This window comes from Neobacillus sp. B24, from assembly GCF_055381825.1.
In genome coordinates, this window is record NZ_AP035777.1 from 1356325 (window position 1) to 1413995 (window position 57671).

General features: G+C 40.9%; 60 protein-coding genes, 2 pseudogenes and 1 riboswitch (2 of these 63 only partly in view). Of the genes and pseudogenes, 41 read left to right on the forward strand and 21 right to left on the reverse strand.

Annotated features, from left to right (window positions below):
* The 3 genes from ACZ43M_RS06670 to ACZ43M_RS06680 form a co-directional block, all read right to left on the reverse strand.
* Positions 1–1413, reverse strand: the 5' portion of a protein-coding gene (locus tag ACZ43M_RS06670; protein WP_464506629.1) for an MMPL family transporter. It extends 711 nt beyond the left edge of the window; the window shows 1413 of its 2124 coding nt (coding positions 1–1413); its start codon is at positions 1411–1413; its stop codon lies beyond the left edge, outside the window.
* A gap of 88 nt (positions 1414–1501) precedes the next feature.
* Positions 1502–2098, reverse strand: a complete 597-nt coding sequence (locus tag ACZ43M_RS06675; RefSeq protein ID WP_464506630.1) for a TetR/AcrR family transcriptional regulator — start codon at positions 2096–2098, stop codon at positions 1502–1504.
* A gap of 188 nt (positions 2099–2286) precedes the next feature.
* The gene (locus tag ACZ43M_RS06680) at positions 2287–2415 is read right to left on the reverse strand and encodes a bacitracin ABC transporter ATP-binding protein (RefSeq protein ID WP_464506631.1); all 129 of its coding nucleotides are present in this window, start codon (positions 2413–2415) and stop codon (positions 2287–2289) included.
* Positions 2416–2487: 72 nt separating this feature from the next.
* A riboswitch (cyclic di-AMP (ydaO/yuaA leader) is annotated at positions 2488–2630 on the forward strand.
* A gap of 152 nt (positions 2631–2782) precedes the next feature.
* Between ACZ43M_RS06680 and ACZ43M_RS06685 the strand changes: the two genes are divergently transcribed.
* From ACZ43M_RS06685 to ACZ43M_RS06700, 4 genes are all read left to right on the forward strand, one after another.
* The gene (locus ACZ43M_RS06685) at positions 2783–4609 is read left to right on the forward strand and encodes an APC family permease (protein ID WP_464506632.1); all 1827 of its coding nucleotides are present in this window, start codon (positions 2783–2785) and stop codon (positions 4607–4609) included.
* Positions 4610–4680: 71 nt separating this feature from the next.
* Positions 4681–5541, forward strand: a complete 861-nt coding sequence (locus ACZ43M_RS06690; RefSeq protein WP_464506633.1) for an EamA family transporter — start codon at positions 4681–4683, stop codon at positions 5539–5541.
* A gap of 148 nt (positions 5542–5689) precedes the next feature.
* The gene (locus ACZ43M_RS06695) at positions 5690–6376 is read left to right on the forward strand and encodes a response regulator transcription factor (protein WP_464507980.1); all 687 of its coding nucleotides are present in this window, start codon (positions 5690–5692) and stop codon (positions 6374–6376) included.
* Complete coding sequence (locus tag ACZ43M_RS06700; RefSeq protein WP_464506634.1) at positions 6351–8426, forward strand: HAMP domain-containing sensor histidine kinase; 2076 nt, start codon at positions 6351–6353, stop codon at positions 8424–8426. Before ACZ43M_RS06695 ends, ACZ43M_RS06700 begins: the two co-directional genes overlap by 26 nt.
* Positions 8427–8486: 60 nt before the next feature.
* Here the strand turns inward: ACZ43M_RS06700 and ACZ43M_RS06705 are convergent, their stop codons facing one another.
* Together ACZ43M_RS06705 and ACZ43M_RS06710 are read right to left on the reverse strand one after the other, a co-directional pair.
* Positions 8487–9209 (reverse strand): metallophosphoesterase family protein, encoded by a 723-nt coding sequence (locus ACZ43M_RS06705; RefSeq protein WP_464506635.1) that lies wholly within the window; start codon positions 9207–9209, stop codon positions 8487–8489.
* Positions 9210–9468: 259 nt separating this feature from the next.
* The gene (locus tag ACZ43M_RS06710) at positions 9469–10164 is read right to left on the reverse strand and encodes a hypothetical protein (RefSeq protein WP_464506636.1); all 696 of its coding nucleotides are present in this window, start codon (positions 10162–10164) and stop codon (positions 9469–9471) included.
* Between the two features lie 318 nt (positions 10165–10482).
* Here ACZ43M_RS06710 and ACZ43M_RS06715 point away from each other — a divergent pair.
* Positions 10483–10605 (forward strand): annotated as a pseudogene (locus ACZ43M_RS06715) (GNAT family N-acetyltransferase); the annotation flags it as partial.
* A gap of 66 nt (positions 10606–10671) precedes the next feature.
* Here ACZ43M_RS06715 and ACZ43M_RS06720 read toward each other — a convergent pair.
* Complete coding sequence (locus ACZ43M_RS06720; RefSeq protein WP_464506637.1) at positions 10672–10830, reverse strand: hypothetical protein; 159 nt, start codon at positions 10828–10830, stop codon at positions 10672–10674.
* Positions 10831–10880: 50 nt separating this feature from the next.
* On the reverse strand, positions 10881–11888 hold the full coding sequence (locus ACZ43M_RS06725) for a DUF3231 family protein (protein WP_464506638.1): 1008 nt from the start codon (positions 11886–11888) through the stop codon (positions 10881–10883).
* A 243-nt stretch (positions 11889–12131) separates the two neighbouring features.
* Between ACZ43M_RS06725 and ACZ43M_RS06730 the strand changes: the two genes are divergently transcribed.
* The 3 genes from ACZ43M_RS06730 (at position 12132) to paiA (ending at position 13558) form a co-directional block, all read left to right on the forward strand.
* Positions 12132–12434, forward strand: coding sequence for a DUF378 domain-containing protein (locus tag ACZ43M_RS06730; RefSeq protein WP_464506639.1), 303 nt, complete (start codon positions 12132–12134; stop codon positions 12432–12434).
* Between the two features lie 137 nt (positions 12435–12571).
* The gene (locus ACZ43M_RS06735) at positions 12572–13024 is read left to right on the forward strand and encodes a MarR family winged helix-turn-helix transcriptional regulator (protein ID WP_464506640.1); all 453 of its coding nucleotides are present in this window, start codon (positions 12572–12574) and stop codon (positions 13022–13024) included.
* Between the two features lie 15 nt (positions 13025–13039).
* Positions 13040–13558 (forward strand): spermidine/spermine N(1)-acetyltransferase, encoded by a 519-nt coding sequence (gene paiA, locus ACZ43M_RS06740; RefSeq protein WP_464506641.1) that lies wholly within the window; start codon positions 13040–13042, stop codon positions 13556–13558.
* A gap of 79 nt (positions 13559–13637) precedes the next feature.
* Here the strand turns inward: paiA and ACZ43M_RS06745 are convergent, their stop codons facing one another.
* Both ACZ43M_RS06745 and ACZ43M_RS06750 read right to left on the reverse strand, forming a co-directional pair.
* Entirely contained in the window at positions 13638–14471 is an 834-nt protein-coding gene (locus ACZ43M_RS06745; protein ID WP_464506642.1) for a hypothetical protein, read from the reverse strand.
* 66 nt (positions 14472–14537) lie between these two features.
* Positions 14538–14975, reverse strand: coding sequence for an Rrf2 family transcriptional regulator (locus tag ACZ43M_RS06750; RefSeq protein ID WP_464506643.1), 438 nt, complete (start codon positions 14973–14975; stop codon positions 14538–14540).
* Positions 14976–15163: 188 nt separating this feature from the next.
* Between ACZ43M_RS06750 and ACZ43M_RS06755 the strand changes: the two genes are divergently transcribed.
* From ACZ43M_RS06755 to ACZ43M_RS06770, 4 genes are all read left to right on the forward strand, one after another.
* The gene (locus tag ACZ43M_RS06755) at positions 15164–16036 is read left to right on the forward strand and encodes an SDR family oxidoreductase (RefSeq protein WP_464506644.1); all 873 of its coding nucleotides are present in this window, start codon (positions 15164–15166) and stop codon (positions 16034–16036) included.
* A gap of 123 nt (positions 16037–16159) precedes the next feature.
* On the forward strand, positions 16160–16414 hold the full coding sequence (locus ACZ43M_RS06760) for a GlsB/YeaQ/YmgE family stress response membrane protein (RefSeq protein ID WP_464506645.1): 255 nt from the start codon (positions 16160–16162) through the stop codon (positions 16412–16414).
* Positions 16415–16548: 134 nt separating this feature from the next.
* Positions 16549–17403 (forward strand): AraC family transcriptional regulator, encoded by an 855-nt coding sequence (locus tag ACZ43M_RS06765; protein WP_464506646.1) that lies wholly within the window; start codon positions 16549–16551, stop codon positions 17401–17403.
* A 277-nt stretch (positions 17404–17680) separates the two neighbouring features.
* The gene (locus ACZ43M_RS06770; protein WP_464506647.1) at positions 17681–19009 is read left to right on the forward strand and encodes a prolyl oligopeptidase family serine peptidase; all 1329 of its coding nucleotides are present in this window, start codon (positions 17681–17683) and stop codon (positions 19007–19009) included.
* 38 nt (positions 19010–19047) lie between these two features.
* Here the strand turns inward: ACZ43M_RS06770 and ACZ43M_RS06775 are convergent, their stop codons facing one another.
* The gene (locus ACZ43M_RS06775) at positions 19048–19356 is read right to left on the reverse strand and encodes a winged helix-turn-helix transcriptional regulator (protein ID WP_464506648.1); all 309 of its coding nucleotides are present in this window, start codon (positions 19354–19356) and stop codon (positions 19048–19050) included.
* A gap of 179 nt (positions 19357–19535) precedes the next feature.
* Between ACZ43M_RS06775 and ACZ43M_RS06780 the strand changes: the two genes are divergently transcribed.
* Positions 19536–20135, forward strand: coding sequence for an NADPH-dependent FMN reductase (locus ACZ43M_RS06780; RefSeq protein ID WP_464506649.1), 600 nt, complete (start codon positions 19536–19538; stop codon positions 20133–20135).
* A gap of 41 nt (positions 20136–20176) precedes the next feature.
* On the opposite strand, the gene ACZ43M_RS06785 is transcribed toward ACZ43M_RS06780, so the two are convergent.
* On the reverse strand, positions 20177–20956 hold the full coding sequence (locus ACZ43M_RS06785) for a Cof-type HAD-IIB family hydrolase (RefSeq protein WP_464506650.1): 780 nt from the start codon (positions 20954–20956) through the stop codon (positions 20177–20179).
* 206 nt (positions 20957–21162) lie between these two features.
* Here ACZ43M_RS06785 and ACZ43M_RS06790 point away from each other — a divergent pair, with 206 nt between their 5' ends.
* The 8 genes from ACZ43M_RS06790 to ACZ43M_RS06825 all read left to right on the forward strand — a co-directional run bounded on the left by ACZ43M_RS06790 (position 21163) and on the right by ACZ43M_RS06825 (position 27425).
* On the forward strand, positions 21163–21585 hold the full coding sequence (locus ACZ43M_RS06790) for a MarR family winged helix-turn-helix transcriptional regulator (RefSeq protein WP_464506651.1): 423 nt from the start codon (positions 21163–21165) through the stop codon (positions 21583–21585).
* A 53-nt stretch (positions 21586–21638) separates the two neighbouring features.
* Entirely contained in the window at positions 21639–22037 is a 399-nt protein-coding gene (locus tag ACZ43M_RS06795; RefSeq protein ID WP_464506652.1) for a DoxX family protein, read from the forward strand.
* 80 nt (positions 22038–22117) lie between these two features.
* Positions 22118–23056, forward strand: a complete 939-nt coding sequence (locus tag ACZ43M_RS06800) for a ring-cleaving dioxygenase (protein ID WP_464506653.1) — start codon at positions 22118–22120, stop codon at positions 23054–23056.
* Positions 23057–23070: 14 nt separating this feature from the next.
* Positions 23071–23679 carry a flavin reductase family protein gene (locus ACZ43M_RS06805; RefSeq protein ID WP_464506654.1) on the forward strand — a complete coding sequence of 203 codons (609 nt, stop codon included), beginning with the start codon at positions 23071–23073 and terminating at the stop codon, positions 23677–23679.
* Between the two features lie 24 nt (positions 23680–23703).
* Positions 23704–24672: a ring-cleaving dioxygenase gene (locus tag ACZ43M_RS06810; protein WP_464506655.1), complete on the forward strand. Its 969-nt coding sequence runs from the start codon at positions 23704–23706 to the stop codon at positions 24670–24672.
* A gap of 15 nt (positions 24673–24687) precedes the next feature.
* Positions 24688–25296 (forward strand): alpha/beta hydrolase, encoded by a 609-nt coding sequence (locus ACZ43M_RS06815; protein ID WP_464506656.1) that lies wholly within the window; start codon positions 24688–24690, stop codon positions 25294–25296.
* A gap of 95 nt (positions 25297–25391) precedes the next feature.
* Entirely contained in the window at positions 25392–25952 is a 561-nt protein-coding gene (locus tag ACZ43M_RS06820; protein WP_464506657.1) for a DUF4865 family protein, read from the forward strand.
* A gap of 636 nt (positions 25953–26588) precedes the next feature.
* Entirely contained in the window at positions 26589–27425 is an 837-nt protein-coding gene (locus ACZ43M_RS06825) for a DMT family transporter (RefSeq protein WP_464506658.1), read from the forward strand.
* 52 nt (positions 27426–27477) lie between these two features.
* Here ACZ43M_RS06825 and ACZ43M_RS06830 read toward each other — a convergent pair whose 3' ends face one another.
* A complete protein-coding gene (locus ACZ43M_RS06830) occupies positions 27478–28470 on the reverse strand; it encodes an ABC transporter permease (protein ID WP_464506659.1) in 993 nt (330 codons plus the stop codon).
* 749 nt (positions 28471–29219) lie between these two features.
* Complete coding sequence (locus tag ACZ43M_RS06835; protein ID WP_464506660.1) at positions 29220–30188, reverse strand: sugar phosphate isomerase/epimerase family protein; 969 nt, start codon at positions 30186–30188, stop codon at positions 29220–29222.
* A gap of 177 nt (positions 30189–30365) precedes the next feature.
* Between ACZ43M_RS06835 and ACZ43M_RS06840 the strand changes: the two genes are divergently transcribed.
* From ACZ43M_RS06840 to ACZ43M_RS06870, 7 genes are all read left to right on the forward strand, one after another.
* Positions 30366–31355: a LacI family DNA-binding transcriptional regulator gene (locus ACZ43M_RS06840; RefSeq protein WP_464506661.1), complete on the forward strand. Its 990-nt coding sequence runs from the start codon at positions 30366–30368 to the stop codon at positions 31353–31355.
* A gap of 11 nt (positions 31356–31366) precedes the next feature.
* Positions 31367–32374, forward strand: a complete 1008-nt coding sequence (locus ACZ43M_RS06845) for a Gfo/Idh/MocA family protein (protein ID WP_464506662.1) — start codon at positions 31367–31369, stop codon at positions 32372–32374.
* A gap of 151 nt (positions 32375–32525) precedes the next feature.
* Positions 32526–33338: a sugar phosphate isomerase/epimerase family protein gene (locus ACZ43M_RS06850; protein WP_464506663.1), complete on the forward strand. Its 813-nt coding sequence runs from the start codon at positions 32526–32528 to the stop codon at positions 33336–33338.
* Positions 33335–34303 carry a Gfo/Idh/MocA family protein gene (locus tag ACZ43M_RS06855; protein WP_464506664.1) on the forward strand — a complete coding sequence of 323 codons (969 nt, stop codon included), beginning with the start codon at positions 33335–33337 and terminating at the stop codon, positions 34301–34303. Before ACZ43M_RS06850 ends, ACZ43M_RS06855 begins: the two co-directional genes overlap by 4 nt.
* A 118-nt stretch (positions 34304–34421) precedes the next feature.
* Complete coding sequence (locus ACZ43M_RS06860) at positions 34422–35411, forward strand: ABC transporter substrate-binding protein (protein ID WP_464506665.1); 990 nt, start codon at positions 34422–34424, stop codon at positions 35409–35411.
* Positions 35412–35489: 78 nt separating this feature from the next.
* Positions 35490–36977, forward strand: a complete 1488-nt coding sequence (locus ACZ43M_RS06865; protein ID WP_464506667.1) for a sugar ABC transporter ATP-binding protein — start codon at positions 35490–35492, stop codon at positions 36975–36977.
* Positions 36978–36998: 21 nt separating this feature from the next.
* Positions 36999–38057 carry an ABC transporter permease gene (locus tag ACZ43M_RS06870; protein WP_464506668.1) on the forward strand — a complete coding sequence of 353 codons (1059 nt, stop codon included), beginning with the start codon at positions 36999–37001 and terminating at the stop codon, positions 38055–38057.
* Here ACZ43M_RS06870 and ACZ43M_RS06875 read toward each other — a convergent pair.
* Together ACZ43M_RS06875 and ACZ43M_RS06880 are read right to left on the reverse strand one after the other, a co-directional pair.
* Positions 38014–38241, reverse strand: coding sequence for an SIS domain-containing protein (locus ACZ43M_RS06875; RefSeq protein WP_464506669.1), 228 nt, complete (start codon positions 38239–38241; stop codon positions 38014–38016). The two genes, ACZ43M_RS06870 and ACZ43M_RS06875, sit on opposite strands and share 44 nt — an antisense overlap.
* A 71-nt stretch (positions 38242–38312) precedes the next feature.
* Positions 38313–39479, reverse strand: coding sequence for an acyl-CoA dehydrogenase family protein (locus ACZ43M_RS06880; protein ID WP_464506670.1), 1167 nt, complete (start codon positions 39477–39479; stop codon positions 38313–38315).
* 169 nt (positions 39480–39648) lie between these two features.
* Here ACZ43M_RS06880 and ACZ43M_RS06885 point away from each other — a divergent pair, with 169 nt between their 5' ends.
* Both ACZ43M_RS06885 and ACZ43M_RS06890 read left to right on the forward strand, forming a co-directional pair.
* Positions 39649–40440 carry a hypothetical protein gene (locus tag ACZ43M_RS06885; RefSeq protein WP_464506671.1) on the forward strand — a complete coding sequence of 264 codons (792 nt, stop codon included), beginning with the start codon at positions 39649–39651 and terminating at the stop codon, positions 40438–40440.
* A gap of 22 nt (positions 40441–40462) precedes the next feature.
* Entirely contained in the window at positions 40463–41233 is a 771-nt protein-coding gene (locus ACZ43M_RS06890; RefSeq protein ID WP_464506672.1) for a tyrosine-protein phosphatase, read from the forward strand.
* A 57-nt stretch (positions 41234–41290) separates the two neighbouring features.
* Here the strand turns inward: ACZ43M_RS06890 and ACZ43M_RS06895 are convergent, their stop codons facing one another.
* Positions 41291–42616 (reverse strand): cation:proton antiporter, encoded by a 1326-nt coding sequence (locus tag ACZ43M_RS06895; protein WP_464506673.1) that lies wholly within the window; start codon positions 42614–42616, stop codon positions 41291–41293.
* A gap of 103 nt (positions 42617–42719) precedes the next feature.
* On the reverse strand, positions 42720–42878 hold the full coding sequence (locus ACZ43M_RS06900; RefSeq protein ID WP_464506674.1) for a hypothetical protein: 159 nt from the start codon (positions 42876–42878) through the stop codon (positions 42720–42722).
* Between the two features lie 414 nt (positions 42879–43292).
* On the opposite strand from ACZ43M_RS06900, the gene ACZ43M_RS06905 reads away from it, so the two are divergent.
* From ACZ43M_RS06905 to ACZ43M_RS06920, 4 genes are all read left to right on the forward strand, one after another.
* On the forward strand, positions 43293–43694 hold the full coding sequence (locus tag ACZ43M_RS06905; RefSeq protein WP_464506675.1) for a PepSY domain-containing protein: 402 nt from the start codon (positions 43293–43295) through the stop codon (positions 43692–43694).
* A gap of 69 nt (positions 43695–43763) precedes the next feature.
* Positions 43764–44252: a DUF2680 domain-containing protein gene (locus tag ACZ43M_RS06910; protein ID WP_464506676.1), complete on the forward strand. Its 489-nt coding sequence runs from the start codon at positions 43764–43766 to the stop codon at positions 44250–44252.
* Between the two features lie 81 nt (positions 44253–44333).
* Positions 44334–44711 (forward strand): fluoride efflux transporter FluC, encoded by a 378-nt coding sequence (locus tag ACZ43M_RS06915; RefSeq protein WP_464506677.1) that lies wholly within the window; start codon positions 44334–44336, stop codon positions 44709–44711.
* A gap of 4 nt (positions 44712–44715) precedes the next feature.
* Entirely contained in the window at positions 44716–45075 is a 360-nt protein-coding gene (locus tag ACZ43M_RS06920) for a fluoride efflux transporter FluC (RefSeq protein WP_464506678.1), read from the forward strand.
* 50 nt (positions 45076–45125) lie between these two features.
* On the opposite strand, the gene ACZ43M_RS06925 is transcribed toward ACZ43M_RS06920, so the two are convergent.
* Positions 45126–45263: a hypothetical protein gene (locus tag ACZ43M_RS06925; protein WP_464506679.1), complete on the reverse strand. Its 138-nt coding sequence runs from the start codon at positions 45261–45263 to the stop codon at positions 45126–45128.
* Between the two features lie 585 nt (positions 45264–45848).
* On the opposite strand from ACZ43M_RS06925, the gene ACZ43M_RS06930 reads away from it, so the two are divergent.
* The 5 genes from ACZ43M_RS06930 (at position 45849) to spo0A (ending at position 52519) form a co-directional block, all read left to right on the forward strand.
* Positions 45849–48200 carry a polyprenyl synthetase family protein gene (locus ACZ43M_RS06930; protein ID WP_464506680.1) on the forward strand — a complete coding sequence of 784 codons (2352 nt, stop codon included), beginning with the start codon at positions 45849–45851 and terminating at the stop codon, positions 48198–48200.
* Positions 48201–48322: 122 nt separating this feature from the next.
* The gene (locus ACZ43M_RS06935; RefSeq protein WP_464506681.1) at positions 48323–49321 is read left to right on the forward strand and encodes an ABC transporter substrate-binding protein; all 999 of its coding nucleotides are present in this window, start codon (positions 48323–48325) and stop codon (positions 49319–49321) included.
* Positions 49322–49542: 221 nt separating this feature from the next.
* Entirely contained in the window at positions 49543–51018 is a 1476-nt protein-coding gene (locus ACZ43M_RS06940; protein WP_464506682.1) for a protein adenylyltransferase SelO, read from the forward strand.
* A gap of 211 nt (positions 51019–51229) precedes the next feature.
* Positions 51230–51553, forward strand: a complete 324-nt coding sequence (locus ACZ43M_RS06945; RefSeq protein ID WP_464506683.1) for a BC1872 family protein — start codon at positions 51230–51232, stop codon at positions 51551–51553.
* A gap of 195 nt (positions 51554–51748) precedes the next feature.
* Complete coding sequence (spo0A, locus tag ACZ43M_RS06950; RefSeq protein WP_464506684.1) at positions 51749–52519, forward strand: sporulation transcription factor Spo0A; 771 nt, start codon at positions 51749–51751, stop codon at positions 52517–52519.
* 26 nt (positions 52520–52545) lie between these two features.
* Here spo0A and ACZ43M_RS06955 read toward each other — a convergent pair whose 3' ends face one another.
* The 3 genes and pseudogenes from ACZ43M_RS06955 to ACZ43M_RS06965 all read right to left on the reverse strand — a co-directional run bounded on the left by ACZ43M_RS06955 (position 52546) and on the right by ACZ43M_RS06965 (position 55572).
* Positions 52546–53658, reverse strand: a complete 1113-nt coding sequence (locus ACZ43M_RS06955; RefSeq protein ID WP_464506685.1) for a GerAB/ArcD/ProY family transporter — start codon at positions 53656–53658, stop codon at positions 52546–52548.
* A gap of 116 nt (positions 53659–53774) precedes the next feature.
* A complete protein-coding gene (locus tag ACZ43M_RS06960) occupies positions 53775–54023 on the reverse strand; it encodes a hypothetical protein (RefSeq protein WP_464506686.1) in 249 nt (82 codons plus the stop codon).
* A 24-nt stretch (positions 54024–54047) separates the two neighbouring features.
* A pseudogene (locus tag ACZ43M_RS06965) lies at positions 54048–55572 on the reverse strand (spore germination protein).
* A gap of 197 nt (positions 55573–55769) precedes the next feature.
* On the opposite strand from ACZ43M_RS06965, the gene ACZ43M_RS06970 reads away from it, so the two are divergent.
* On the forward strand, positions 55770–56534 hold the full coding sequence (locus ACZ43M_RS06970; protein WP_464506687.1) for a TerC family protein: 765 nt from the start codon (positions 55770–55772) through the stop codon (positions 56532–56534).
* A 64-nt stretch (positions 56535–56598) separates the two neighbouring features.
* Positions 56599–57671, forward strand: partial view of an NAD(P)/FAD-dependent oxidoreductase gene (locus ACZ43M_RS06975; protein ID WP_464506688.1) — the 5' portion only. It continues 52 nt past the right edge of the window; the window shows 1073 of its 1125 coding nt (coding positions 1–1073); its start codon is at positions 56599–56601; its stop codon lies off the right edge, out of view.

Here is a 57671-nt window from a genome sequence, read left to right on the forward strand (position 1 = left end):
TTCTTCCGCAACACCATTTACCCGTACGGAACCGACCAAACCCTGGCCAGCCAGTTTATTTTTTAGTGACTCCTGCTGTTCCGCTGTGAGCGGCTCAGAGCCTTCAAATAAAACTGTTGTCGGAGCAAGATCACCTTTTTCAAATTTATCTTCAAGAATTTCATAGCCCATCCGTGATGGCATATCTTTCGGGAAGGATTTCATAGTATCGAATTCATATTTTAAATTCACCATATTGCTGGCTGACAGGAGCAGCACCAATCCAACAATCGCAACGGAAAGCCCTGGTTTTGCTACAACGAAGCGGCCGACCCGGCTCCAGAAAGAATTGCTTTTAATTGCTGCCTGCCCAACCTTAGGAATCATTGGCCAGAACGATTTTCTGCCGAAAAGGGCAAACATGGCTGGAACCAATGTAACCGATGCAAGCATGATAATCAGCATTGTCGTAGCAAACACGGGGGCGAAATTCTGATAGTCCCCGAACTGTGCAAAAAATAACACTAGCATTGCAGCCAGCACGGTTCCGCCGGAGTAGAATACTGGGGTGCCAACTTCTCGCATTGCCAGTTTCATTGCTTCAAATTTATCATCATGCTGTTTCAATTCTTCCCTAAACCGGGAGAACACAAATAGTGAATAATCAATCAAAGCGGCAAATAAGAGAATCGTCATAATCGATAGTGTTTGGCTGCTCATTACCAAGCCAGCTTTACCCATCAAACCGAGCGTTTGCATGACTACTTCATACACAAAGCCAGCAGTCAGCAACGGAATCAACGCCAAGAGCGGTGAGCGGTAAATCACAATTAATAGAACCAAAATTAATCCTACTGTTGATAAAATTAGGACGACATCCGCCCGTGAAAACAAATCCAATGTGTCGGTGGCAATGCCAGCGGGACCAGTCACAAACAAGGTTAAATCTGAGTTATCTTTAACAACCTTGTGGATCGCCTTTTCCACATCTTTAATTTCTTTGTTCTCTAGTGCTGAATCAATCGTTATTGGCAAAATCGCCGTAGTTTGATCTTTGGAAAAGAACCCGGCAACTGCTTGCGGCGGCAGTTTCGACAGCGGCACAACCTGGTCGACACCTTTAATTTCATCCTTCTCCATCTGGTCGACTATTCCCACCAGTTGAGGGACAACAATTTTCTCTCCCTTCTCAGCTTGAAACACAAGAATAGCAGGAATGCCTTCATTATCCTTGAAATATTGATCCACTTTCCCTTGGGCAATGACCGACTGCGCATCCTCTGGTATTGACTTGATGTTCGACACTTCATAATCTTTGGCACCCGGGGCAAACACGGCTAACAGGATCGTCACCGCTAACCAGATTCCCAGCGTCATCCACATCCCTTTTTTCGTCGAGACACGATCGGTGATGGACTGTATAAATGATTTCATATAATAAAACACCCTTCTGTAGAAGTTAAAGTGACACAACTGTCACTTTTGGCAAAATAAATGACACTATTGTCATTATCATTATCTTTCAAAGTGACAAATGTGTCAATTTATTATTTAGGAACATTCCTTGACTAATAATCTCCTTAATCGATTGAACCCATACATCCTGAGGAATCCCGAAGTGATTAGGTATAGCAACGGTTTGAAAAATAAACCCAAGTATCAATGCATCAGGAATATGATGTTTTAGTTTTTTCTCAGCTTTCCCGAGTTTCACAAAGCTCTGCATATAGGTATACATTTCCAAATGCATTTTTTCAAGCTTGATTCTATTACTTTGAACCTTCTCATTGATGGAGGAAGGAATCTGACTGCCGATCTCAATTAGCTGATGAATTTTGTTGTTTTTAAAAATAAGTTCGAACAAAAAGTCAAATTGTTTGTCAAAATTGTCCATCACGGCAATTTCCTTTAATTCCCCAAGGAAATGGTTCATCTCAAACAGCATGTAATCGGTAATGAGCTCTTCTTTATTGTCGTAGTACTTGTAAATTGCACCGCGAGAAACCTCGAGCCGATCTGCCAGCAGGCTGAAGGTAAAGCCTTCATACCCATGTTCGAGCAGCAGATGCTTGCTGCACTGAAATAATTCCTCTGTGGAGAATTTTCGCTCCCGAGCCATTATTTCCACCTCCATTCAAAAACTAATTAAATATAGTTTATCACATAGTTCTATTAAATAGGAGGGATTAAGGGGCAGTCTCTGCTTTCTATCATAATCGTGCTCTGGTGTTTATGGTGAAATTAAAATGAAGCAGGTGACAGATTTCACCTGCTTCACCGGAAGCGGAGAACCGTCCTCAGCCTCTTTTACTTTTCAGGATCCGGTTTTGGGACAGTATTTTGTTCTTTTAATGTCCATCCAAATTGTTCGTTAATTTCTTTTGCTAATTCATTGAGAAAATCATCCGATAGTAACGGTTTGTTTCGTGTAGGCATTCAGATTAATCCTCCTTAAAAAGTTTTTATTTACTTTAACGGAATACAGGAGTACTATATTCATTGTTTCAAATTTCTAAATCGCTGAAACCAATGTGTGCGGGGGAACCAATTAAGGCTACTGCTTTAATCCATGGGGTGAATCCTTTTGAAGGTAGGGCTACTCAAGGTCCGAATCCGGCAGCTAACCTCGTAAGCGTTATATGAGAAGGAAGGTGGAACTTGTGACGCTTGGAAAATGAATGTGTCTACAGGTCTATTTAGTTTGACTTGTAGGCACTTTTTTTATACAAAAAAATATCGAGATTTTATTTTTTAAAAAGGGAAAAATAAGCTATTAAAAACTCTTTCGGACGGTGGGTCAACGATGTTTTCTTTCATCAAAAGGTTTCTGATAGGACGGCCATTAAAAACACATGAATTAGGGGAACAAAGAATTAATAAAACAAAGGCATTGGCTATTCTTTCATCGGATGCGCTGTCATCTGTGGCTTATGGTCCGGAACAGATTTTGATTGTCCTCGTTACAATCGGAGCAGCAGCATTTTGGTATTCGATACCAATCGCTGTGGGTGTGTTAATTCTTTTAACAGCGCTCATTTTATCGTATCGACAAATCATCTTTGCTTATCCTCAAGGCGGAGGTGCCTATGTTGTTTCAAAAAGTAATTTGGGCGTGAATCCTGGGCTGGTGGCTGGCGGGTCGCTGTTAGTGGACTATATCCTGACCGTTGCTGTTAGTGTGTCTGCAGGGACGGATGCGATTACCTCTGCCTTTCCGAATTTGCATGGCCATAATGTTTTAATTGCCAGTACGTTTATCTTGTTTCTAACGATTTTGAACTTAAGAGGGGTAACGGAATCCGCTTCAGTATTGGCATATCCCGTCTATCTGTTTGTCCTTGCCCTGTTCATTTTAATAGGTGTGGGGCTTTATCAGGTTATTACAGGAGATGTTTCTGCCAATTTGCATACGCCAATTGGAACACCTGTAGCTGGTATCAGTTTGTTCATTCTTTTAAGGGCGTTTGCTTCAGGGAGTTCTGCGTTAACCGGGGTTGAAGCCATCTCTAATGCGATTCCAAATTTCAAGGAACCTGCCCCTGTTAATGCGGCGAAAACATTAATGGCAATGGGCATCCTGCTCGCGGTGCTGTTTGCAGGAATTGTATCATTGGCTTATTTTTATGGCATCGCCCCAAGAGCAGAGGTAACAGTAGTTTCTCAAATTGCCGAGGAAGTTTTCGGCAGGAATGTCATGTACTTCTTTATTCAAGGGACAACAGCCTTAATATTAATTCTCGCGGCAAATACCGGATATTCCGCCTTCCCGTTACTGGCGGTAAACCTGGCAAAAGATAAATTTATCCCAAGGATGTTTCTAATTCGTGGAGACCGCTTAGGATACTCAAATGGAATCATCATCCTTGGACTGGCGTCGATTCTGTTAATAGCTGGATTCCATGCGGAAACGGAGCACCTTATTCCGCTTTATGCGGTAGGGGTATTTGTTCCGTTCACCCTTTCACAATCAGGGATGATGGTAAAATGGCTTCGCGAAAAACCTGCAGGTTGGGTGCCGAAATTTATCATCAACACAACCGGAGCACTGATAAGTTTTACGGTCACAATCATTTTCTTTTTAACAAAATTTCCACAGGTGTGGCCAGTACTGATTTTTCTGCCAATCATCATTATGCTGTTTCATCGGATTCGAAGACATTATGATGCGGTTGGGGATCAACTTAGGATTGCTGCTTGTGAGCCGGCTCCACCAATTGAAGGGAATGTCATGATTGTACCAGTTGCTGGTATAACGCATGTCGTCGAAAATACTCTTAACTATACAAAATCTCTCTCTCCTGATCAAATTATTGCTGTTTATGTGGCGTTTGAAAGAGAGGATGAACAGAAGTTTGAGGAAAAATGGAAGAAGTGGCAGCCAGACATCCGCTTGGTTACACTGCACTCCCATTACAGAAGTATTATTAACCCATTAACCAAATTTATTGATACGATTGAAAAAAAAGCAAGTGAAGCAAACTATCAGGTGACCGTGATTATCCCGCAATTTATTCCTAAGAGTAATTGGGAGAATATCCTTCATAACCAATCAAGTTTACTGATTCGCGCCTATTTATTGTATCGAAGAAACGTTATTATTACGACGGTACCTTATCATTTAAAAAAATGAGCAGAGGATGGTTCTCTGCTATTATTAAGCGGTGAACCATCCCTTGCTTTCCCTCAAAGGAAGTTACCTGAATGACGATAATTTTAGCCTTACTGGCAGCAGTATTTGCTTCGCTAACTGCGATTTTAGCAAAAATCGGTATTGAAAATGTAAATTCGAACCTAGCTACTGCGATTCGGACCATCGTTGTCTTAATCATGGCATTTATTGTCGTGCTCTTCACAGGTCAACTGGACTCCATTACCCAGATTTCTACAGGTGCCTTATGGTTTATCGTGTTTTCCGGTTTGGCAACGGGCTTGTCGTGGCTGTTTTTCATTAAAGCACTGGCAATTGGTGATGTGTCAAAGGTGGTCCCGATTGATAAAGCCAGTGTGGTGTTAACGATTGCTATATCCATCGGTTTTTTGGGAGAACCAGCAGCGCCGCTTGTGATCGCTGGAGGGACATTAATCGCTATAGGAACCTTTATTTTAATTGGAAAAAGTGAAGAGAAGAAACGCTTTACAGGCTCACAGATTTATATTTTGTATGCAATTGTCGGAGCTGTCTTTGCCGCCTTAACATCTATCCTGGCCAAAATTGGGATGGAGGATGTCGATTCCAATCTGGCTACTTTTCTGCGAACAATCGTCATTCTGCTTTTCGCCTGGGCAATCGTCTTTTTCAAAGGAACCTACAAGAAAATGAGCAAGATCTCAAAAAAAGGATATTTGTTTCTCATTCTCTCAGGGGTTGCGACGGGCTTATCGTGGTTATGTTATTTTGCCGCCCTCGCGATGGGGAAGGTGTCCGTCGTTGCACCGATTGATAAATTCAGTGTTGTCCTGACAATGATTTTGAGTTTTATTATTTTAAAAGAAAAAGCAGCTAAGCATACGATTATCGGCGGGGTAGTCCTTACGATTGGGACGGTTTTGCTTATTTTATAAACAAAGGGAACAGCACTAATAAAGGCTGTTCCCTTTTCTGTAGGTTTTTAAATATATGTTAAGAAAATATTAAGATTTATATCATGGGTTTGTTAAGATTTACAGGGTATCATGATTTTAGGAGCTAGATATAGAGGTGAATTTTATGATGAATATATTAGTTTGTGACGATGATCAGGCAATTGTCGAGGCGATTGGTGTCTATCTTGAAAATGAAGGTTATCACGTATTCACAGCCTATAACGGATTAGAGGCCATTGATATTATTGATAACCAAACAATCCATTTGATTATCATGGATATTATGATGCCAAAGCTGGACGGGATTCGGGCGACGATGAAAATAAGAGAAGCGAATAACATCCCGTTGATCATGCTTTCGGCCAAATCGGAGGATTATGATAAAATCCTGGGGTTGAATGTCGGGGCAGATGACTACATAACCAAGCCGTTTAATCCGCTGGAACTGATTGCCAGGGTGAAATCTCAGCTGCGAAGATATACCACATTAGGCGGGCTGGAAACGATGACTAACGTCTATCAAACAGGCGGCCTCGTCATTGATGATGAAACCAAAACAATTACCGTCGATGGGGAGGCCGTTCACTTAACTCCAGTACAATACAAGATTTTAAAGTTATTGACGGCTAACGCTGGGAGAGTTTTTTCCATCGAAGAAATCTATGAAAAAGTTTGGAACGAAACGGCCTATAGCCCGGAAAATACCGTTACCGTTCATATTAGAAAAATTAGAGAGAAAATCGAAATCAATCCAAAAGAGCCGAAATATTTAAAGGTGATGTGGGGAGTTGGATACAAAGTTGAAAAAATATAGCCATTCAATTATTACAAAAATAATTGTGTTTCTCTTAGTGATTACCTGTCTTACAGGCTTAATTAGGGAATTAGTTAATGTAGAAGTTGTCAATGACGGGGAATTTAGCAGTGTTTTTCAAGACAATTATTTTCAAAGCTATTCCTTTGTAAAAGATAGTGGTCACCTTGCGGAGGATCTCACCCGGTTGGTTAGCTTTTATAAGAATGAAGAACATATTCTAAACGGCGGAACAATCAATAAGGATGAATTAAAAGGACAAGAAGAAGAGTTATTCTATGACTATCAAGCTAATTCCAAGAGTTATAATCCAAATTTAACAGAAGCGGAAAACTTTGAAAAATTTAAATCCGAATACGCTGAAAAGATTGCTCAGGCAAAGGATGAGTTGATAAGGGATGATTTAAGAGAGTTTCATTACCTTTTACAAAGGATAGAAGATGTAAACAATCCGTTTTACTATGCTAGTGATGGTGTCAATGTTTATAAGAACAGTGCCAACACAGCAAAGGACCAGTTTAAAAACAATCCAGCCTATTTGATTATGGAAGATTATAAAAATGAGATCTATCCAAAGGAAGCAGAGGATAATGATTACCTCCTCCAGGCGATGGAGAGTAAAGAGGATTGGAACCCGAAAGGCCAAGTTGTTTATGTGGCTTTTTCGGATGAGTATTTACAAACGAAAATCCAAGAGTGGAAAGATACAAAAGCAGTGGCAACAGCCAGCTTTTATCGTATGTTAGCCTATCTTGCAGGATTCTTGCTTTCTTCCCTATATCTTGTTCTCGTGACCGGCAGAAAATCGTTTAAGGATAGAGAGTTACGCTTGCAATGGATTGATAAATTATTTGTTGATGTGAACTTTTTGCTATGTATAGGATTAATCTCGTCGTGGGTGGCATTGTTGGTTAACTTTGCTGAGACAAACATACCGAAAGTGTTGGTCCCAATTACCATTCCGGTTTCGGCAGCAGTACTCGTCCTGATCTTATCTCTCTTAAGACATATGAAAAATCGAACTTTTTTCAAGTATACGATAATCTATCAAATCATTTATCGGCTGATCCGATTTGTCAGAAACGTTTATGAGACCGGAAATGTCGCAGTTAAGACTGTTTTGATCGTCATCGGATACCCAGTGCTGCTTGCTTTGACGTTCTTCATGTTTCCGATAACCATTGGGCTTGCAGCCTGGTTTGCTTTTAAAAAGGTCAAGGCTTTTCAAGCCATTAAGGAAGGCGTTGAAAAAATTAAAAATGGCGATATCCAGCATCGGATCCATGTTGGCGACAAAGGCGAGTTCGCTAGTCTTGCTGACAATATAAACAGCATAACCGATGGACTGAAAAACGCGGTTGACAGAGAACTAAAAAGTGAACGATTAAAAACTGAATTAATTACGAATGTTTCTCATGATATCCGAACACCCTTAACAGCCATTATTACTTATGTGGATTTATTGAAACAAGAGAAGGATCCTGCAAAAGTGGAAAAATATCTTGATGTATTGGATCAAAAGTCGAAGCGGCTTAAAGTCTTAACGGACGATTTATTTGAGGCTGCGAAGGCTTCCAGTGGGAGCATTCCGGTTCAATTGGAGCAAATCGATATTGTCTCGTTAATCACCCAGGGACTTGGGGAACTGAGCGATAAAATCGAAGCATCCGGGCTGGAGTTTAGAATCAATTACCCTGATGAAAAGCTATATGTGTCGGCCGATGGCAAACTTTTGTGGAGATCAGTAGAAAACGTATTATCGAATATTTTTAAATATGCGCTCCCAAGGTCGAGGGTGTATATTCAATTCGAGGATTTAGGGAACGAAATTCTTATTGCTTTTAAAAATATTTCTGCCTATGAGTTAAATATTTCGGCAGATGAATTAATGGAACGTTTCACACGAGGCGATGAATCCAGAACCAGCCAAGGCAGCGGCTTAGGCCTCTCCATCGCTCAAAGTCTGATTGAAAATCAAGGCGGCAAATTTACGATTCAGATTGATGGGGACTTATTCAAGTCGATGATTTATATGCCAAAGGAACAGTAAATGGCTAGTGCGAATTTAAAGAGGGAACAGCTTTTTTGGCTGTTCCCTCTTTTGCGTGCGTTAGATTTTCGCGTTCCGAATAACCGATTTCATCATTTCTTTATTCGGATAATTCACGTCTTCATAAATCTCGATAACCTTTTCCAAATCATAGCTTACCCGCTGGATGGATGTCCGGATATTGCCCTGATCGACCTCAACCAATCCGTAGGATGCTTTTGTGAGGCCATCAAATGGCAGCCCGACGCTGCCAATATTCATGATCACTTTTCCGTTTATGTAGCGAATATATGGACGGTGAATATGGGCGTATACATAAAGGTCCTTATCGCCTGGCTTCATTAGATTCGATTCGATGATTGTATCATCGGCATTCGGAAGGATGATATCGAACAAACTATCCGGTGTTGCATGGAAGGCCGTGATTTCGACCTCTTCTACGTTCATGTATACCTGTTCCGGCAGGTTTTCTAGATATTCGAGATCATCGGAATCAAGCTGTTCAACAGTCCATTGCCGTTCGGTATTCATTAATTCTAGCGCCTTATCAGGGACCTCTCCCGCGCGTACACCTCGAACCACCCACTCATCGGCATTTCCTTTGATTACTTCGGTGTCTAACGCCTGAACCAATTCAAGCGAACGCTTTGGTTCCGGCCCGCGATAGCAAATATCACCCAGCACATAAATTTTGTCTACTTCTTTTCGCTTAATATCCGCAAGGACCGCATCCAAAGCGACCGCATTCCCATGAATATCAGAAATAAATGCAAACTTCTTCATTTCAGCTACGCACCCCCAAAGCTACTTTTATGAAAATAATACCATTAATTGGGCACCTCTTCCAAACAATGAGGACAGAATGAAAATTTACCGGCGGAATTAATCATTTTACCGGCACTTTCTGCCACCTTACCGGCGAATTTCAAGGTTTACCGGCACTTTGGAATTTGTAACGGGATATCTACAATTTTTCAAATATATCTACAAAGTTAACAAAATCGCCATATTTTATTTTCAATTCTTATTCCCCCTTATAGAATTATGAGAGCCCGTTGTATGAGGGATACACTTCTTTCTTGGTTATGCTTAACTGATCTACGATAGAAGAAATTAGTGCATCCAAAGGATTAATGATAGTCATAGATGTCAAATGCTCAACTTCCTTGGATGCATCAACCATCGATAATTGGGCCACAGAAATAATCTTTTCTTCTTTGATCATTTCACTTAAGAATTTGGAGAGTTCTTGATTATACTCTTGTTTTCGACCCTTCATAATTAACTCAAATGTATTATTGATTACAATTACCTCAATATCTATAGTTTTTTGATAATGATCAGCATAGCTATAGAGACGCTTGATAGTTCCAGAAACCGTTGCGGGATTTGTAAATAGGATTGTCTGTGGTTGGGTTATATTACAAATATATTCAAAGAAGGGTTCATCAATTTTAATTATTGGCACTGATATAAACAGTTGTTCTTCCGCTAGTATGGCAATATAGTTGGTGCAGGTAATAAGAATGCCATCTACATTACATTGTGCAATCCACTCTATTTGCTCTTTCACCTTATTTTGAGCTTCTTCTGTATTAAAGCCCAGATCATTTGTAACCCGATACATTAGCCCTGGGTCAACATAATGGATTAATTCAATGTCGTATGTGGAAAGGGCGTTTTCGATATAGTCAATATTTGAATAATGGGCGTGTAAGCATCCTAATCTTTTTGTCAATTTTACTCCACCTCTAATATATTTGGGGTTATTCTATCAGTATATATATGAGGTGTCTATAAAAGGAATAGCAAAAGCACCTATTCCTTTTCAAGGTGGTAACAACTAGCTGGATTAGCAGCTTTGTCCCTTTGAAGGACTTGTTTTTTCTTTCAGAGAAGGACTTAAATAACTTTGATGGGTATCTAGGCAATGTACTGGTCATCCCTAGAAAGGAATTCTTTAATCATTCGTCTTATAATCAAATTCAATGGGTTAATAGTTATATATACTGGAAGCTATCAACTGAAGCCCAATTTGTTATTGTGGCTGTGCCCTATAGAAGCAAAGGCGGTAATACAAGGAGTTAATCCCGGACGTGTATTTGTTGATGACCTCGATTCCTCGACTACCGGCCTTATTTGGTTCGGGAATAATGATGGGTTTATCTTTATTGGCGATGAAACTTCACTATACAGGTTATAAATTCCCACATAAGTAATTATTCTTGGAAGAGTAGTAAAGAGGTCAATCGCGCATGGCTCCCGCCTCTCTTGATGTCATGGCACCTTGTCCTTCGCTTACATCTTTCTGAATCTCTTGTTTTACTTTTTGTGGATCTGTTCCGGCAAATTCCGGTTTCATAATAGAACCCGAAATTCCTTTGGTTTGTTGGTTCTGTTGCATAGTAGTCCTCCTTAAGATTAACTAAATTTGTGAACGATGGTTCTACGTTATTAATTTCCTTTAATAATCTTAGAGCGATCCTCCATTTGTGGAGGTTCCTCGAACCATCCATTTTTAATCAAAATTTCAATCCCTTCTTGAGCGTAGAAATAGATATCTTTTGCTAATAGCATTACTTTCATGGCTAAATCATTTCTTAAGCTAAAGAAAGCACCGGTCCCAGAGCCGACAATTGAAAATCCATTTAGGATGTATATGCAGTGCATCATTAGCTTGTCAGAAAAAGGTGGAACAGTGGATGCAGTTACTGTTGCGCCTGAGGTGGCGGATAGTTGAACATCCGCCTCTAAAAGTAAGTCTTCCATTACTTTAATTTGTTTCTTAGCAAGCTCTTTCCCCTTTATAAAGTATTGCTTTGCCTCAGGGTTTTGTGCACATTGGGCAAAACCTGTAATCAGCTGCATCCCGATATTATTAGCTTCAAGATTGTGATGAAGGATCCCTACTTCAAGATCAGTTAGGGTTCTTTTATTGCCGGAAAACATATGACCCTCCATAAACTTTTTACTTTTAATAAATTCATTCTTTGTTGGCATCGACACCTTAGGAGGTAAAGAAAGAATACCCTTTTCAAGTAAATAAAGGGTTGAGAGTTTATAAATTTTTTGGGTTACCGTTGTAAGTCCTTCATAAATCGCCATCACTTCTTTATTGTAAGTCATATTCATCCCCAGGGTGTAAAGCCCCATACTAACTTCCTTTAATATGCGGACAAACATCACGTCAAACCCATTGTCGAATAGCTTGGGAGCTCCTATTCTCACATCTTCTGCTGTAAATCCAACTGGTATAACCATTCCTTGTTTTGAAAAAATGTCTTCCATCTCTTTGACATAAAAGTTTAGCTCCTGCCACAATCCCCCTAGAATATTCTTCGCCTGATTGTCATCAGACTTTTCGATAAAATACTCCAAAAATCTCATAATCAAGGTTTTTTCTTGGTATGTTTGCCAAAGCGAGCCTACTTCGGATACATTTATAGGGTTTGTTAGGAACATAAAATATACCTCCACACTACATATAAAATCCTAATATTTGAATATGTTTATTATTTCTATCATAACCAGTTAAGGAAATACAATTCTTGGAAGGGTGGGTGTGCAAAGTGCTAATGATTCTTAATCTCAAAATTGTATAAATAAAAGCTTTTGCACTAATAATAATTCCAGTAACAGGTAAAAATAGTGCTCATTTGCTTTGAGAATCAATACAAAGGATAGAAAAAAAAGGAGGTGATAGAGATGGGTGTTTTAAGGAGAATCGCTTTATTGCTTGTCATAATAGGAGCCATTAACTGGGGATTAATAGGTTTATTTAACTTCGATTTAGTAGCAGCAATATTTGGTGGACAAGATTCCTTATTGTCACGAGTAATTTATAGCCTTGTAGGATTAAGCGGTTTGATTTGTCTGAGCCTTCTGTTTGCTCCAATGCATACCCATGAACGTGATATGGATCGACAAGGTACAAGAAACATGAATTACGCAACTGAATTTGGTGAGGAAACAGATTTATCCGGTCTAAAGAAAGATAATGATAAATAATTAAGAAGACCTCACTAATTGGAAGCAGAGAACGGTTCACTGCTTCCTTTATTTTTTTGTCCACTTTGTTGCAAATGCAACAAAAGTATTCTACTATTTGTTTATGGAAGTTACATTGTATAGGTGGAGATGCAAGGATGAAGGAGATTCTTCGTGAAATTGGAATGATTGCAAGGGCATTGGATTCAATCAGCAATATAGAATTTAAGGAATATGACCTTACAAAGGGGCAGTATTTGTACCTTGTGCGTATATGCGAAAATCCAGGAATCATTGGGGAAAAGTTAGCCGAGATGATCAAAGTAGATCGAACATCCGCAGCTCGCGCTGTAAAAAAGCTAGAAATCAATGGCTTTATTGAGAAAAAAGAGGATCAACATAACAAAAAAATAAAAAAGCTCTTTCCGACGGAGAAAGGGGAAAATGTGTATCCTTTTTTAAAAAGAGAAAATGATTATTCCAATATCGTTGCATTAGCTGGATTTTCTGAAGAAGAAGCAGAAGTAATATCTAACCTCCTCCAGAGAGTGAGAAGTAATGTAGAAAAAGATTGGGAATATGTAAAAAAGGGAAATAAAAGGAATTATTAGAGAGGAGAGAGTTCAATGACAATAGAAATAAAACAGTGTACTCTTGAGGATATATACACACTTCAAAAAATTAGTTATGAAACATTTATTGAGACATTTAAGGATCAAAATTCATCCGAAAATATGAATGCTTATTTGGAAAGGGCATTTAATTTACCACAATTAGAAAAGGAATTATCCATTATGTCTTCGCAATTCTTTTTTGTTTATTTTCATAATGAAGTCGCAGGGTATTTGAAGGTCAATGTAAATGATGCTCAAACTGAAGAAATGGGCGATGAATCACTTGAAGTCGAAAGGATATATATTCGGAGTGAATTTCAAAAACATGGTCTTGGTAAAGTTCTGCTAAATAAAGTAATGGACATTGCGATGAATCATAATAAAGAGAAAATCTGGCTTGGTGTATGGGAGAAGAATGAAAATGCGATTGCATTTTATAAGAAAATGGGGTTTGTTCAATCAGGCGCCCACTCTTTTTATATGGGTGATGAAGAACAAATAGACTATATTATGATAAAGACACTCTTTTAGGCAAAAAAATTAAGAAAATCGTTACTTGGTTTATTTGGTATTAACCCCAAGTAACAGAAGGGACGATTTTCTTATTGAACTAATTTTTCATTTCCTCGTAACTTTGAATATACTCTTCCTCTGTCACCGCATGGAATGTCAGCATTTGGTCTGTCATCCAAAATGACAGGTCAAATTCAGTGGCGCCTTCATGAAAAATACCTTCTAACTTGGTTGTTTGTCCATCTACTGTTGTGAAAAGTCTCAGCATATGCCCGTCGGTAACCCCGTTTAACGCATGCCTGGTTTCTTTCCCCTCGTCATCAATCATGAGAAGAGAACCTGTCAATTCACCTTCAAGCAAGGCTTCATCGATTTTGACGAATAATTGGAACGAGCTGTCACTTGCGGAGTAAAGATATCCGTAAACATTGCGAAGTTCAGTGAAAAATTCTCTTCGCTGGTTATTTTCCCTTTCTTCCATGTGATAGTCTTGCAACGCTTTGACATAACTATCAAGTTCTACCCAATTAACAGGATTGTACAATTTGCTGTCTTTTTCACCTTGTTTTTGTACTGAAAGATGCGGACCAGTAAACCAAGCTGCAAATCTCATCATTTCAGTACCATATTTCGCCTTGAAAAAATACCTTTCTTTGGTGGTTCCCCCGGTCAGGGGGTATATGTTTTCTTCCATAGTCGGCGTTTTTCCGGCTGTTTCTATTAATCTTTGTTGATGAAGTTTTCCTTCGATTTTTCCTCTCTTACTATTTAGTTCAAACCAATAAAGAATTCCATTATCGCTGAACACATATGCGTCCGATTTGTTCAGCGGGTCCTTTAACTCGTTCACCTTGGATGGTACCCACCAAAATGCAGCCCCAATCAGTACCCCAATAACCGCCGCCACTCCCCAATATTTTAACTTTTTCAATTCATCCCCTACTTATTATTGATTACCTATATTTTACAATTTACGGGGTGGGGATTTACAATTTTTTTAACAGACTATATTTTCTTTTTTGGCAATATCTTTCACCACATCCTCAAGGGTTACACTTCCTAATACCTTCTCCATGGCTAATTGTGCAGCTGCAAATAATGGTTCGATGGCATTCTGGATGTTCCTGCCAACTGGACATTCTGGATTTGGTTTTTCATGTACGCTGAATAGTTCCCCTTCCTGTACAACATTCACAGCCTTATAAACGTCAAAAAGTGTAATCTCAGATAATTGCTTAGTGAGTTTAGATCCTGCAATTCCTGGATGTACCTCTATTAATCCAGCTTTTTTTAACATTCCCATAAGTTTTCTGATTACGGCTGGATTTGTATTAACACTTGATGCTAAGAATTCAGAAGAGGTTACTCCTTCTTTATTCAATTCTATTAAAGTTAATATATGAATTCCGACAGCAAATCTGCTGCTGATGGACATGTTCAGTCACCATCCTATTATCGATTTGTTTTTTAAATCGTGTAATTAAACTGGTTACAAGTTTATTATACCAAGATACGAATTAAATATTAAGTGCTATTCTCTTGTTGACAAATCATTTACATGTAACTAAAATAAATACATGTAAACAACTAGATTACAGGTGAAATTAAACGGGGGGAATTACAATGAAAATTTTAGTAACTGGAGCTACAGGTAAATTAGGTTCAAAGGTTGTTGAGTCTTTATTGAAATCAATGCCTTCAAGCGAATTGGCAGTGAGTGTTCGTAATCCGGAGAAAGCCGAAGGACTTCGTGCTCGTGGAGTGGAAGTTCGACAAGGTGATTTTGACCAACCAGAAACTTTAGATAAAGCTTTTGTGGGGATTGACCGTTTATTGATTATCTCTGCGGATGGTGACAATGGAACGAGAATCCGCCAACATAGTGATGCTGTTAAAGCAGCTGAACAGGCAGGGGTAGGATTTATTGCCTACACCAGTTTAGCAAATGCAACTGAAAGCAAAAATTTAATGGCACCACCACATGTTGCAACCGAAGCAGCTATTATTAAGACGGGTATCCCATATTCTTTCCTGCGCAACAATTGGTATTTGGAAAATGAAATTGGGAGCATTCAAGGTGCTATCGCGGGAGCTCCGTGGGTAACTTCGGCTGGAGCAGGTAAAGTTGGCTGGGCGCTGCAACAAGATTACGCAGATGCAGCGGCAGCGGTCCTGTTAGGGAAGGGGCATGAAAATAAGGTATATGAGCTTTCTGGTCCGCTTTACACTCAGGAGGAATTAGCAGCTGCTCTTGGTGCTGTGTTGGGAAGGGAGATCCCTGTGCAACAAGTAAGTGACGAGAAATATGCTGAAATCATGAAAGGTATAGGATTACCTGATTTCGTCATTCCGATTGTCGTAGGAATTCAAGAAAGCATTCGTAACGGTTCACTGACGGTTGAAAGTAATGATTTTGAAAAAGTTCTTGGCCGTCCAGTAACGCCGATCAATGAAGCGCTGGCGCAAATTGTAAAGGGACTATCACAAACCAACTAACTTATTTACCGACCTTTTTACGAGAAAAAGGTCGTTTTTTTTTTTCAAGACATATATATTCCTTTTTGCATTTGAACCATTTGGACAATGGTTGAATAAACTGGCAAAAAGGGGTTGTTTTCGATGACCATTACTTCCTTTCTTATGGCTGTCCTGATTGCGTTCGTCATTGGTACTGTTGCCGAGAAGCTGTCGCCGTTTAAGATGCCGGGCAGCTGGGCTGCAGCCATCTTTGCTGGGTTTGTTGGCGCATGGCTTGGTGAGTACTTGTTTGGAACGTTTGGACCTGCCATAGCGGGAGTTTCGTTGGTTCCGGCACTTCTCGGTGCTATTGTTGTTGTCATTATTGGCGGTATCATAACACGTCTTTTTGATTAAGTTTCAAAGTAACCGCTTACGTGTTTGCGAAGCGGTTATTTTTTTCCCAAGTTTTTTGGAAGGAATACGGTAGGAATTGGATAATCTCTCTCGAATGTTATGTTACATTCTTTTTTTCGAGAGGAGGTTGCTGGATGGAATACAAATATGAATTAATTCAAACCGAAGAGGATTTACCTATTAAAATGATCATCCATACCTCTGAAAATCGGCAATTTGTCCCGAGACATTGGCATGAAAGTATCGAAATTTCCTATGTTCTTTCTGGGAAAATCGATGAAATCTATGTTGATGGCAAGATGTATGAATCGGGGCAGGGGGATATTGTCCTGATTAATTCCAATGCCATTCACTCTTTCTCTTTAAGCATGGGGAAAAACCGCAAGGCCGCGACGGTTTTCATACCCTATGAATTTTTAAAAATGATATATCCCGACTGCGACCAAATGGAATTTGATTGCATCTCTATAGGGTGCAAGCAACAAAAGCAATTTGAAGAGCTGCGAGAGAATTTGGATTTACTTGTACATACTTATGAAAATAGAAAACATGACCCTCTTGCCTATATAAAAATAACGAGTTATTCCTATAAATTAATTTATATACTATTAAAAGACTTTAAAGTTTTTAAAAAGAATAGCAGCAAAATTAGAGCGAAGAAACATTTGAAGCGATTGACCATGATTACGAATTATATTAACGAAAATTATCAGCAAAATTTATCGTTAGAGCTGGTCGCGGCCCAATTTAATTTATCTATGGAATATCTGTCAAGGTTTTTTGCCAAACATACCGGAATGACGGTATTAAATTATATTAATGCCATTCGTCTTGAAAAATCCTATCCCGATTTAATGAACAGTGATTATCCGATTATCCAGATTGCCTTGGATCACGGTTTTCCCAATGAAAAGTCCTATATTCGCGTATTTAAATCGGTCTATCACCTAACACCCAATCAATATCGAAAGCAGCGGAGAAATACATAAGGTTTTAAAAAAAGGTCACTGGCGTATGATGGAAAACGCAAATTAAAGAATAAGCGGAAGATAGTTCCCGGGGAGCCTCAAACACTATAAGGATAGAAAAGGATTTATATACGACTTGTATATGAATCCTTTTTTTATATAGAAAAAATGTCAAGATTGAACCATAAATAGGCTAAGAAAAGCCAAGATTGCGAGATAGCCTTTCTCTTAAAATATATGTAAGCGCTAATTGTTTGATAGGAGCTGTAAGAACTAGTAAAGCGGGAGGTTAGGGAATATGTTAAAATGCATGAGAAAGCACCTAAAAGCAGCATTGGCATTTACTTTGGCGGCAGGGGCTGCACTTTCATTCAGTACAGGGGTGGAGGCGAAAGAAGTGAAAACACAGCACAGTTCATATCGGACTGTAACAGAAATTGAAGATTGGGGACCAGCTATCACCAAAATCATCGTCGATTTAGGCAGACCGGTACCGGCAAATTCGGTCACCGCCGATACGTTTAATGTCCATGTGGAAAGAAATGACTACCGATTGGCCAATCCGTTCCTTGAAGAAGGGAACCGCACTGTAACTAATGCTTATGTTGCGGACAAGGATGGGCATCCTGCTGTTCAAACCGGAAAATACGCTGTGCTTGAAATGGCAATTGGCCCTAATGTCACATTGGGATCTCCAATGAACTTTGATTTAGGCACATTTTTTAATGATTGGAATGAAAGCAAGTACACAATTACCCAGCAGAAAGATATTCTTACCCCGGCAGGAAAAGTTTCTGGGTTAGTAGTGAATAACTTCACAGGCGGCGTAAGGGAATTGGTTGATGATTTCTCGACTGGTCAAGCGACATTTGATGGCACTACTTTAACATACGCAGATTTTGCACCTGCAAAAGATAATCATAAAAATCCGTTAATCATTTGGCTGCACGGCATGGGTGAAGGCGGAACGGATGCAACTGTTCCGATTTCAGCAAACAAGGCAGCCAACTTTGCATCAGACGAAATTCAGGCTTATTTTGATGGGGCCTATGTATTAGCGCCACAAACGCCGACTTTCTGGATGGACGGTTTGAATGGTTTTGGAGATGGCACGTCTAAATATGAAACAGCCCTGATGGAATTGATTAAAGATTATGTAGCGAAAAATAAAGACATCGATCCAAACCGAGTGTATATTGGCGGCGACTCCAATGGGGGCTACATGACCATGCTGATGATTCGCGATTATCCGGAATATTTTGCAGCAGCCATGCCGACCTGCGAGGCATTAAGCGATTCACTCATTTCTAATGAAGATATTCAGAAGATGAAAGACCTGCCTATCTGGTTTGTGGCAGCGAAAACAGATGATACCGTACCTGTTGACCAATTTGTCGTTCCGACTTTCAACCGTCTAGTAGCGGCTGGAGCGGAGGATGTTCATATGTCATTGTTTGACAATGTTGTTGATACGTCTGGATTGTACAAGAATGCGGACGGCACACCATACGAATATCCTGGCCATTGGTCATGGATTTACGTTTATAACAACGAAGTTTCTAAAGAGATGAATGGCCAAACTACTACATTAATGGAATGGCTGGCTGGTCAGTCATTAGCTAAATAAAAAGAAAGTAACCGCTCCTTTGATGGGGTGGTTACTTTTTATGTTTCCAACCAAGATTGTGACCATTTTTCAATATTTCTCATGATAGGTTCTAAAGCTGCACCTTTATCGGTTAATGAATATTCAATACGAACCGGAGTCTCTGGGAAAACTTCGCGCTTCACAATCCCTTCGTTCTCTAAATCCTTCAACCGCTCAGAAAGCACTCTACCACTAACTCCAATGGAAGATTCAATATTGCAGAAACGCTGTGGACCAGTTAAAAGCTGATATATAATCATGCCAGTCCATCTTTGGCTTAAAATACCCATGGCTTTTTCAAATCTGGGACAAATCGACTTATCCATTGAAATCAACTCCTTACTTACTATTATAATCATATTTTTATAAAAATAAATTACTTTTTATATATTAGTTACTTGACTTTAAGTATTTATGATTATATACTTACTTACATAAAGTAACCTACTTATTAATTGTTGGTTATAAGAGCAATATTGTAAATATTTTAAGGTGGTGCGGTATCATGGGTTTATTAGATAGATTATTTGGTAAAGAAACAAAGGAGGAAGAAACAATGACAGCTGAAAAATTAAACATCGGGATTATTTTAGGAAGCACTCGTCAAGGACGTGTTAGCCCACAAGTAGCGGAATGGGTGAAGGGGATTGCCGACCAACGCGGCGATGCTAATTATGAGATCGTAGATATTGCAGATTTCAATCTTCCATTCTTAGGCACAACTGACGGAACAGAGCCTGGAATCGCGGCATGGAATGAAAAACTGGCAAACCTTGATGGATTCGTATTCATCGTTCAAGAATACAATCACAGTATTTCAGGAGCATTAAAAAATGCACTTGATTTCGCCCGCGAAGCTTGGTACAACAAAGCTGCCGGCATCGTAAGCTATGGTTCAACTGGCGGAGCACGTGCTGCTGAACATTTACGTGGAATTTGCGGCGAGTTAAAAATTGCCGACGTTCGCACACATCCAACTTTAAGTTTGTTCACTGATTTTGAAAATATGTCTGTATTCAAACCACAAGATTTGCACAATGGTAATGTCAATGCAATGCTTGAGGAAGTTGTTTCCTGGAGCGGCGCTTTAAAAACAGTTAGATAATAAAAAACGAGCGGCTGTATGGTACAGTCGCTCGTTTTATTTTATAGTAGGCCAACCATTTGCAGGCCATGAAGAATTCCATTATCATCTACGGATTTAGTCACATATTTAGCGACCTTCTTTACCTCTTCCTCACCATTCCCCATAGCTACACTATTATAGATAGTCGACAGCATTTCCAAATCATTTGGACCATCTCCAAACGCAAACTGGCGCTCTGGTGGAAAACCTAGTTTTTCAACTAGTTTAGCAATTCCATTAGCCTTTGATCCGCCCTTTGGAATAACATCAACGGAAACCGGATGCCAGCGAATGAAATCAAAGTCATCAAAAGCCTGTTCGTACTGTTTCTCTTCACCTTCTGGACAGAAAAGAAGCGTTTGATACAACTCACGGCCGTTATAATAATGTGGGTCGTGGGTAGGGAATTGCTTGATTTTTAAGGTCGCAATCGCTTCATTAATGTAATCATGTTCCGGAACATTCGCTTTCATATCCTCATGGTCCATAAATACAACCGGATGATTATTTTTTAGCGCCGCCTCTGTTAGTTTTTCTAGAGAGGGGAGGTTTAACGGATTAGTATATAAGACTTCTCCATTTAACACCACATACTGGCCGTTATAGCTGACAAAAGTATTGATATCCAATTCCTTTCGTAAATCCTCATACATAAAAGGGGCCCTGCCTGTTGCAATGGCCACAATATGTCCAAGTTCCTTCAATTTAAAAATTGCTTCCTTTGTGGAAGGGGGTAATTGTTTTTCGTGATCTAGCAAGGTGCCGTCTATGTCGAAAAAAATCACACTTTGTTTTGTCATGTTTAATCCTGCCTTTGAAGTAAATATTTTTTAGGTAGAGATATTGTTATTATCTTTCTTCATTCCGTTTATATAAGTGTAATTTATGAAACGGCTTTCATGTCAAATCTTAAATGGCAGGTTGTTGACAAAATAGATGATTGGTAGTAATATTATCTTGTATTCAAGATATCTTAATTCAAAGTAATTGATGGAGGTGAGATAAAATGGAGAGACAATGCACCAATCTGCCCTTCCTTACACTAATGCAAACCTCAAAAGCCATTCATGATCGAAGTAAAGAAGAATTAGCGATAAATAAGTTAAGTATTACGGACTTTTCCGTTTTAGAGGTACTTTTTCATAAAGGGAAACAAACGATTCAGCAAATCGGAAACAGTATCCTGATCTCCAGTGGATCAATGACGTATGTGATTGATAAGTTAGAACAAAAGGGACTGTTAATTCGTAGTGCCTGTCTTGAAGACCGGCGAGTGATCCATATAACCTTGACGGATGCTGGTAACGATTTGATGAACAAAGTGATGCCGAAATACAATGAGTTTATAAATGAAATATTTGAATCGTTAACTGCTGATGAGGCAGAGGCTTTGGTGCAGCTTTTGAAAAAAGTAAGGAATAACATATAAATTTTTTTGGATAATATCTCGAATTCGAGATAAAAAATTAGGAGGAACTTAAAATGATAAATATTGGTTTATTAATTATTCGCTTGGTGATTGGAGTACTATTTGTGGGCCACGGTGCACAAAAATTATTTGGTTGGTTTGGCGGTTATGGTATAAAGGGTACAGGAGGATGGTTCGAATCCATTGGCATCAAACCAGGAGTAACAATGGCACTGTTGGCCGGATTGGCTGAACTTCTTGGTGGTCTCTTGTTTGCTTTAGGACTTCTAACTCCGCTTGCAGGAATTATGATTGCAGGAACTATGGTAATGGCCATTGCGAAGGTTCATGCACCAAACGGATTATGGTCAACTGCCAATGGATATGAATATAACCTGACATTGCTTGCAGTGGCTATAGGTGTGGCATTAATTGGGCCTGGTCAATATGCTTTAGATGCCTTGTTATTCTAAAATATCTCGAATTAAGACTATTTGGTGAATTTTAATAACTGAATTAGGATCAAAATAAGGTAGAAAAGGAGTGTAAAACCATGAGTAAAAAAACAACGGGTATTCACCATATCACGGCCATTGTGGGCCATCCCCAAGAGAATGTAGATTTCTACGCCGGTGTTTTAGGTTTACGTTTAGTCAAACAAACGGTTAATTTCGATGACCCAGGGACATATCATCTTTATTTCGGTAACGAGGGTGGGAAACCAGGATCCATTATTACCTTCTTCCCGTGGCCAGGTGCACATCAAGGAGTCATTGGAGATGGGCAAGTGGGTGTTACTTCCTATGTGGTTCCGAAAGGTGCCTTTGATTTTTGGGAAAAACGGCTGGGAAAATTCAATATTCCGTTTAAGAAAAAGGAACGCTTTGGTGAGCAATATTTGGAGTTTGATGATCCGCATGGTCTTCACTTGGAAATTGTGGAAAGAGAAGCAGGGGAAATTAATCAATGGACCTTCAGTGATGTAACACCAGATGTTGCTATTAAAGGTTTTGGCGGTGCAACTCTTTTATCAAGCCAGCCTGACAGTACAGCCGAATTGCTAGAAAAGGTACTGGGCCTGGAACTAGTAGGAAAAGAAGGAGATTTCGTTCGTTTCATTTCCGCTGCTGACATTGGGAATGTTATCGATCTTAAATTAACACCAATTGGACGCGGACAAATGGGGGTTGGAACTGTTCATCATATTGCCTGGCGGGCCGTGGATGATCAAGATCAATTGGATTGGCAGAACTATGTTGCTTCTAAAGGATATGGCGTTACTCCTGTCCAGGACAGAAACTATTTTAATGCTATATACTTTAGGGAACACGGTGAAATTTTATTTGAAATTGCGACTGACCCTCCAGGATTTGCTCACGATGAATCACAGGAAACGATGGGTGAGAAATTAATGCTGCCGGAACAGTACGAAAAATACCGGGGGCAGATTGAACGGAGATTGCTGCCAATTAAAGTAAGAGAATTAGACTAAAGGGGATGAATTCTTTGCTATCTATTGATCCTGCCTCACTATCGGAAAGAGAAAATTACAAATTTCTAATCGGGAGCATAATTCCAAGACCTATTGCTTTTGTGACAAGTATTTCGAAGGACGGTGTTTTGAATGGTGCGCCGTTTAGTTACTTTAATATTGTATCATCCAATCCCCCGATGATTTCAGTTTCAATCCAGCGGTCAGGCGGGAAACAAAAGGATACAGCGAGGAACATCATCGAGTCTAAGGAATTTGTCATTCATATTGTCGATGAGCAAAATGTAGAAGCAATAAATAAGACAGCTGCCAGTCTTCCTTCTAATCAAAGTGAAATAGAGTTGGCGAATTTAACGCCGGTAGAAAGTGTAAAGATTTCGGTTCCGGGCATTAAGGAAGCCAAAATTCGCATGGAATGTTTAGTGGAGCATTCCTTGGTATTGGGAGGATTGGATTCACCGGGCTGTGATTTGATCATTGGAAAAGTTGTTCAATTTCATATTGACGAGGCCATTTATGAAAATGGAAGAATCGACCCTAGTGGACTGGCTGCTGTAAGCCGATTGGCCGGGAATTACTACGCCAAAATTGGCGAGGTTTTTGAAATCGAACGACCTAAATAGCTTTTTCAAAAGGGGTGAAGAGAAATGGAATTATTGGGTTTGCATCATGTTTCAATTTTGACAGGAAAAGCTGAGAGAAACTATCAATTTTTCACAAAAATCCTTGGGATGCGATTGGTGAAAAAAACTGTAAACCAAGACAACACAGAATCTTACCATTTGTTCTATGCAGATGGGGAGGGAACACCAGGAACGGAAGTAACGTTTTTTGACATTCCAGGTCTTGGACAGTCCTATCGGGGAACTTCGGATATCTCGACTGTTTCATTGCGGGTGAAAAGCACAGACTCATTGCATTTTTGGAAAGAGCGATTTAACACATTTGGTATTCAACATGAAGAAATCCAGAAGAGAGCAAATCGAGATTCCTTGGCATTTCGAGACTTCGATGGGACACGGTTAATTCTTGTTGCCGATAATGGTGAAAAAGGGGTACGAGGCGGCATACCATGGGAACGAGAAGATATTCCTTCTCAACATGCCATTATTGGTTTAGGGCCAGTCACACTTACGGTTGGGATTGCCGAACCGACAGTTGGTGTTCTGACTGAAGTTATGGGCTTTCGGTACGTAGGCTCCTACCCATCGCTTGAAGAGGACTTTCCTGACATTACGGTTTATGCAACTGGGGAAGGCGGAAGTGGTGCTGAAGTTCATATCGAGAGGCGGACTGATCTTCCAAGAGCCCGCTTAGGCCGAGGCGGAGTGCATCATGTGGCGTTTCGTGTTCCAAATGAAGAAGAATACAACCAATGGGCGGTGCGCTTAAAGGAAAACCGGCTGCCGAATTCCGGCAAGGTTGAGCGTTACTATTTTAAAGCCTTATATTTCCGTGAGCCGAATGGTATACTGTTTGAATTATCGACGGATACTCCTGGGTTTGCCACAGATGAACCAATGGAAACCATGGGGCAGAAGCTGGCTTTACCGCCATTTTTGGAGCCTCGCCGAAAAGAGATTGAGGAAAAATTACGGCCATTAGACTTAAAGTAAGGAAGGTAATCAATTATGAGACACATATTTAATAAAGGGAAAGACCCGGCACGGCCGACATTACTATTGCTTCATGGCACTGGGGGCAATGAACTGGACCTATTGCCGCTTGCGGGAAGAATTGATGATGAAGCCTCAGTTTTAAGTGTCCGCGGAAACGTATTGGAAAACGGCATGCCTCGATTCTTTCGCAGATTGGCTGAAGGGGTGTTTGATGTAGAGGATCTTATTTTTCGAACAAAAGAATTAAATGAGTTTCTTGATGAAGCGTCAGTGAAGTATGGTTTTGACAGAGATAATATCATTGCCCTCGGCTACTCGAACGGTGCAAATATCGCGGCGAGTTTAATGTTTCACTATCAAAATGCGTTAAAGGCTGCGATACTTCATCATCCTATGGTACCGAGAAAAGGGATTGAACTGCCAGACTTGTCAGGTAAATCTGTGTTTATTGCAGCAGGTACAAATGATCCAATTTGTTCACCAATGGAATCGGCCGAACTGGAATCGTTATTGGAAAAAGCGAACGCCAAGGTTGAGTTGCATTGGTATAACAGAGGTCACCAATTGACAATAGATGAAGTAGAGGCAGCGGCCGCATGGTATCGGCAGCTAAATAATTGAGCTAACCGGATATTTCTGGTTGGCTTTTTTTGTACCCAAAAATTAACAATTATGCTTTAATTAGGGTGTGAGATTTTGATAAGGGGGGACTAAAGATGATCGCTACACAATACAAGATCACTTTGCCTAGTGATTATGACATGAATATTATCAGAGATCGGGTAAGGAATAATGGTCATAAGACCGATGGATTCGAGGACCTGAAATTTAAACTTTATTTAATAACCGAAAAAGGCATCAATGGTAACCTGCAAAATGGTTATTGCCCTTTGTATCTTTGGAAAGACAGCAACGGACTGAATAAGTTTTTATTTAATGGATTTTATGACAATATCCTTAATTCGTTTGGTTGGCAGCGAATAAATATTGGAATTCCATTGATTAATATGACGACAGCTAATTTGAAAGAGAATATGTTTGTTTTTCACATCAATAGGGAAATCCCCCCACAAGAGAGTTTGAATCACTTTAAGGAACGAGTGGTTGAGAGCGTTCCGCAGATTGAAGGTGCGGAATATCTCGTCATTTTTAACCCCGATAAATGGGAATACGATGCGTTTTATTTTTTGAATGATTTGAGTTGTGTAAAGGAAAAGAGCGGGGTTATTTATACAATACTGCATGTATCACAAGAAGTAGGATTGAATTCGGAATAACGGGTTTTCCTGCTTCATCTTAAACTGCTCCTATGACCTGTATTGGCGTAGTGGACCACCGATTTATCAGCTTCCAATGCTCTAATAATGACCTGTATTGGCGTAGTGGACCACCGATTTATCAGTTTCCACTGCTCCAATGACCTGTATTGGCGTAGTGGACCACCGATTTTTCAGCTTCCACTGCTCCAATGACCTGTATTGGCGTAGTGGACCACCGATTTATCAGCTTCCAATGCTCTAATAATGACCTGTATTGGCTTAGTGGACCACCTATTTATCAGCTTCCAGTGCTCCAATGACCTGTATTGGAGTAGTGGACCACCGATTTTTCAGTTTCCACTGCTCCAATGACCTGTATTGGCGTAGTGAACCATCGATTTTTCAGCTTCCACTGCTCCAATGACCTGTATTGGCGTAGTGGACCACCTATTTATCAGCTTCCAGTGCTCCAATGACCTGTATTGGCGTAGTGGACCACCTATTTATCAGCTTCCACTGCTCCAATAACCTTCACGTACTCTCATTATTGTTTTTCTCAAAAAAGCAATTATTAGCAACCCGAAAAAAATATTGCGGATACTTTGTAAATCGATTTAAAATGAAGGATGAAAATAATAGGGAGAAGGTTTCAGCATGTGGATTGCGGCAGCATTGGTTACCACCTTAAGTTTTGGGACAAATAATACCATTTTTAAATGGAGTACAAGCCGTGGCTTGTCAAAGGTACATATACAGTTATTCTTTTATTTTGTGGCGTTTATCTTAACACTGGGGTACGGAATTTCAACAGGGGAAGTGCAGTTTAACGTCTATTCGATCATCCTTGGAGGGTTGATTGGCATCCTTAATGCCAACGGAAATATACAAATGTCCAGGGCATTCGAAAACGGACCGGCAAGCTTAACTTCGCCGCTAATTGGAGCGAATACCATACTGCCGATTCTTGGGGCAGCGCTTATTTTTCATGAAAAAATTGGCCTTATTCACTGGGTTGGGATCGTGGTTATTCTCAGTTCCGCTATGATGATTCAGTATTCACCAGGGGCAAAACAGGGCACCAACTACGGCAAATGGATTTACCGAGTACTGCTGGCTATCCTGTCCTTCGGCATCCTTGGAATATTAATGAAGACGACTTCCTATATGCACATCAGTTCACTCCATACACTTATTTCTATGTATGGAGTGGGCAGCGTGTATCTAGGACTGACAAGCCTGAGGGAAAAAGAAAACTGGCGGCGTTCGGAAGTAAACATCGGTTCGCTAGTGGGATTGGTTAGTGTCCTCGGGTATAGCTGTTATTTTTATGCGTTGCAAAAAGGGAGTGCCAGCATCATTTTTCCAATCGTGAGCCTGAACTGCCTGGTCGTCATCTTGGCCGGCTGTTGGATTTTTAAGGAAAAGCTTAAACGCTATCAGCTTGTCGGGATTCTTTCTGCGATAATAGGGATTATTTTTACAAAAATTTAGCAGATCAGTTTTTACGAGCATAAAAAGAGGATGGGAGCTACTCCCATCCTTTTTAACTTGCTGGAAGCTTGATTTTTACAGACTCTTCCCGCTTAGCCGCCTTTTTCGTCCTAAGACGCTGTCTTTCATCACTTTGAAAATACGACTTCACCGACTCATTAATAAGCGCAACACTAATGGAGGTGAAGACAAAGAAGCCGATTGGAATCATGACTATCCACGGGTATGAATAAAGGTAGCTGATATCTCCGCCAATGACCCCTGACCATTCAAATGATACAGAACGAGGCGGTGTATCGTCATCAGGCGGGATTGTCCCGCCAAAGAAGAGGCTCATAAATCCAAGATGGGCGAGCAGCTGTAATGACTGAATGAATTGCTGCCCGAATAATAGGATCCATTTTTCATACACATGTGGAACAATGTGTTTAAAAAAGATTCGAAATTTACTAGCACCAAGGGTTCTAGCGACTTCGATAAACGATTCATTCTCCACAATTTTCATTTCATTGGCAAGATGGATTGTTAGATTGGGCACCGCAAGTAAGACGAGCACAATGATTTCGAATGTGGCCCTCTGCCAAAAGGACGTATGAAACCCATCACCCGGCCTCCACAAAACACTAAACAGGATAAAATAGGCAATAATCGTTTGCGGAACAACTGAAAAGGGTTCAAAAATACTTTTAATCAAATTGAAAATGGCAGGTTTTATTGAGAAAATAAACGAACTTATGATAAGTCCCAAAATCATGCGCAGCAACGCAACAACAAGGACAATTCCAATAGTCCATTTGGCTCCCTCGACTAATAAATGGACTAAATCATATCCATAGCGGTCAGTCCCAAGTATGTACTCCGTGAAGGGCGGATACGGGGCTTTATCGATGAGATTTCCATGCTTATCCGCATGATACATTGTCTGACGGATTTTCCCATCATTAAAAATTGTATTTAGAATACTTGCGATTACCAATGTTGACAAAAATAGAAAACTGATTAGAAACCGTTTTCTCCTTAATAAATAAATTAGCATTCTATTCATTTCCTCTCCACAGAATCCAGCTATTGACCTTAAAATTAGACGAATGATAAATTAAGTTGGTTTCAATTTTTTTACAAAATTTCACGTGCCCAAAACCGGATGAAAAACCTGAAATAGGTAACGTAGACGTGTTCTACGTGCCCAAAATCAGATAAAAAATCTAAAATAGGTAACGTAGAAGTGTTCTACGTGCCCAAAATCAGATAAAAAATCAAAAATAGGTAACGTAGAAGTGTTCTACGTGCCCAAAACCGGATGAAAAATCTGAAATAGGTAACGTAGAAGCGTTCTACGTGCCCGAAACCGGATGAAAAATCAGAAAGAGGTAACGTAGAAACGTTCTACGTGCCCAAAATCAGATAAAAAATCTAAAATAGGTAACGTAGAAGCGTTCTACGTGCCCAAAACCGGATGAAAAATCAGAAATAGGTAACGTAGAAACGTTCTACGTGCCCTAAATCAGATAAAAAATCAGAAATAGGTAACGTAGAAGCAGTCTACGTGCCCAAAACCGGATGAAAAACCTGAAATAGGTAACGTAGAAGCGTTCTACGTGCCCGAAACCGGATGAAAAATCAGAAATAGGTAACGTAGAAGTGTTCTACGTGCCCAAAATCAGATAAAAAATCTAAAATAGGTAACGTAGAAGTGTTCTACGTGCCCGAAACCAAGCTCAAAAACAACTCAAGGTAACATAAAAAAGTCGCCTGACCAAAATCGGGCGACTTCCCTAATTCCAAACTACAATTTTACGTCCACCACATATCCCCAACTGATTCCTTCACCATTACTGGCTGTAACGTTTGGATTGCCTTCGTAAATCCTTCATCAATCGACATTAACCCGTCCTCGTGCTCGATACTGACTACATAATCATAGCCGTAGAGCCGTAAAGCACTGATAATGTCACTCCACACTTTAGAATCATGACCAAACCCAACCGTACGGAAATTCCAAGAGCGATTTCTCATATCACTATAAGAAGTCATATCGGTCAATCCGTTTCGATTCGTATTCGCCTGGTCAATACTGGTGTCCTTTGCATGGAAGTGGTGAATAGCATTTTCACTGCCTAATATTTTCACAGCCTCAACCGGGTCAATTCCTTGCCACCACATATGGCTTGGATCGAGATTAGCGCCAATTGCCTGACCACAGGCTTCTCTTAAACGTAAAAGGGTGGCAGGTGTATGTACCGAGAAGCCGCCGTGTAATTCAAGACCAATTTTTACATTATGCTGCTGGGCAAAGGCTGCTTTTTCTTTCCAATACGGGATGATTTTTTCTTCCCATTGCCATTTTAAAATTTCCTGATATTCATTTGGCCAAGGAGCGACTGGCCAGTTTGGATATTTCGCCCCCTCGTGGTCACCTGGGCAGCCAGAGAAAGTATTAACGACCGGAACTCCCAACAAACTTGCCAACTGAACGGTTTTCGTAAATAGTGTATCCGCTTCCAAGGCAATGTGTTTTTGTGGATGCAGCGGGTTAGAATGGCAACTTAATGCGCTGATTGTAAGTCCGCGGCCCGCAACTTTTTCCAAAACCTCCTCGCGTTTACCCTCATCTGACAATAACTCGTCGACCTTGCAATGGGCATCTCCCGGATAGCCGCCAGTGCCCAGTTCAACCGCCTCAATTCCCTTTGCCGCTACATGGTCCAGCATTTCTTCAAGTGTCTTATCTGAAAACAAAACGGTAAAAACGCCTAGCTTCATGAAAACACCACCCCTAGAAAAATTTGTAATCCATTACATATTATTATAACTTACTAGCTATCACTATCAATAACTTAATGGATATATTTGTATATATTGACAAATAATTCATATAATTCTATAATCAAGTTGAACTTGTAATCGATTACAAGAAAATAGGTGAAAGTAGGAAGCATCATGGCCAATATCCAGGAAGTAGCTGAAAAAGCAGGTGTTTCGGTTGCGACGGTTTCCAGGGTGCTCAATAACATTACATCCGTAAGTCCCAAGACACGACTCAAAGTTGAAAATGCCATTAAAGAACTGAACTATGCACCCAGCATGTTGGGGCGAAATCTCAGAAACTCTGAAAGCCGCTTGTTACTCGTCCTCATCCCCAGCATTTCCAATCCTTTTTACACAGACATCATCAATGGGATTGAAAATTTTGCCATCGTCAATGATTACAACATTCTTCTTTGTCAAACAGACTCCAACCCGCAGCGAGAAAACATTTTTTTTAATATGGTAAAAAACAAATTGGCCGATGGCATCATTTCTATGGATCCGACAGTCAACAAGCAAAAACTGAATGAATTAGCCAGAGATCATTATATTATCCTGTGCAGTGAGTATGAGGAAGGCGGCTCGATTCCTTACGTCACAATTGATAGTGAACTGGCTGCCTATCATGCTGTGAAGCATTTAATTAAAATTGGAAAGAGTAATATTGCCTTAATCAATTCTGATGAAAAATTTCTTTATGCCCGCCAGCGCCGCAAAGGCTATGAACGGGCATTGGCAGAGTTTGGTCTGCCTGTCCGAAATGAGTGGATCTATAATACGCAAGGTCTTGATTTTGAACACGGGGTCCACGCGATGCGGATGCTGCTGCAGCTAAACGAAAGACCGACAGCGGTGTTTGCCGTTTCTGATACACTGGCGATTGGGGCGTTAAAAGAAATTAACAACAGTGGTTTAAAGGTTCCGGATGACATTGCTGTTGTCGGCTTTGATAAGATCAGTTTTTCAAACATGACGAATCCAACCCTGACAACGGTAGCCCAGCCGATGTACAAAATGGGCTATACCGCTGCAAAAATGTTGATTAATAGTATTAAAGGCAACAAAGTCGAAAGTGTTGTTTTGGACCATGAATTGGTGATTCGTGAATCAACGATGGGATAGGAGTGGTACATATGGGTATTAAAGTTGGCATTATCGGCTGCGGGTCAATTACTAAATTCCGGCATGCCCCGGAATATAAAGCCAATCCCCATGTCGACGAGATTGTTTTTTTTGACCGTAACTTTGCAAGAGCGAAGGAGCTGGCCCAGGAATTTGGCGGCCGGGCGGTGGAAAGTGTGGAAGAACTGCTGCAAGACCCAACCATAACAGCAGTTAGCGACTGTTCATCGAACGAAGCTCACCATATTAATTCCACCAATGCATTGCTGAGCGGCAAGCATGTTCTTTGTGAAAAGCCATTGGCAATCTCGGTTGAATATGCGGAACAAATTATACAAGCAGCGCAGAAATCAGGTAAGAAATTAATGGTCGACCATAACCAGCGTTTTACTAAAGCCCATCAAAAGGCAAAGGAAATCATCGCCAGCAAGGAACTCGGCGAGGTGCTGACCTTTAAAACCAGCTTCGGTCATCAGGGCCCTGAAAGCTGGGGCGTCGATAAATCGAATGCCACCTGGTTTTTTAAAAAAGAACGTTCGCACTCCGGAGTAGCCGGTGACCTAGGTATACACAAAATTGACCTGATCCACTATCTGTTGGACGATGAAATTGAGGATGTTCATGCTTTTCACGGTGCCCTTGATAAAATCGATGAAACTGGGAAGCCAATTGAAGTTTGCGACAATGTTGTCTGTGCGTTGAAGACGAAAAAGGGCCGCTTGGGTACGGCTTCATTTTCTTGGACCTATTACGGTGCGGAAGATAATTCAACAACCATCTACTGTCAAAAAGGGATTCTTAAAATCTATCAACATCCTGAGTATCAGCTGATTGTTGAAAGTAAGGATGGCGCAGTGATTAAATACGAACTGGAGCCCATCCAAACCAATGATAACCAAACAAAATCCGGCGTCATTGATGCCTTTATCGACAGTATTATTCACGACAAAGAACCGCTTGTAACAGGGAAGCAGGTACTATCCAGTCTTAAGGTGATTGAAAAAATATTAGGTTCATAGACTAGTTTCAGTAGGTCAAATGTCCTGAAAATAATTGACGGAATAGTAAATTTTTTATACTATAATTGTAATGGATTACATACCATATTTTAACAAATATTATCGCCGTTGTAATATTGGAAATGTAATCAATTACAGAAGGTGGGTTGAAATGTTAAATCAGCTTGCAATCAATTCGAATACGTATCACGGTTTTTCCTTGGAGGAAGCAGTTAGAGGAGCAAGTGAGGCAGGATTCACCCAGATTGAACTAGCTGCAGTCAATCATACCCCACATTTGCTGCCAGATATGTCTGCTCAAGAACTCGATGATATTAAGGAATTGCTTCGAGACTACGGCATGACCTGCATCGGGATCGGTGCCCATAGTAATATCATGACGCAAGCAGGAGTTAACAATCTATTAAAAGGCATAGACCTTGCGGTGGAATTTAATTGCAAGTATGTCATTACCGCTACCGGTGACGCCCATAATGACACCGATGTGATTGAAGATGAAGCGGTATTAGTCAAAAATCTCCTGCCGATTATTGAGAAATGCGAGAAGCTGGGCAAACAGCTTGTCCTGGAAACGCACGGCAATAACTACCCAACCGGCGTTTCACTAAAAAAACTAGCAAAAGCGTTAAACGACCGTGTCAAAATTAATTACGATACTGCTAATGTTATATTTTACGGAAATAAGATGCCATACGAAGACCTGGAGGCCTCCGCTGATTACGTTGAATTCATTCACCTGAAGGATAAGCTCGGTGCTTATACCGAGTGGAATTTCCCAGCCATTGGCGACGGGGACCTTGACTTCGGAAAGATTTTTGCAACGCTTAAGGAAACAAATTATCAAAGGCCGATCAGTGTTGAAATTGAATTTACCCCGGCAGGGCCGGCGAGTCTTGAAACTGTCAACCATAGTGTCAAAAAATCATTCCACTATCTTTCGCAATTATTGGGTAGAAACTCATGAAAACAATTGGGCTGGTTGGATTGGGATTTATGGGCAAGACGCATTTGGAAGCCTATCAAAAAATAGACAATTGCCGGGTAAAGTCAATCTATTCGAGAAATCCAGGGAAGGGTCAGGTCTCGGATTATCATGATTTATTACAGGATAAGGAGATCGACATCATTGATATTTGCCTCCCTACTTTTTTGCATGAACAGTATATCATCCAAGCGGCGAATGCCGGAAAGCATATTATCTGTGAAAAGCCGTTAACCTTAACGCTTCAGTCCGCACAAAGGATTATCGATGCTGTTGAGAAAAATAATGTGCAGTTATATGTTGGTCATGTACTTAGATTTTGGCCGGAATATCAGGTCATTAAATCCTACAGTGGAACCGACAAATTAAAAGATATTGAGATAGTTCATGCCAGCCGCCTGGGACAGGAGCCGAAATGGAGCACATGGTTCCAGTACCCCGAACAAAGTGGCGGTGCCTTATTTGACCTGCATATTCATGACATTGATTTCGTTACGTATTTACTCGGTGAGGTTGAGTCACTCTATGCAGTAGGCCATAAAAACAAATACGGTGCATGGAATCACGTCGTGACGACACTCATTTTTAAAAATAGCAGTACTGCCACTGTCGAAGCCTCGCAGCGAATGCCAACAGGATATCCCTTTACGATGTCACTACGGGCACAAACAGCCCAAAGTGCATTAGACTTCAAGATTGTTGCTGGTGAAAATATTGAGAACATCAATGACAGCCAGAATCAGTTCATCTACTACTCCAACAATGAAACGTCTCAGATTGCCGCCGATCGAGGCGATGCCTTTCACAATGAACTATCCTACTTCGTGAATTGTCTAGAAACCAACCAGGAAAACAAAATCATCCCATTGGATGATGTACTATACACCCTTAAGCTGTTAACAGCAATTGAAACTGCCTTGGATACAGGGCGGGAGGTTCAGGTATAAGACCGTAGACCCCAAATGTATTGGTGAATGGAATGAAAATGCTTCAAGTGAGCTAACGGTTTCAATTTAATATTGCAATAGATTACTAGTTTCATATTAAAGGGGGTACGTAGTTGAAATGAAAATGAAAAAGACTTTTTCTTGGATGTTGCTAGTGTTATTGATTATGGTGCCGATTCTTGGGGCCTGCAGCAGTGACAAAACAACGGGTGATGAAGATTCGGGTAAGACAGGTGATAAAGGGTCCAAGAAACACAAGATTGGCATTCTGGCACCCGCTGTTACCCATGGCTGGGTTGCCGCAGTTGCTTACAATGCAGAAGTTCGTGCCAAAGAATTGTCGGACGAAATAGAGTACAAGATTCAAACCAGCAATAATGCGGAAGAAATGACGTCCCAATTGGATGATTTGATGACTTGGGGAGCAGAAGCCATTGTGGCCTTTCCGCAGTGGGAAGGGATGGAAGTGCCAATCAAGCGGGCCTTGGATGAGGGAATCAAGGTGGTAAACTTTGATATCGTCATCGACGCGGATGGTGTCTACCGTGTTGCCGGAGATAACGAGGACATGGGTGTTCAGGGCGCCAACTATATTGTCAAGAAGGTTGGCAAAGAAGGAACAGTGGTCGTTCTTGAGGTCCCATCTTCCGGTTCAGTTTCTGAGCTAAGGAAAAAAGGATTTGTCGACACAATGAAGAAAATTGCTCCTGATATGAAGCTGTTGACATATGCTACTCAGTTTACCCGTGAAGACGGTTTGAAGGATTTTGCTGATATTTTAACTAAGAATCCGAAAATCGATGCGGTTTACTCGATGGATGATGAAACCTCTGTTGGCGTGCTGCAGGCAATTAAAGAAGCAGGCAGAACCGATATTAAGGTTGTAACGGGCGGAGGCGGTATGCAGGAATACTTCAAGATGATGCCGGAAAATCAAGATATCTGGATTCAGTCTGCCCTTTACAGCCCAGCAATGGTTAAGGATGCTGTCGATATCGCCAACAAACTTTTAAAGGGTGAGAAAGTCGAAGAGGAGACAATTATTCCAACAACAGTTGTTGACCGCGACAATTATAAGGAATTCCTTGATGAGAAATCACCTTATTAATACTTGAAAACAAGAATAGCAGAGGGGTTATGGCGGAGCTGTAGCCCCTTTTTTACTAAATGCTGCGGAGGTGATTTCATGATCATCGAGATGAAAAATATTCGCAAATCTTTTGGTAGTAATGATGTGTTAAAGGATGTGTCGTTGACGATAAAAGGCGGTGACATTTGCGCACTGCTCGGCGAAAACGGTGCTGGTAAGTCTACCCTCATGAACATCCTTGGCGGTGTACATGGGATGGATTCCGGTTCTATTACGGTGGACGGGACGCAACTAACCTTTGCCAACCCGGCGGAATCACAAAAAGCGGGAATCGCTTTCATCCATCAGGAACTAAATTTGATTAACGACCTGCCCATTTATGAAAATATGTTTTTGGGAAGAGAATTGAAAACAAAACGCGGCATGTTGGATCTTGAAAAAATGGTTCAGGAAACACAAAAGATGTTTCAGAGCATGAATGTAAGTCTAGACCCAAAAATGATGGTCCGTGAACTTGATGCTTCCTACAAACAAATCGTGGAAATCTGCCGGGCGATGATGGCAAATGCCTCCATAATCATCATGGATGAGCCGACCACCTCATTAACCGACCCGGAAATTGAACGTGTTTTTGGCATGATGAAGACGCTTCGAGACCATAATGTCGGGATTATTTTTATCTCCCACAAATTGAAAGAGGTCATGCAGGTTTGCAACCGGTATGTTGTCCTTCGGGACGGTAATCTGGTCGCGGAAGGTGATGTCAGCAATGTAACAACGAATGACCTCGCCCGGTTCATGGTTGGCTATGATGTCAGGACAGAACCGCTGCTGCGCAACAAAAATCTTGGCGACGAGATACTGCGTGTCGAGGGACTTACATACAACCACAACTTCAGGGATATTCATTTTTCCATCAGGGCAGGGGAAATCGTTGGCTTCACCGGGCTCTTGGGTGATGGCCGCAGTGAACTATTCCAAGCTATTTTCGGAGCAGACAAAATTTCCTCGGGAAAAATTTATTTGAGTGGAAAAGAGGTCAAGATTTCGAGTACAACTCAGGCAATCAAGGAAGGGATTGCCTATCTGCCACGGAATCGAAAGGAAAACGCCATTATCAAGGATATGAATATTATCGAAAATGCCTCGATTGTCACGTGGCCTAAGTTTTCAAGAAGGGGAATCATTAATAAGTATAGGCATCATGAAACCTTTGAAGAACAGCGTGTCGCATTGAAGTTGAAGATGGGTGAACTGACGGACAACATCACCAGCCTTTCGGGCGGAAATCAGCAAAAGATTGTCCTTGCCAAATGGCTGGCGGCCTCTCCTAAACTGCTAATCTTGGATAATCCGACCCAAGGTGTGGATGTCGGGGCGAAGGAAGATATTTATGACATTATTTTAAAACTTGCAGAGGATAACATCGCTGTTGTTGTACTGTCCAGTGAAGCGCATGAAATTATCCGCGTCTGTGACCGGGCGCTCGTAATGTACCATGGAGAAATTCAAGGGGAAGTTTCAGGTGAGGCAATGAATGAGGTTACGATGATGAGGCTAGCGACGGGCGGGCAGCTGACATAAAGGAAGGGAGTGTGGCCAATTATGGAGCCAAATATCGATAAAGCTGGGGTAAAAAAGAAACGCAACTTTTTTGCATGGTTCAAATATAAATGGTCGAACGATCCGCTGTTTAGCACGGCGATTGCCCTAATCATTATGGTTTTTTTACAAACATTGGTGTTGGGATTTGACTATCCGTCAATTGGCGATTGGTTTCAGGCTTGGACTAACAACTGGATTAACATTTTGAGAAACAATGCGAGCGTTGGAATCATTGCCTTGGGAATGACACTTGTTATTATGACCGGGGGAATTGATTTGGCCGTCGGGTCCACATTGGTGGTCACGGGCGCATTTGGGATGATGCTGCTCGACACAGGTGCCAAGGGGATTTTGGCTGGAATGGGTCTGACCGGATTTTCGGCATTTGTTGCGGCCATCATTCTAATGCTGGCCGCAGGGTATTTGCTGGGAGCTTTGATTGGTTTAACGATCACAAAGGGGAATGTCCCGCCGTTTATCGTAACGTTGGGAGCAATGATGATTTTTCGAAGTGTGACTCAGCATTTTATGCAAGGATATAATCCGACAGTGCCAATTGACTTTTTACAGCTGGCCAGTTTTAAAATTGGCAATTATATGATTATGCCAATTGTCTATTGGGTTGCAATTGCTTATATTCTTTATTATGTGTCGAAGCGGACCACATTTGGACGGCAGATTATTGCTGTTGGTTCAAATGAGCGGGCCGCCAAGCTTTCCGGTGTTAATGTGAATAAAGTTAAGCTCCGTGTGTATGCGTTGATGGGGCTCCTAGTTTCACTTGCGGCAGTCATTCAGGTTTCTAGGATTGGGTCAATGGACTTCTCCAACGCCGGCCGAGGGATGGAAATGGACGCGATTGCCGCTGCCGTTGTCGGTGGAACGAGCATGATGGGCGGACGTGGCTTTATCATGGGTACCGTCTTTGGTATGCTGATTATCGCCGTAATGAACAATTTGTTAAATTTGTTCGGGGTGCCGCCGTTTTTACGAGAGGCATTTAAGGGAGTTATCGTTATTGGGGCGGTGCTGCTGCAGCGAAAGGAAAAGACTTCTTAAAAGGAAAGCCAAGAAAGCAGCATGTTTCCCCGATACTTGTAATCGCAATAATCGGCGTTTTGTTTTTTCGGAGAATGTCAGCAATCTGTAGGCCTTCTTCTGTTTCGCCAGAATACGATATTAAAATCGCCGTGTCATTAGGCGAAGAATTAGAGGCTACATAGATCTGTTCTGCCGGCAGCATATATCCGCGAAAAAATAAATATATCTGCGAAAAATCGAATATATCCGCGAAAGGCAAAAAAGAGCTGGATTTCAGCTCTTTTTTGCCTTATCTTTTTCAATTGCCGACAGTGCCAGTTTTTTTATCGTCATATCATCCATTGGCGGGTTATGCAGCCCGGCGCGCACATCACGGTAATATCGCTGCAATGGATTTGAGCGCTGCAGGCTCTTGGCCCCAACGATTCTCATCGCTTTATCAACAATTTTTATCGCTGAATTAGTTACGGTATGCTTGACAACACCAAGTTCATTTTCGATATAACCCCGGCGGGATTCATCATCGTAGGCGGCTGCCACACTATAGAGCAGATGCCGGGCCGTCATTAATTCCAAATCGATTTCCCCTAAGTGCTGCTGTACATTTGGCAGTTGGCTAATCGGTCCATTCAGGCTGTTTGGCGCATGGGTATTGGCAAATTGGATAGCGTAATCCCGTGCTGCCTGGGCAATCCCGAGGTAACACGCAGGTATATGCAGAATCCAGCCGTTAATACTCCCGACTCTTGGTCCTTCAAGACGTTCGACAAGCATGGAATCTTCTACGGTAACCCCATCAAGTACAAGGTCATGGCTTCCCGTACCTCTCATCGAAATGACATCCCATGTTTCTTCAATCGATAAGCCAGGTAAATCTCTATGAAGCAAAAAGTACCCTTGCTTTTGTTCTTCTTCTATCCAGGCCGATGTTAAAAAGTAGGTTAAGACAGGGGACATTGTCGTAAAGATTTTCCGCCCAGTCAGAACCCAGCCTCCATTTTTCTTAACAGCAGTAGTTCCAGGACGTCCGCCCCTGGTTGGACTTCCTGTTTGCGCCTCACTGGCGGCCCGATTTACTAAAGCACCGTTAAGGATTTCTTTTGCAAAAAAGTTTAAACGCTCTTCAGTCCAAAGCTTTTTTTCAAAAAGTTCGCCGACTACACCAAGATTCCAGCCGATCGAAAGCGTCGTGCTTCCATCGAAGCTCGCCAGTGTTTCCTGAAGCATGACCATGTCGTAGACTTTGAGGCCCTCTCCACCGTAAGCGGCAGGGAGAGTCACACTGGGATAACCCAGATCCACCAATTCTTTAATATTCTCTTTTGGAAAAATAGCCTGCTCATCAATTGCCGCAGCTCTATTTTTAAACTGTGCCTCTTTTGTATGCAATTTTTGCAGCCAGTCTTTTTGCTTTTCTGTTCTGATAAATAAGTCCAGCACAATAAACCACCTCTATCATTATCATGGAGAATGCATCGACTCCGGTCAATTATTTTGTTTATATAATCTGAAAGATTGCAAGGAGCAGACTCACCTCTAAGAAAAATGAAGGATTTTTCAAGAATTAACCGAACTAAAAAGGATATAACCTATATAAGGAATTAATAAAATGAAATGGATGATGAGGCTTCATATTACTTTTTATCTTGTCCTATTAGCATTTATTCTAGCTATACCTCAAAAATCAATGGATGGTAATATCTTAAAACTGGCATTGTTTTTATGTACGATCGGAATCTTTATTCTTTTAACTACTTACTATGTCGTTCTATCTTTTAATAAAAAGATGGAGGCAGTAAAGAAATACGCTTATTTTAATGTGGGCCTGATGTGTTTTGATATTATTGTATTTCTCACTTTGGGACACCTAATCTATACAAAAATGACCGGCATAGGAGTGCTGCTATCTATTTTCCTTGCTCTATTTTTGGTCTCCAATATTTTGAACTTTAGAATACAAAAAATAATAGTTGACCAAAAGTTTGACTTTATAAAGGAAGTTAAATTGTTTTACAAAATGGGTAGAGCCTTAGACGAAACGCCACTTAACAATGCAATTTCTAAACTTGATTACCTATTTTATGGATACAGTGCCGCCGTTTTCGTATCGGAGAATATATATTTTTTCGCTGCTGTGGTCGGAATCATCTTAATCCTATCGATTAAATACTTACGTGCAATCCGAGGCGAATTTTTAAAAAGTAGGTTGATTACAAAAAATGAAACCTATATATCTATAATCAGTTACTATTTCTTTTATTTGCTTTCAATCATATGGATGTTTTTCATTCCGAACATTTCTACACTGTTAGTAGGAGCTGTAAGTATCTTACCGATTAAAATTTATATTCGCAGAATTGCTGAAAAGGTTTATGAAGAAAAAGAAGCTTATGATGCTTAGTTAAATATAAGGTGGGAATTCAATGATGAACAGTGTTATTCAAGAGATTAGATTGGAAGGAAGTTTCAACTTTCGCGACTTGGGAGGACATCAAACAAGAGATGGGTACAGCGTGAAAAGGGGCAAGCTGTTCCGCTCGGGAAATCTGAGTAAATTAACGGAAAATGATTTGAACATTGTCAATCAGCTTGGCATAAAAAATATCTGTGACCTCCGCAGAGTAGATGAAATTGACCAATTCCCGGACCCGGAATTGCTAGGCGCCAAATGGAATCATCTCCCTGTCAATTCCGACAGGAAAATTGTGAGTCAGGTTGGCGACCTTAGAGAACACGACCTGCATATGAATAAACCTGGGGAACTGTTAGTTTTTTTGAACCGAAAAATGGCGGGGTATTCAGGGGCTTTTCGAAAAGTGTTTGAGATTTTGCTAACCGAACCGCAAGCACCAATGCTGTTCCATTGTATGGCGGGGAAGGACAGAACAGGTGCAGTAGCTGCATTGATACTAAGTGCGCTAGGCGTTTCACGTGAAGTTATTGAAGAGGACTACTTATATACAAATACAACTTTAGACCGGATGAAGGCACACTTCGCAGGATTGGGGGTTAGCAACCGCAGGGGGATGGCTCAAGCTGCTCTCGATGCCATGTTTGAAGCCCGACTTGAATACATCCACGCATTTTTCGATGAGTTGGAACAACAGTTCGGCGGTGTTGATTCATACCTAAAAGAAAAAATTGAGCTTACGGACCGGGACTTCGATGTGTTGAGGAAGTACTTACTTGAGTGAAATGAAGAGAAGGTTCTTGAGTCTCAGAAATTGAGAAACAGGAACCTTCTTCATGTATTATACTGATTGGTTGAATGGTTTGATTTTTCCCTCATTCCTTGGTTGGGGTGTAAGGTTTTCGTCCCCAGGCATTAGTCTCCATCCTTTGGTTACGACAATTCGCAGCCAGGTTCCCGGAATCCAGGAAGTGATTAGTGCCAGCATGACAAGGATGGCGAAAAATTCCTGATTGATAATTCCCGCTGCATAGGCAACTGATGAAAGGACAATACCGGGGCCTCCTCTGTCATTAATCGCTACTCCTAAGTTAAGACTGGTTAAATGATCGTGTTTTATGGCCCTTGAGGTAATATAAACAGCCAATGTTTGAGTCAAGGTAGCAAACAGGAAGTAGGCCAGGAAGAATAGAGGGCTAAAATGGCGGACAAGATCTAATTGCAATCCTACTGTTGCAAAATAGATTGGGATTAACCAAGAGAATGAAATATTACTAACACCTTGTTCCAATCGTTCAGATACTGCTTTTGGCAATGCCATTTTTGCAATGATACCAGCAATAAGGGCTCCAAAAATTGTTTCCACATGAAGTTTGCCTGCAAACGAGGCAAGTATAAACATGATAAACAAAAAATACCCTAAGTTTGATGAACGGAATAATAGATTTTGCTTAATAATGGTTAACCGCTTAAAAAGGAAATATCCGATAATAAATGTCCCGATGATAAAGCCGACTGATATTCCGATACTTTTGAAGGCCACGCCTGGAGTGAATACAGCTCCATTACTTGCTATGGCCGTCGCAAACCCTAGTGCTACCCAAAGCAGAATATCGTGAATACCCGCACACGCTATGACTATTTTTGCAAACCTTGTGTGCATAATACCAAGGTCATTAAAAATTTTTGAAATAACAGGTATCGAAGTAATTGCAATTGAAATCGCTATTACTATTTTTATGGCTAGTGGATTACTAGCAGTGCCTAAATAAGGGGTGATATTAAAAAGGTCAGCAGCAAACCAACCAACAATAAAAGCTGGAATGGTGGCCCCTATTACTAAAGCGGATGTAAGCTTAATATCATCCCTGTTAAATTTAGTTTGGAATTTTAGACCAGAGCAGAACATTAACATCAACAAACCGAATTGGTATAAAAGTCCGAATAACTTATCTTCTGTCTCGAATCCAAGGAAAAGCCATTTAAAAGTATCGGGAAAAAAGTGACCCAGCAGCGTTGGACCGAGAACTAAACCGGCAGCAACTTCCCCAATAACGCGGGGAATGTAAATGCGCTCAGCTAAATAGCCTAATAAATGAGCCATTGCGAGTAAACAGCCCATTGCTAATAGAAAATGACTTATCTCATGGCTGGTTAAACTAAACATTCCTTTTCAACTCCTACTTTGATTAGTTTAAGGTATGCCTCAGTTGTCCGATTGAAGTGGGCTAATCCAATAGATTGTCAAAATTGGGCTGATTCCCCATGACTTATTGAATGAAACGAAACTGTCCAATGGATTGGTATTGGAAATTGTTAAAGATTTGCAATTGATAATCGGAGCCATTTTCTAGATAAAAAGTATGATGGTATTCTTCACTGATTGTGTCACCATAAATAATGACACTGTCAAAGTACTGAATCTTCAAACCCAACTTGCTAAATTTAACAATAGAATATTTAATAGGCCATGAATGATCATAAGTAATTTGTGATCCGGCAATGGCAACAGTATTATTTTTGACTGAAAATTTGGCACTTAGGAAAAATGGAACTTCAATTCCAAGTCCCCAATTTATATATTCTTCCTCCTTTTGTTCAAATGGATGAAATCTCTTTTTAAAAAAACATTTTAATTTGTGTAAATTTAATAAACTGCTTACCCCATTCCTTAATTCTCCTCCTGTTCGAAAATCCTTAGTACTGTATAATGTTCTTTTAATACTTGCAATGGAACGACTTTGTCCCAGTTTTGTGAGTATTTTTTTGAATTATTTTAAGAGATATGAATAAGCAAACAAATCTGGCACAAAATATAAAAAACTAAAAGGGGTGATAGTGTTTTGAAGAAGATAATCTGTTTGCTAGCCTTAATAATTCCTTTAGGGGTTGGTGTCTATTTTCCAGATGGACATGCGAATGCTGAGCAGCAAATGAAAGATTCCCTGATTACGGAAAAACGAGCAGAGGAAATTGCTTTAGGTAAAGTAAAAGGGAAAGTGCTTTCCGTAAAGCTAGAAGAGGATGATGGAAGGCAATATTACGAGGTAATGGTTAAAAGTGTTGACTCTACATATGAAGTGGAAATCGATGCCAAAACAGGAAAAGTGATCGAGGTAGAACGAGAAGGTTCTCGGGATGATGATGGACATGATGATGATGGACATGATGATGATGATGGACATGATGATGATGATGGACATGATGATGATGATGGACATGATGATGACCGATACGATGATTAAAGGATGGAAAAATAAAGTTGCATGTCATTTGATGTGCAACTTTATATATTTATAAAAGGGAGAAAAGCAATGATAAAAAAGATGGTGTTTATACTATTTTTGTTTCTTTTTTACTTATGTTTTAACAGTACCTCCTCTGCAGAAATTCCTGAAAACGTCAATAAATCCAACACCGAAAAAATAGGAAGGGAAGAGAACAGGTCTGTAATAAACAAACAAAAACTTCCTGAAAATAAGCATCAGCAAAAGAAAAATGTTGAGGAGCAGGAGTTAAAACCGGAAAATTTAGATGATGATTTAGACTGTACAAGGAATATTCATTATACAGAAAACCAAAAGAAGCACCTTGACCAAATTTATAACCGGATTTATCAGGACTATTATGAACTGATAGAAACGTATGCTTGGGCCGGGGCGTTAACAGACGAGCAAAAACTGGTTCGTCATCAAATGTTAAAAAATTATATTCAAACCTTTGAGAAAAGAAATTATCAATGGTGCAGTGAGTGGGAAGAGGATGAATGGGAAGAGGAATGGTTTAATATTGACCGCGATTAGATAATCTTTCTTAAAACCCAAAATTTTAAAGCAATTTTTTAAAACTATAGAATATAGTAGTAGAAAAAAGAAGTGATATGAATGGTATACTTTGTCGTAGGTGTGGGAGGAATATTGGGTACCTTTATGCGTTATTTTTTCGATCAAATGCTATCCCGTACCCCGCTTCCTCCTTCTTCGGGAATCTTACTTGCCAATCTTTTAGGCTGTTTTATGATAGGTTTTTTTTTATCATTAAAGTCTGAGAGTGCTTCTCCTCTATTTCGAACCGGATTTGCTACTGGTTTCTTGGGTTCATTTACTACCTTTTCTACTTTTAGTGTGAAAGTTTTGGACCTGTTTATTAAATGGGGGATGTTAACAAGTTCCCTTTACCTAATGCTAACGATTATTGGTGGATATTTGTTTGTCTCGCTTGGACATGCTGTGGCTCAAAAAATGGAGAAAGGATTCCGCTAACCTTATGATGAAATTTCTTCTAATTATTGGAGCGGGTGGTTTTTGTGGAGCCATTTCTCGTTATTATTTGAGTATTATATTTTCACGCCGGACAATCCTTTCGATTCCAAGCGCCACTCTTTTTATCAATGTTTTGGGGTCTCTCGCAGCAGGATTTCTTTATGGAGCAAATCATTTTACCAGCGAACAACAAAGTTTTCTCACGATAGGATTCTTAGCTTCATTCACCACCTTTTCCACCTTTAATTATGAACTGCTCCAACTATTCAACAATAATAAACATTTCCGTTTCTTTCTATACGGTACAATGATGTATCTAACCTCCATACTCGCTGCCTGCTGTGGTTATTTATGGGGAAAATGAGGCAGGAACCGTTCTATGCTTTTATTTGAGAGCACAGAACCGCCCCTGCTTTAGTTCATCACCCATTTATCTTTCATAAATAGAATTGTTCCGATGATGAAAAACACAATCATGGCGATGAGGTTGCTTGCGATGGTAATTAAGATGTGCTGGTAATCTATGACGCCAAATACCAATTCTTTTAGCATGCTTTGGCACGATGTTTACATTCAAGGACCAGGACGGAAATGAGTATATTTTAAGGGAAGATAAATAGTAAATGTCCTTATGCTGGGTTTATGAGGACAAACCTGGTTGGAATCTAGAGTGAAATGTCTTCATAAAGCTTTCATAGAACCCGACAAAAAGAGTTTTCTAGCACCTCGGTAACTATAAGGTGTTTATAATTCCCGTCGCACCGGAATTTTCGCCCCCTCGGTCACTATGAGGCCTTTATAGTGCCTGTCGCTCCAGATTTTACACCCCCTCGGTCACTATGAGGCCTTTATAGTGCCCGTCGCACCGGATTTTTCGCCCCCTCGGTCACTATGAGGCTTTTATAGTGCCCGTCGCTCCAGATTTTTCGCCACCACAGTCACTATGAGCCAACTATAATGCCCGTCGTCCCGAAATTACCACCATCCAGGTAACCAATGCCTACTTTTAATACGAAAGAATCTCATTTTAAATACCACTATAAAGTAATAAACTTATTTTTCTAGCACTATATATTTTTAAATAGGAATATATGTTACTCTCAAACTATAAAACCTTAAGTAGAGGTTGTGCTCCGTATGAATGAGGACATACTGAAAAATGCTGCCTATCATCAGGCCGAAGAGAAAGCGGCCGATTATTTTAAACAACTTTATCAACAGGTCATGCAAAAGAGCTATATACCTGTTCTGACCAGGGACATCCAATCGTGGAAACACAATCATATCCGTCATCCCATATTATCCTTAATTTTCAGCAAAAAAGTAAATCCTAATACAAGAGGATATCACAGCTACATCCAATGGCTCGATTACACTGGAAAATTGGACAATTACCTTGATCGAAGCATTTCCTATCTATACATGCGGGATCTAGGGAAGGACCTAAACTCACCAGAAACACAAACCGATATACTGCGGGTTGTGGACAATTTAAAAAGTCAACTGACATCAGAAGCGAAAAGCTCTGATATGTTTAGCTTTGCCGGGTTATACCGCTGGGCTCAGGAGGAAAACATTGAAACAACCGTTATTTGGTTATTTAACAAATTAAAGATAGTGTCTGACCATATTCCCGAGGGGATGGAACCAGACCATGCCCAACGAAAGCTGATCAAGATCATTGCCGGGGTCATCATGCATGTACTTGACGAGATGGATGATACAGTCACGCGTGAAAAACGGAGCCAAAAGCTGGATCAAGCCATAAGGCTCGGCTTTGCTTATGGCCTGACATATCCGTACATAGACGACCTTCTTGATTCCGATGTTCTATCACCTAGCGAGAAAGAGCGATATTCCGAGCTAATCCGGACCACACTTCTAAATGAATCAGTGCCGGAATTGGGTGAGTGGACCGGAGAGAACGCGGAACTGATCCAGTTTATTCATTGTGAACTACGCGCTGCTTTTGAATATATTAAAACCCAGCAGCAACCCAAGACAAAAAAGTACTTTTTCGAGCAGGCTTTTGTGTTTTTTCAATCACAGGAAATTGACCGTGAAAAAGAACTTACACAAGACAATTACACCAATGGAGACCTATACATACCGATTATTTTAAAATCCGCCTCTTCAAGGCTGATCGCCCGTTCAGTCATCAGCGCCCCGGAAGATGACGGGTTTAACGACCGGACCTTTTATTATGGCATCTACAACCAATTAGCCGACGATTTTGCTGACATGTTCAATGACATGGAGGAAGGTGCTGTCACACCATATACCTATTACATGAAATATCACCAACAGCGCCCAGACCTTATTAATCCATTTGAACTATACTGGGTGGTAATCGCGAATTTAATTCATAACGTGTACAATTCCGACCCGAAAACATGTGAAGTCATTCTCGACCGGGCGATTAACGGATTGAAACGTGCAAAAGAACGATTGGGCATGAAGAAATATAGTGAAGTGATGGAACTGTTCACTTCCGGGATTCCTGAGTTCAATCGGCTTATACAAAAAATGGTTCGGCAGGCAGATGACGTTGATTTCTTCGATAAACTGCTGCGCGACCATATGGTGACCTCGCTAAAGAATGAGCGCCAAGAACAGGAAGACTTTTTAGAAAAAATTAAAACCGTAAGGGAGCAAATTAACACCAACCTGAAATTGTCAAAAGGGTCGCTGTCAGACGACCCGATTACCGCTGCAGCCAATTATAGTCTGGATGGCGATGGCAAACGGCTTCGGCCCATCATGGCTTGGGTCATGGCCGTGGATGGATATGGTTTGGACCAATCAGCCATCATGCCGCTCCTTCGTTCGTTGGAATACATGCACACGGCATCCTTGATTTTTGACGACCTCCCGTCCCAGGATAATGCCGCATTCAGAAGAGGTCGGCCGACACTGCATGAAGCCTATAATGAAGGTATTGCCGAATTAACCGGCCTCTTTTTAACACAAAAGGGGGTAGAGGAACAGGCTTCTTTGGAAGTATTCAACTCAAGAGCAGTAGTGGAATTGATCCAATATACAGCACGGGCGACAGGTGATATGTGCAGAGGCCAAGCGATGGATTTGGAATCAAAAGGAAAGCGATTGACGCTGGACCAGTTAAATTTGTTGAGTTTTTACAAAACCGGGATTGCCTTTGAAGCATCACTTATCATGCCAGCCATACTTGCAGAGGCAAAGGAGTCTGAAATGACTGCTTTGAAGAAATTCGCTCAGCATGCCGGGATCGCCTTTCAAATCAAGGATGACTTACTTGATGTAGAAGGTGACTTGGACCAGCTGGGAAAACCTATCGGTAAGGATGCGGAAAACAACAGCTCTACGTTCGTGTCGGTGTTGGGCCTGGATGGGGCGCGAAAGGCGATGTGGGATCATTATTGTTTGGCCGTAGAAGTGTTGGAGGAGATTCCGCGCAATACGACGTTTCTCAAACATTTAATGGATTATATCGTGAATCGGGATCAGTAAAGGATAGTCACTGTGCTATCCTTTTATTTTTCGGAAAAAAATACTTGTCCTTTAACGCTTAAAAGTGATAAAATCTGAATATTATTAATTTTCTCAAACAAACAGAAGGGGACGAAGTTGAAATGAAAAAGAGTTTGGGGTTAGTTCTGATTGGATTGCTATTTTTACTGTCCGCATGTGGCGGAGGAAGTAAGGAAACTAGCGGCGGGGAGAAGCAGGAGAAGACGGTGAAAGTAGGTATCACCCAGCTTGTCGAGCATCCATCGCTTGATGCAGCCCGTGAAGGATTTATTGAGGCATTAAAGGATGCCGGCTATGAGGAAGGAAAGAACCTGAAACTTGATTATCAAAACGCTCAGGGCGACATGAACAATAATGCATCGATCGCGCAAAAATTGATTTCCGACAAGAATGACGTGATTCTGGCAATTGCCACACCAAGTGCACAGTCCGTGGTCAACTCAACAAAGGATATTCCAGTCCTGTTCACAGCAATTACCGATCCGGTGGGAGCGCAATTGGTGCAAAGTATTGAAAAACCAGGAGCAAATGTAACGGGAACATCTGATACACACCCCGATGCTATTAAAAATACAATTGGCGCGATTAAAAAATTTGTCCCTGGCGCTAAAAAGGTTGGCATCATCTATAACAATGGCGAGCCAAACTCTGTCGTCAATGTGAAGAATGCCAAGAAAGCCTTGGAAGCAGAGGGATTGGAGCCGGTAGAAACGACGATTTCCTCTAGTTCAGAAGTGAAGCAGGCGGCCGAATCATTGGTGGGACGGGCCGATGTCCTCTATATTCCAAAGGATAATACCGTTGTTTCTGCGCTTGAATCCGTATTAACAGTCGCCAATGCGCAGGACATCCCTACTTTTGTCGGTGAAGGAGATTCGGTAAAACGCGGCGCGTTCGCTTCTTACGGTCTCGATTACCATGCCCTCGGCTACACAACAGGGAAAATGGCCGTGGATATTTTAAAAGGAAAGAAACCTGCTGATATTCCTGTCGGCTTCCCGGAAAAATTAGAGCTCTACGTTAACAAGAAGGCTGCTGCCGATGAGGGCATCACCCTAACCGACGACCTGCTGAAGGATGCAAAAATAGTCGGGGAATAAATTTTAGTAACCTGTCATGAACATGGCAGGTTATTTTGCTGAAATGGGCCCCGATTCAGTGCCCGCAGTATAATAAATGGTCTGAAGCAGACACTAGAAGGGGCTTTATTCTCTGAAAATAGAATATAATGAACATATGTGTGTTTTGAAAAATCGATTTTCAAAATATATCCGCGAAACCAAATTTTAAGTGGACTTAAAGCAAGAATTCGAAGTGGAGGATGGCAATGACGAAAGAAAATTCAAATCCAGGCTGGAACTTTGATAACAGTTACGTCCGGCTGCCAAAGGCATTTTTTACCGAAACGACTCCGACACCCGTCAATGAACCAAACCTTGTCATTCTAAATGGCACCTTGGCTGCAGCACTTGGGCTAAACCCACAGGCATTGCAAACAGAAGAAAGCCTTGCCGTGTTTGCCGGAAACAGTATTCCTGATGGTGCTTCGCCAATAGCCCAAGCCTATGCGGGCCACCAGTTTGGCCATTTTACGATGCTGGGGGACGGGCGGGCGATTCTGCTTGGCGAGCAGATAACTCCTGATGGCGACCGTTTTGATATTCAACTCAAAGGACCGGGGCGAACGCCATTTTCTCGCGGCGGCGATGGCCGGGCAGCGCTTGGTCCGATGCTGCGGGAATACATTATCAGTGAAGCGATGCATGGGCTTGGGATTCCGACCACTCGAAGTTTAGCAGTCGTGCTAACGGGTGAATCTGTTTACCGTGAAAATGCCCTGCCTGGTGCAATTTTAACAAGAGTAGCTTCCAGTCATATCCGCGTCGGCACCTTCCAATATGGAGCCGGAAAGGGAAATATCGATGATCTTCGCGCTCTTGCCGACTACACAATACACCGTCATTATCCTGATATTGAAAAAGATGACAACCGCTACTTAGCGCTTCTGCGCGAAGTCATCAAGCGCCAGGCAGCATTAATCGCTAAGTGGCAGTTAGTCGGTTTTATCCATGGAGTGATGAATACTGATAACATGACAATCAGTGGAGAGACAATCGATTACGGCCCGTGTGCCTTTATGGACAAATATGATCCGGCAACGGTGTTCAGTTCAATTGACCGGGAAGGCCGCTATGCTTATGGCAATCAGCCGTCCATTGGCGGATGGAATCTCGCGCGATTTGCGGAGAGCCTGCTTCCGCTGCTTGATGAAAATGAGGAGAAGGCTGTTGAACTTGCCCAAAATGAAATATCAGGCTATATGGGGAAATTCCGCTCCAATTGGCTAGAAGGAATGCGGGCAAAGTTGGGAATTTTTAATGAAGAGGCTGAAGATGAGCCGCTTATTGAAGAATTACTCACTATAATGAAGCAGTATAGTGCAGATTATACCAATACGTTTCGCTCCTTAACCCTATCCAAACCGGAGGACACAGCCATGTTTGGTGCAACCGAATTCACCCAGTGGCAGAAGAAATGGCAATCGCGGCTGGAGCGGCAGCAAGAATCGAAAGAAGCCGCTCAGCAGCTAATGCGTAACTCCAATCCAGCGGTGATCCCGCGCAACCACCGGGTGGAGGAGGCGTTGGCGGCAGCCGAAAATGAAGGTGACTTAACTATCTTGGAAAGGTTGCTAAAGGTTCTTTCCACGCCTTATGCCTATACTCCGGAGCAGGAGGAATACTGCTCATTGCCTGCGGCAGCGAACATGCCCTATCGGACCTTTTGCGGAACTTGATGCATTCTTCAAAAAAACAAAAAGAAGCTCTGTCCCCGGAAAAAAAGGGACAGAGCTTCTTTCATATTATTGGGAAAATTTAAGAAAACAAAGGTTAAGGGGTGTAAAATTTTTTTAAAAAAAGTGGTGGAAATCTTCTGAAAACTGTTATATAATTCTTTTAACTAAATTAAATTGTTATATAACAACAAATAAAAAGGAGGATTACATTTTGTATAAGGTAGACGCGATTGCACGTAGAATACTAGGTTGGAAGTTAAATAGGTGGGACAGATGGTTTGATTTCGAAAAGGGTATCTTTATTCACGATCACGAGTTTCAGCCTGAGCATAATCTTGACCATGCGGTGCTCATTGTGGAACGATTAAAGGAACTGGGCTTCACTTATACGAACAAAGGGGCGTCTGAGGTTTGCTTTAATGATATAACAGGAACAGGAGAAACATTGGCTCAAGCCATAACAAATGCTGCCTACTCAATTATAGAAAAAGGTTCCGAAGCGATGACCAGCAGACTTTGGTCGAAATTGTGTTAACCACTCCAATCTTACATTTAGTCTAATAGTCCTTATATAGTGACAACGCATCCCTTATTTCGACAGATAGTAACATAAAAACTCTATTAATCTTGCCTATCAATCAAAAAATGTTGGAAAGTATTTCTTGATATTCTCCCGGAATTATCGAAAAATAGGTAATAGTCGAAAAAAACAAGGGGAAGTTGGTAAAAAATGATAAAGATTGGAATTATAGATGATAATATACAATTAACCGAGCTGGTTAGCGATTACTTATCCACTCAGGTCGATATGAAGGTTGTCGGGATTGCTCATAATGGAATAGAGGGAATGGAGCTAATTAGAAAGGAAAAACCGGATCTTATCATTTTAGATTTGATCATGCCGCATTCCGATGGTCTAGTCATATTGGAACAATTGTATACGGAAACTAATTTTACCAAAGTGTTAATGCTTACTGCCTTTGGAAATGATGATATTATTAAAAAGGCGAATGAATTAGGCGTTTCCTACTTTTTATTAAAACCGTTTGAATTAAATCAATTATCGGATACGATAAGGTCCATTTGTTCTAAAAAGGAATATGGCTTAAATGTGTCAAAGGAATCGGTATTCATCAAGGAAAAGCAGTACGATAATATTGAAATTAGAGTGACCGATGTGTTGCGCTCAGTAGGAATTCCAGCAAATCTAAAAGGGTATTTATTTTTGCGCGAAGCCATCCAAATGGTATTCCATAATGTTGAATTAATGAGCGGCGTCACCAAAATAATTTATCCGTCGATTGCTGAAAAATATCATACAACGGCAAGCCGTGTTGAAAGAGCGATTAGACATGCCATTGAAGTCGGCTGGAATCGCGGAAGTATCGAACAAATAGAATTTGTCTTTGGAAATACCGTCAGTCCATTAAAGGGAAAACCGACGAATGCTGAATTCATTGCTTTAATCTCTGATCATTTACGGTTGCAAAAGGTTAGTTAATGAAGACAGAAAGCAGCAATCCCGCTTTAGAAAATGGATTTCTGCTTTCTATTTTTTATGTAGCCTTTTATTATACTGATGGCAAATAATAGCGGGACATAGCCATAAATAAAGAGGAAGCCATTGAATCGGACAACCTTATTCAAAAGCTTTGTATAAGAGATATCCTCCAAAATGCTGCTGTAAAAAAAGTAACAGCAAATGAAAAAGAATAATACATAAGTTGGTTTCGTTTTTGGAAATGTCAGTTTGACAGTCCGAACCGCAGACCATAAATAAATGCATATAACTGGAAGAATGACAAACAGCCAGGTAAAGATAAAAATAAACTCAAATCGCTCCAGAAAAGGGAAGGAGATAATTTTGATCATGGTCAAGGTCGGCCATGATAATAACTTTAGTTTCCCTTGGGTAAAGAATATAAACGTTACCAACGTAATGACCACATACAGAATCGTCGTATACAATAAACCGAAATGTCCCCATTTAGAGGTCTGTTGTCCACTTTTGATAAAAGGAAAATACACAAGGACCGTTTCAAATCCAAAATACATTGTGACTGCTCCATTTGCAGATTTGAAGTAATCTCGTATTCCATGGTTAAAAAATGGCATAAGGTACGAGACTTCACGATAATGGAACAGGTACAGTAACGACAGCAGCAAAAAACTGGGAATTATTACCCCCCAAAAGGCAAACCCAGCAACAATACGAAAACCTCCGGAAACAATATAATAGCACAGCAAACAGATGAGAAGCGCAAATTCCCAGCTTGGAATTCCATCAAACACCCACACTTGGAGAAGTTCGATAAACGAGTGGGAAACTAATAAACCAGCAACTAAAAAAGTGAAGGTCATTGCAAGATTAAAAAGCCCGCCTAGCCATTTTCCGAATGTATCCTTATGGAAGGATATGATATCTCCACTGCTTGATTGTTTCATAATGTGTAACATCATGAAGAAAATCAGGTGCAGACTTAGCCCGACAGCCAATACTGAAATCCAGGCATCCTGGCCTGCTCCTTTAATGATTCTTGATTGGAAATTTAGCGCACTAATTCCTACCTGTGAGCCATGAATCAGGAAAAAGAGGAAATAAGGTGAGACCATTGAATTTTCTTTAACTGCTGACTGCAAATCGATCACCTTGTTTGTTTTAAGATTCCAACCCAGTATGAAGAAGCTGTATCTTTACGTTTATAGAAATAGGTATGTCTGGATAGATTTTATAAAATGTCTTTTCCTCCCAGTCCCTATCTTCTTGGCGGGACAAATGACCCGATGGGTGCTTTTTCTTCTACAAATTGAATACTAGCATTTCCCCTGCTCTTGGAGTGAAGCGGATATAACGCGGTTCCAACCACATTCCCATCGTCGTCCAAATCAAATCCATATACATGTATAATGCTTAATTGATCGATAATATTCGTTCGGGCACAGCCGGAAAGGACGACAGTAAAGAGCAGCAGAACGATAGATATGCTTCTACAATTTTTTATCATTATAATCGTACCTTTCCCCAAAATTTACTCTGAATTTAACCCATCTTCCGGGTCCTTGTTTATGGCTGGATCGAACCTTTTACGGCTAAGAGTTCTTAAAGATTTATAGCGATTTTTATGAAAAATAAAGTCTTTTCTAATGATAGTATTGGTAAAACCCCCTTTACGATAGGGAGACAGTGGCAGCAGATAAGGACTTCCCAAAGATTTCAGACGTAGTAAATGGGCTACTAGAAAAATAATCCCGATATAGAGACCAAAACCACCCCAAATCGCAGCTAGCAGAATAAATGGATAACGCAACAGTCGAACTGTGTTAGACATTTTATAAATCGGGGTAGTAAAGGAAGATAATGCTCCCAATGCTACGAGAATCAATAAAATGTTACTAGTTAATGCAGCCTCCACTGTTGCTTGGCCGATAACAATACCGCCAACAATTCCAAGGGTTTGCCCAATTTTGGTTGGCAGTCTAGCCCCTGCTTCCCGAAGCAGTTCAATAGTTATTTCCAAAAATAGCACCTCTACAACGGGGGGGGAAAGGAACATTAGCTCTAGAAAATATAATCGGTCCCAATAAATCTTTCGGGACAATTTCAAAATGATAGGTAAGGATAGCTACATAAAACGAAGTGACAAAGATGGAAAAGAGCATTCCAACAATCCTGATGATTCTAAAGAAAGAAGCCACCACCCAAGGAAGATAAAAGTCCTCGGGTGTGGAAAAAAAGTTCATGAGTGATGCTGGTCCTATTAAGGCGTAGCAGGAGTTGTCAGTGAATATAACAACATTCCCTCTTATTAATGAGAAAATGGCTCTGTCTACCCTCTCTGTAGTGATAAACAATGGAAATGGCGTACTGGCGTGATCAGATATTAATTCTTCTAACTGTGTATTATCGTAAAGAACATCAACATCAAGATCTTCAATCCGCTGTCTCGCAGTCTGTACATAATCAGGATTTGTAACGCCGGCCAAATGGACGACAACCACTCTTGTTTTGGATCTTGTCCCTACTTCGATTTCCTCAAAAATAAGATCTGACGTAACCAATTGACTCCTTAATAAATGGAGATTGGTATTGAGATCTTCGATAAAGCCAATTTTCGGTCCAATGACACTAAATTCATTTTCCGTATCGTTCGTTTCCCGTTTCCCAAGCCGTGGGTCTTGTAAACCAATTAACGCGCACTCCTGCAGGTTATTGCGTAAGAAGATTACCACCGCACCATGGTAGAGCCCTCTTTGTATTTCCTTTATATCCCCAGTAATTACAATACTATCGAGTGGGATAATGTATTTTAAATCCGTGAGTTTTTTTACCGCTGGCAGCTTTTCCTTAAGATTGGCCAAAAATAATTGATTGAATAAATCCATATCCACTAGGGATTTATAAAAACTAATAGAGAGAAAGCCGTTTGTTTCTCCAGGTGAAAAGGTTTCGAAGTCACTGGATCGTTTAGCTTTTTCAAGAACCTCGTGGATGGTTTTTTCGTTTATTTCGTAATTTGCAATGGTATTTTGCTTTGGCCGCTTTCTAAAAAACATCGAACCACCAGACCCTAGTGAAAAAATACATACGTGTTCATTAGTATTAATCGGATAAAATGGAATTATGTACTAGTCGATTAATGAAAGAAGAATATAGAAGATTTATATTAAAGGTTTATTTTTATGGTTAGATTGACTTAAAGGTGTAAAATAAGACTGTACATAAATACAATTGGTTAAATTGCAAAGGAGAAATGAATATGTGGGAAGATATTTTAGCTACATATGCCTCAATGCTGGATTGGCATATGTGGGCAGAGGTTCTGACCTCGCCGAAAGCATGGGGGTTAATTCTTTCATTGGCTGTGCTGGAATGTATTTTATCGGCTGACAACGCATTGGTGTTATCAGCATTTGTTAAACCGCTGCCAAAGGATTTGCAGAAGAAAGCCTTGGTTTACGGTTTGTGGGGCGCCTATTTATTCCGGTTTATTTTCATTGGCCTCGGTACGTTTTTGATTAAATTATGGTTTATTAAATTGATTGGCGCCCTTTATTTATTATGGCTGGCAGTCAAATTCTTTATTGATAAGTATGGAAAAAAAGAAGAGGGCGAAGAGGATGAAGAACGCAAGCCTGGCGGCTGGTTAACAAAGACGTTCGGATTCTTCTGGGCCACCGTGATCAGTGTCGAGTTAATGGATTTGGCTTTCTCGGTTGATAGTATTTTAACGGCGCTTGCTGTATCTGACGAAGTTTGGGTGATCTTGCTCGGCGGTATGATCGGGATTCTAATGATGCGGGGCATTGCGACATTCTTTATCAGTTTAATGAACCGGGTACCTGAACTTGAAACCACGGCGTACGTATTGATTACCTTTATTGCGGTAAAAATGGGACTGACCCTGATTGATATTCATATTCCGAATGAAGTGTTTATTGTTGTTCTTGTCTTAGCTTTTGTCGTTACGTTTATCATTCATGGGATCCGTTCAAGAAGAGAAAAGTTTTCGCATTAAATTATCAGGAAAATACTAGGGTCTTCATTTAGGTGAAGGCTCTATTTGCTATTTGAGGTGTATTATGCAAAAAGTAATTGTAATTGGAGCGGGGATACTTGGGGCATCGACCGCTTATCATCTGGTAAGAATGGGAGCAGAAGTTATTTTGGTGGACCGCGTTGATCTCGGACAGGCAACGGACGCTGCTGCTGGAATCGTTTGTCCATGGCTGTCGCAGCGCCGGAACAAAGCTTGGTATCAACTAGTGAAATCCGGTGCGCGCTATTACCCTGAATTGATTTCGCAATTGGAAGCGGATGGGGAACAAGAAACAGGCTATCAACGAGTTGGTGCGATTCTTCTAAGTGAAGGAACCGAGAAGCTTGAGAAAATGGCACAGCGGGCACGAATTCGTCGAGAAGATGCTCCCGAGATTGGGGAGATTACCATATTAACATCTGAGGAAACAAAACGGCTTTTCCCGCCATTAGCTGATGAATATGGAGCTGTTTTCGTAAGCCGCGCAGCAAGGGTAAATGGCCGGGCTCTAAGGGATGCCTTGGTACATGGTGCGGAAAAGCATGGTGCCAAATTGATTAACGGGGATGCTTCCCTGTTGATGGATGGCACTAAGGTTAGCGGCATAAGGCTTGCTGACCAGACAATAGCTGCCGATCGTGTTATTGTGACCGCTGGCGTTTGGGCTAAGGAACTCCTGCAGCCTCTTGGGGTTGAGTTTTCAGTCAGACCGCAAAAAGCGCAAATTGTCCATTTGGAAGTGACCCAAAGGGATACGGACCATTGGCCGGTAGTGATTCCACCAACTGATCAGTACATACTCTCGTTTGGGAATGGCCGGGTGGTCATTGGCGCGACACATGAGAATGAGGCTGGATTCGATTTCCGGGTAACGGCAGGGGGAATACATGAGGTGTTAAGTAAAGCGTTAACTGTTGCACCGGGTCTGTCGAATGGTACGATATTGGAAACTAGGGTTGGATTTAGACCCTTTACGCCGGGATTTTTGCCTGTTATTGGAGCCTTGCCAGGATATGAAGGAATTTTCTTGGCCAATGGACTGGGCGCATCCGGATTAACAAGCGGGCCATATCTGGGAGCGGAACTTGCTAAACTTGCATTGGGTCACCAGACGGA

Bases quoted from the DNA above. Each gene is read 5' to 3' on its own strand.
- ACZ43M_RS06830 (WP_464506659.1), bottom strand. From the start codon at position 28,470: ATGAATAGAATGCTAATTTATTTATTAAGGAGAAAACGGTTTCTAATC.
- ACZ43M_RS06795 (WP_464506652.1), top strand. From the start codon at position 21,639: ATGATAAATATTGGTTTATTAATTATTCGCTTGGTGATTGGAGTACTA.
- ACZ43M_RS06785 (WP_464506650.1), bottom strand. From the start codon at position 20,956: ATGACAAAACAAAGTGTGATTTTTTTCGACATAGACGGCACCTTGCTA.
- ACZ43M_RS06720 (WP_464506637.1), bottom strand. From the start codon at position 10,830: ATGCAACAGAACCAACAAACCAAAGGAATTTCGGGTTCTATTATGAAA.
- ACZ43M_RS06680 (WP_464506631.1), bottom strand. From the start codon at position 2,415: ATGCCTACACGAAACAAACCGTTACTATCGGATGATTTTCTCAATGAA.
- ACZ43M_RS06970 (WP_464506687.1), top strand. From the start codon at position 55,770: ATGAATATGTGGGAAGATATTTTAGCTACATATGCCTCAATGCTGGAT.
- ACZ43M_RS06825 (WP_464506658.1), top strand. From the start codon at position 26,589: ATGTGGATTGCGGCAGCATTGGTTACCACCTTAAGTTTTGGGACAAAT.
- ACZ43M_RS06935 (WP_464506681.1), top strand. From the start codon at position 48,323: ATGAAAAAGAGTTTGGGGTTAGTTCTGATTGGATTGCTATTTTTACTG.
- ACZ43M_RS06765 (WP_464506646.1), top strand. From the start codon at position 16,549: ATGGAATACAAATATGAATTAATTCAAACCGAAGAGGATTTACCTATT.
- ACZ43M_RS06865 (WP_464506667.1), top strand. From the start codon at position 35,490: ATGATCATCGAGATGAAAAATATTCGCAAATCTTTTGGTAGTAATGAT.
- spo0A (WP_464506684.1), top strand. From the start codon at position 51,749: ATGATAAAGATTGGAATTATAGATGATAATATACAATTAACCGAGCTG.
- ACZ43M_RS06800 (WP_464506653.1), top strand. From the start codon at position 22,118: ATGAGTAAAAAAACAACGGGTATTCACCATATCACGGCCATTGTGGGC.
- ACZ43M_RS06705 (WP_464506635.1), bottom strand. From the start codon at position 9,209: ATGAAGAAGTTTGCATTTATTTCTGATATTCATGGGAATGCGGTCGCT.
- ACZ43M_RS06885 (WP_464506671.1), top strand. From the start codon at position 39,649: ATGAAATGGATGATGAGGCTTCATATTACTTTTTATCTTGTCCTATTA.
- ACZ43M_RS06725 (WP_464506638.1), bottom strand. From the start codon at position 11,888: ATGTTCCTAACAAACCCTATAAATGTATCCGAAGTAGGCTCGCTTTGG.
- ACZ43M_RS06835 (WP_464506660.1), bottom strand. From the start codon at position 30,188: ATGAAGCTAGGCGTTTTTACCGTTTTGTTTTCAGATAAGACACTTGAA.
- ACZ43M_RS06930 (WP_464506680.1), top strand. From the start codon at position 45,849: ATGAATGAGGACATACTGAAAAATGCTGCCTATCATCAGGCCGAAGAG.
- ACZ43M_RS06820 (WP_464506657.1), top strand. From the start codon at position 25,392: ATGATCGCTACACAATACAAGATCACTTTGCCTAGTGATTATGACATG.
- ACZ43M_RS06895 (WP_464506673.1), bottom strand. From the start codon at position 42,616: ATGTTTAGTTTAACCAGCCATGAGATAAGTCATTTTCTATTAGCAATG.
- ACZ43M_RS06910 (WP_464506676.1), top strand. From the start codon at position 43,764: ATGATAAAAAAGATGGTGTTTATACTATTTTTGTTTCTTTTTTACTTA.
- ACZ43M_RS06890 (WP_464506672.1), top strand. From the start codon at position 40,463: ATGATGAACAGTGTTATTCAAGAGATTAGATTGGAAGGAAGTTTCAAC.
- ACZ43M_RS06915 (WP_464506677.1), top strand. From the start codon at position 44,334: ATGGTATACTTTGTCGTAGGTGTGGGAGGAATATTGGGTACCTTTATG.
- ACZ43M_RS06810 (WP_464506655.1), top strand. From the start codon at position 23,704: ATGGAATTATTGGGTTTGCATCATGTTTCAATTTTGACAGGAAAAGCT.
- ACZ43M_RS06875 (WP_464506669.1), bottom strand. From the start codon at position 38,241: ATGCTGCCGGCAGAACAGATCTATGTAGCCTCTAATTCTTCGCCTAAT.
- ACZ43M_RS06780 (WP_464506649.1), top strand. From the start codon at position 19,536: ATGGGTTTATTAGATAGATTATTTGGTAAAGAAACAAAGGAGGAAGAA.
- ACZ43M_RS06685 (WP_464506632.1), top strand. From the start codon at position 2,783: ATGTTTTCTTTCATCAAAAGGTTTCTGATAGGACGGCCATTAAAAACA.
- ACZ43M_RS06845 (WP_464506662.1), top strand. From the start codon at position 31,367: ATGGGTATTAAAGTTGGCATTATCGGCTGCGGGTCAATTACTAAATTC.
- ACZ43M_RS06750 (WP_464506643.1), bottom strand. From the start codon at position 14,975: ATGTCCATCAGCAGCAGATTTGCTGTCGGAATTCATATATTAACTTTA.
- paiA (WP_464506641.1), top strand. From the start codon at position 13,040: ATGACAATAGAAATAAAACAGTGTACTCTTGAGGATATATACACACTT.
- ACZ43M_RS06790 (WP_464506651.1), top strand. From the start codon at position 21,163: ATGGAGAGACAATGCACCAATCTGCCCTTCCTTACACTAATGCAAACC.
- ACZ43M_RS06815 (WP_464506656.1), top strand. From the start codon at position 24,688: ATGAGACACATATTTAATAAAGGGAAAGACCCGGCACGGCCGACATTA.
- ACZ43M_RS06960 (WP_464506686.1), bottom strand. From the start codon at position 54,023: ATGATAAAAAATTGTAGAAGCATATCTATCGTTCTGCTGCTCTTTACT.
- ACZ43M_RS06695 (WP_464507980.1), top strand. From the start codon at position 5,690: ATGAATATATTAGTTTGTGACGATGATCAGGCAATTGTCGAGGCGATT.
- ACZ43M_RS06755 (WP_464506644.1), top strand. From the start codon at position 15,164: ATGAAAATTTTAGTAACTGGAGCTACAGGTAAATTAGGTTCAAAGGTT.
- ACZ43M_RS06730 (WP_464506639.1), top strand. From the start codon at position 12,132: ATGGGTGTTTTAAGGAGAATCGCTTTATTGCTTGTCATAATAGGAGCC.
- ACZ43M_RS06855 (WP_464506664.1), top strand. From the start codon at position 33,335: ATGAAAACAATTGGGCTGGTTGGATTGGGATTTATGGGCAAGACGCAT.
- ACZ43M_RS06770 (WP_464506647.1), top strand. From the start codon at position 17,681: ATGTTAAAATGCATGAGAAAGCACCTAAAAGCAGCATTGGCATTTACT.
- ACZ43M_RS06840 (WP_464506661.1), top strand. From the start codon at position 30,366: ATGGCCAATATCCAGGAAGTAGCTGAAAAAGCAGGTGTTTCGGTTGCG.
- ACZ43M_RS06860 (WP_464506665.1), top strand. From the start codon at position 34,422: ATGAAAATGAAAAAGACTTTTTCTTGGATGTTGCTAGTGTTATTGATT.
- ACZ43M_RS06870 (WP_464506668.1), top strand. From the start codon at position 36,999: ATGGAGCCAAATATCGATAAAGCTGGGGTAAAAAAGAAACGCAACTTT.
- ACZ43M_RS06735 (WP_464506640.1), top strand. From the start codon at position 12,572: ATGAAGGAGATTCTTCGTGAAATTGGAATGATTGCAAGGGCATTGGAT.
- ACZ43M_RS06675 (WP_464506630.1), bottom strand. From the start codon at position 2,098: ATGGCTCGGGAGCGAAAATTCTCCACAGAGGAATTATTTCAGTGCAGC.
- ACZ43M_RS06920 (WP_464506678.1), top strand. From the start codon at position 44,716: ATGATGAAATTTCTTCTAATTATTGGAGCGGGTGGTTTTTGTGGAGCC.
- ACZ43M_RS06690 (WP_464506633.1), top strand. From the start codon at position 4,681: ATGACGATAATTTTAGCCTTACTGGCAGCAGTATTTGCTTCGCTAACT.
- ACZ43M_RS06775 (WP_464506648.1), bottom strand. From the start codon at position 19,356: ATGGATAAGTCGATTTGTCCCAGATTTGAAAAAGCCATGGGTATTTTA.
- ACZ43M_RS06760 (WP_464506645.1), top strand. From the start codon at position 16,160: ATGACCATTACTTCCTTTCTTATGGCTGTCCTGATTGCGTTCGTCATT.
- ACZ43M_RS06940 (WP_464506682.1), top strand. From the start codon at position 49,543: ATGGCAATGACGAAAGAAAATTCAAATCCAGGCTGGAACTTTGATAAC.
- ACZ43M_RS06925 (WP_464506679.1), bottom strand. From the start codon at position 45,263: ATGCTAAAAGAATTGGTATTTGGCGTCATAGATTACCAGCACATCTTA.
- ACZ43M_RS06850 (WP_464506663.1), top strand. From the start codon at position 32,526: ATGTTAAATCAGCTTGCAATCAATTCGAATACGTATCACGGTTTTTCC.